55 protein-coding genes and 2 tRNA genes (2 of these 57 only partly in view) are annotated in these 56,176 nt (G+C 67.6%); 30 read left to right on the forward strand and 27 right to left on the reverse strand.

The genetic code is table 11. The features are described 5' to 3' along the window. Together treS and glgB are read left to right on the forward strand one after the other, a co-directional pair. Positions 1–1,587 carry the end of a maltose alpha-D-glucosyltransferase gene (gene treS / locus H1343_RS16270; RefSeq protein WP_185983865.1) on the forward strand. The gene continues 1,749 nt to the left of window position 1, outside the view, so 1,587 of the gene's 3,336 nt are visible here — the last part of the coding sequence; its start codon lies beyond the left edge, outside the window; its stop codon occupies positions 1,585–1,587. Continuing rightward, positions 1,587–3,794, forward strand: a complete 2,208-nt coding sequence (gene glgB / locus H1343_RS16275) for a 1,4-alpha-glucan branching protein GlgB (protein WP_185983866.1) — start codon at positions 1,587–1,589, stop codon at positions 3,792–3,794. Before treS ends, glgB begins: the two co-directional genes overlap by 1 nt. 7 nt (positions 3,795–3,801) lie before the next feature. Here glgB and ureG read toward each other — a convergent pair whose 3' ends face one another. The 6 genes from ureG to ureC are packed head-to-tail and all read right to left on the reverse strand — an operon-like array spanning position 3,802 to position 8,095. After that, positions 3,802–4,434 (reverse strand): urease accessory protein UreG, encoded by a 633-nt coding sequence (gene ureG / locus H1343_RS16280; RefSeq protein WP_185983867.1) that lies wholly within the window; start codon positions 4,432–4,434, stop codon positions 3,802–3,804. Continuing rightward, positions 4,431–5,120 carry an urease accessory protein UreF gene (locus H1343_RS16285; protein ID WP_185983868.1) on the reverse strand — a complete coding sequence of 230 codons (690 nt, stop codon included), beginning with the start codon at positions 5,118–5,120 and terminating at the stop codon, positions 4,431–4,433. The genes ureG and H1343_RS16285 overlap by 4 nt, the downstream gene beginning before the upstream one ends. Next, the gene (locus H1343_RS16290; RefSeq protein ID WP_185983869.1) at positions 5,089–5,568 is read right to left on the reverse strand and encodes an urease accessory protein UreE; all 480 of its coding nucleotides are present in this window, start codon (positions 5,566–5,568) and stop codon (positions 5,089–5,091) included. The genes H1343_RS16285 and H1343_RS16290 overlap by 32 nt, the downstream gene beginning before the upstream one ends. Continuing rightward, positions 5,565–5,915 (reverse strand): MliC family protein, encoded by a 351-nt coding sequence (locus H1343_RS16295; protein WP_185983870.1) that lies wholly within the window; start codon positions 5,913–5,915, stop codon positions 5,565–5,567. The genes H1343_RS16290 and H1343_RS16295 overlap by 4 nt, the downstream gene beginning before the upstream one ends. Then, positions 5,912–6,373 carry a DUF29 domain-containing protein gene (locus H1343_RS16300; RefSeq protein WP_185983871.1) on the reverse strand — a complete coding sequence of 154 codons (462 nt, stop codon included), beginning with the start codon at positions 6,371–6,373 and terminating at the stop codon, positions 5,912–5,914. Before H1343_RS16300 ends, H1343_RS16295 begins: the two co-directional genes overlap by 4 nt. A 9-nt stretch (positions 6,374–6,382) precedes the next feature. Beyond that, positions 6,383–8,095, reverse strand: coding sequence for an urease subunit alpha (ureC, locus tag H1343_RS16305; RefSeq protein ID WP_185983872.1), 1,713 nt, complete (start codon positions 8,093–8,095; stop codon positions 6,383–6,385). A gap of 90 nt (positions 8,096–8,185) precedes the next feature. Here ureC and H1343_RS16310 point away from each other — a divergent pair, with 90 nt between their 5' ends. Together H1343_RS16310 and H1343_RS16315 are read left to right on the forward strand one after the other, a co-directional pair. Beyond that, positions 8,186–8,617 carry a hypothetical protein gene (locus tag H1343_RS16310; protein WP_185983873.1) on the forward strand — a complete coding sequence of 144 codons (432 nt, stop codon included), beginning with the start codon at positions 8,186–8,188 and terminating at the stop codon, positions 8,615–8,617. A gap of 47 nt (positions 8,618–8,664) precedes the next feature. Further along, positions 8,665–9,165 carry a hypothetical protein gene (locus H1343_RS16315; RefSeq protein ID WP_185983874.1) on the forward strand — a complete coding sequence of 167 codons (501 nt, stop codon included), beginning with the start codon at positions 8,665–8,667 and terminating at the stop codon, positions 9,163–9,165. A gap of 4 nt (positions 9,166–9,169) precedes the next feature. On the opposite strand, the gene H1343_RS16320 is transcribed toward H1343_RS16315, so the two are convergent. The 6 genes from H1343_RS16320 to H1343_RS16345 form a co-directional block, all read right to left on the reverse strand. Next, complete coding sequence (locus H1343_RS16320) at positions 9,170–9,475, reverse strand: urease subunit beta (protein ID WP_185983875.1); 306 nt, start codon at positions 9,473–9,475, stop codon at positions 9,170–9,172. Continuing rightward, positions 9,472–9,648 carry a hypothetical protein gene (locus H1343_RS16325; RefSeq protein ID WP_185983876.1) on the reverse strand — a complete coding sequence of 59 codons (177 nt, stop codon included), beginning with the start codon at positions 9,646–9,648 and terminating at the stop codon, positions 9,472–9,474. The genes H1343_RS16320 and H1343_RS16325 overlap by 4 nt, the downstream gene beginning before the upstream one ends. A gap of 64 nt (positions 9,649–9,712) precedes the next feature. Further along, on the reverse strand, positions 9,713–10,015 hold the full coding sequence (locus H1343_RS16330) for an urease subunit gamma (protein WP_185983877.1): 303 nt from the start codon (positions 10,013–10,015) through the stop codon (positions 9,713–9,715). Positions 10,016–10,036: 21 nt separating this feature from the next. After that, a complete protein-coding gene (locus H1343_RS16335; RefSeq protein WP_246333166.1) occupies positions 10,037–10,786 on the reverse strand; it encodes an urease accessory protein UreD in 750 nt (249 codons plus the stop codon). A 98-nt stretch (positions 10,787–10,884) separates the two neighbouring features. After that, positions 10,885–11,532, reverse strand: coding sequence for an amino acid kinase family protein (locus H1343_RS16340; protein ID WP_185983879.1), 648 nt, complete (start codon positions 11,530–11,532; stop codon positions 10,885–10,887). A gap of 167 nt (positions 11,533–11,699) precedes the next feature. Beyond that, positions 11,700–12,608, reverse strand: a complete 909-nt coding sequence (locus tag H1343_RS16345) for a LysR family transcriptional regulator (RefSeq protein ID WP_185983880.1) — start codon at positions 12,606–12,608, stop codon at positions 11,700–11,702. 158 nt (positions 12,609–12,766) lie between these two features. On the opposite strand from H1343_RS16345, the gene H1343_RS16350 reads away from it, so the two are divergent. After that, positions 12,767–13,747, forward strand: a complete 981-nt coding sequence (locus H1343_RS16350; protein ID WP_343048886.1) for a tripartite tricarboxylate transporter substrate-binding protein — start codon at positions 12,767–12,769, stop codon at positions 13,745–13,747. Positions 13,748–13,808: 61 nt separating this feature from the next. Next, positions 13,809–14,882 carry a tartrate dehydrogenase gene (locus H1343_RS16355; RefSeq protein ID WP_185983881.1) on the forward strand — a complete coding sequence of 358 codons (1,074 nt, stop codon included), beginning with the start codon at positions 13,809–13,811 and terminating at the stop codon, positions 14,880–14,882. Between the two features lie 26 nt (positions 14,883–14,908). Here the strand turns inward: H1343_RS16355 and H1343_RS16360 are convergent, their stop codons facing one another. The 6 genes from H1343_RS16360 to H1343_RS16385 form a co-directional block, all read right to left on the reverse strand. Further along, positions 14,909–15,709: a dihydroneopterin aldolase gene (locus tag H1343_RS16360; RefSeq protein ID WP_185983882.1), complete on the reverse strand. Its 801-nt coding sequence runs from the start codon at positions 15,707–15,709 to the stop codon at positions 14,909–14,911. After that, positions 15,706–16,947: a kynureninase gene (gene kynU, locus H1343_RS16365; protein WP_185983883.1), complete on the reverse strand. Its 1,242-nt coding sequence runs from the start codon at positions 16,945–16,947 to the stop codon at positions 15,706–15,708. The genes H1343_RS16360 and kynU overlap by 4 nt, the downstream gene beginning before the upstream one ends. Continuing rightward, positions 16,944–17,192, reverse strand: a complete 249-nt coding sequence (locus H1343_RS16370; protein WP_185983884.1) for an Lrp/AsnC family transcriptional regulator — start codon at positions 17,190–17,192, stop codon at positions 16,944–16,946. The genes kynU and H1343_RS16370 overlap by 4 nt, the downstream gene beginning before the upstream one ends. A gap of 41 nt (positions 17,193–17,233) precedes the next feature. After that, a complete protein-coding gene (locus H1343_RS16375; RefSeq protein ID WP_185983885.1) occupies positions 17,234–18,076 on the reverse strand; it encodes an alpha/beta hydrolase in 843 nt (280 codons plus the stop codon). A 5-nt stretch (positions 18,077–18,081) separates the two neighbouring features. Beyond that, positions 18,082–18,900, reverse strand: a complete 819-nt coding sequence (locus tag H1343_RS16380; RefSeq protein WP_185983886.1) for a ferredoxin--NADP reductase — start codon at positions 18,898–18,900, stop codon at positions 18,082–18,084. Positions 18,901–19,073: 173 nt separating this feature from the next. Beyond that, the gene (locus tag H1343_RS16385; protein ID WP_185985725.1) at positions 19,074–20,270 is read right to left on the reverse strand and encodes an MFS transporter; all 1,197 of its coding nucleotides are present in this window, start codon (positions 20,268–20,270) and stop codon (positions 19,074–19,076) included. A 219-nt stretch (positions 20,271–20,489) separates the two neighbouring features. Here H1343_RS16385 and H1343_RS16390 point away from each other — a divergent pair, with 219 nt between their 5' ends. The 12 genes from H1343_RS16390 (at position 20,490) to H1343_RS16445 (ending at position 37,667) form a co-directional block, all read left to right on the forward strand. Then, the gene (locus tag H1343_RS16390; RefSeq protein ID WP_185983887.1) at positions 20,490–22,232 is read left to right on the forward strand and encodes an ABC transporter ATP-binding protein; all 1,743 of its coding nucleotides are present in this window, start codon (positions 20,490–20,492) and stop codon (positions 22,230–22,232) included. Positions 22,233–22,505: 273 nt separating this feature from the next. Beyond that, complete coding sequence (locus H1343_RS16395) at positions 22,506–23,471, forward strand: sugar-binding transcriptional regulator (protein ID WP_185983888.1); 966 nt, start codon at positions 22,506–22,508, stop codon at positions 23,469–23,471. A 130-nt stretch (positions 23,472–23,601) separates the two neighbouring features. Further along, positions 23,602–24,918 (forward strand): ABC transporter substrate-binding protein, encoded by a 1,317-nt coding sequence (locus H1343_RS16400; protein ID WP_185983889.1) that lies wholly within the window; start codon positions 23,602–23,604, stop codon positions 24,916–24,918. Positions 24,919–25,015: 97 nt separating this feature from the next. Then, positions 25,016–25,888, forward strand: a complete 873-nt coding sequence (locus H1343_RS16405; RefSeq protein WP_185983890.1) for a carbohydrate ABC transporter permease — start codon at positions 25,016–25,018, stop codon at positions 25,886–25,888. Positions 25,889–25,900: 12 nt separating this feature from the next. Then, positions 25,901–26,731, forward strand: a complete 831-nt coding sequence (locus tag H1343_RS16410) for a carbohydrate ABC transporter permease (RefSeq protein WP_185983891.1) — start codon at positions 25,901–25,903, stop codon at positions 26,729–26,731. Between the two features lie 11 nt (positions 26,732–26,742). Beyond that, positions 26,743–27,744, forward strand: coding sequence for an ABC transporter ATP-binding protein (locus tag H1343_RS16415; RefSeq protein ID WP_185983892.1), 1,002 nt, complete (start codon positions 26,743–26,745; stop codon positions 27,742–27,744). Then, positions 27,741–28,511: an L-iditol 2-dehydrogenase gene (locus H1343_RS16420; RefSeq protein WP_185983893.1), complete on the forward strand. Its 771-nt coding sequence runs from the start codon at positions 27,741–27,743 to the stop codon at positions 28,509–28,511. The genes H1343_RS16415 and H1343_RS16420 overlap by 4 nt, the downstream gene beginning before the upstream one ends. Positions 28,512–28,589: 78 nt before the next feature. Continuing rightward, positions 28,590–30,056: a mannitol dehydrogenase family protein gene (locus H1343_RS16425; RefSeq protein ID WP_185983894.1), complete on the forward strand. Its 1,467-nt coding sequence runs from the start codon at positions 28,590–28,592 to the stop codon at positions 30,054–30,056. A 118-nt stretch (positions 30,057–30,174) separates the two neighbouring features. Continuing rightward, positions 30,175–31,815 (forward strand): FGGY-family carbohydrate kinase, encoded by a 1,641-nt coding sequence (locus tag H1343_RS16430; RefSeq protein WP_185983895.1) that lies wholly within the window; start codon positions 30,175–30,177, stop codon positions 31,813–31,815. An 11-nt stretch (positions 31,816–31,826) separates the two neighbouring features. Further along, positions 31,827–32,759 (forward strand): carbohydrate kinase family protein, encoded by a 933-nt coding sequence (locus tag H1343_RS16435; protein WP_185983896.1) that lies wholly within the window; start codon positions 31,827–31,829, stop codon positions 32,757–32,759. 52 nt (positions 32,760–32,811) lie between these two features. Then, a complete protein-coding gene (locus tag H1343_RS16440) occupies positions 32,812–36,198 on the forward strand; it encodes a molybdopterin-dependent oxidoreductase (RefSeq protein WP_185983897.1) in 3,387 nt (1,128 codons plus the stop codon). 152 nt (positions 36,199–36,350) lie between these two features. After that, positions 36,351–37,667, forward strand: a complete 1,317-nt coding sequence (locus tag H1343_RS16445; protein WP_185983898.1) for a short-chain fatty acid transporter — start codon at positions 36,351–36,353, stop codon at positions 37,665–37,667. A gap of 39 nt (positions 37,668–37,706) precedes the next feature. Here the strand turns inward: H1343_RS16445 and H1343_RS16450 are convergent, their stop codons facing one another. The 4 genes from H1343_RS16450 to H1343_RS16465 all read right to left on the reverse strand — a co-directional run bounded on the left by H1343_RS16450 (position 37,707) and on the right by H1343_RS16465 (position 41,394). Next, a complete protein-coding gene (locus H1343_RS16450) occupies positions 37,707–38,465 on the reverse strand; it encodes an iron ABC transporter ATP-binding protein (protein WP_185983899.1) in 759 nt (252 codons plus the stop codon). After that, the gene (locus H1343_RS16455; RefSeq protein WP_246333639.1) at positions 38,462–39,418 is read right to left on the reverse strand and encodes an iron chelate uptake ABC transporter family permease subunit; all 957 of its coding nucleotides are present in this window, start codon (positions 39,416–39,418) and stop codon (positions 38,462–38,464) included. The genes H1343_RS16450 and H1343_RS16455 overlap by 4 nt, the downstream gene beginning before the upstream one ends. Positions 39,419–39,452: 34 nt before the next feature. Then, positions 39,453–40,406, reverse strand: coding sequence for an ABC transporter permease (locus H1343_RS16460; RefSeq protein ID WP_185983900.1), 954 nt, complete (start codon positions 40,404–40,406; stop codon positions 39,453–39,455). Positions 40,407–40,476: 70 nt separating this feature from the next. Next, positions 40,477–41,394: a siderophore ABC transporter substrate-binding protein gene (locus H1343_RS16465; RefSeq protein ID WP_185983901.1), complete on the reverse strand. Its 918-nt coding sequence runs from the start codon at positions 41,392–41,394 to the stop codon at positions 40,477–40,479. A gap of 317 nt (positions 41,395–41,711) precedes the next feature. Here H1343_RS16465 and H1343_RS16470 point away from each other — a divergent pair, with 317 nt between their 5' ends. The 4 genes from H1343_RS16470 (at position 41,712) to H1343_RS16485 (ending at position 45,918) form a co-directional block, all read left to right on the forward strand. After that, positions 41,712–41,849 (forward strand): hypothetical protein, encoded by a 138-nt coding sequence (locus H1343_RS16470; RefSeq protein WP_185983902.1) that lies wholly within the window; start codon positions 41,712–41,714, stop codon positions 41,847–41,849. A 116-nt stretch (positions 41,850–41,965) separates the two neighbouring features. Then, on the forward strand, positions 41,966–43,018 hold the full coding sequence (locus H1343_RS16475) for an ABC transporter ATP-binding protein (protein ID WP_185983903.1): 1,053 nt from the start codon (positions 41,966–41,968) through the stop codon (positions 43,016–43,018). Positions 43,019–43,176: 158 nt separating this feature from the next. Next, positions 43,177–44,193: a Fe(3+) ABC transporter substrate-binding protein gene (locus tag H1343_RS16480; protein ID WP_425484665.1), complete on the forward strand. Its 1,017-nt coding sequence runs from the start codon at positions 43,177–43,179 to the stop codon at positions 44,191–44,193. 48 nt (positions 44,194–44,241) lie between these two features. Then, a complete protein-coding gene (locus tag H1343_RS16485) occupies positions 44,242–45,918 on the forward strand; it encodes an ABC transporter permease (RefSeq protein WP_425484605.1) in 1,677 nt (558 codons plus the stop codon). Positions 45,919–46,150: 232 nt separating this feature from the next. Here H1343_RS16485 and H1343_RS16490 read toward each other — a convergent pair. Next, positions 46,151–46,226, reverse strand: a tRNA-Phe gene (locus tag H1343_RS16490). A gap of 162 nt (positions 46,227–46,388) precedes the next feature. Here H1343_RS16490 and H1343_RS16495 point away from each other — a divergent pair. Next, positions 46,389–46,463, forward strand: a tRNA-Thr gene (locus H1343_RS16495). A 48-nt stretch (positions 46,464–46,511) separates the two neighbouring features. On the opposite strand, the gene H1343_RS16500 is transcribed toward H1343_RS16495, so the two are convergent. After that, on the reverse strand, positions 46,512–47,900 hold the full coding sequence (locus H1343_RS16500; protein ID WP_185983906.1) for an MBOAT family O-acyltransferase: 1,389 nt from the start codon (positions 47,898–47,900) through the stop codon (positions 46,512–46,514). Positions 47,901–47,907: 7 nt separating this feature from the next. After that, the gene (locus H1343_RS16505; RefSeq protein WP_185983907.1) at positions 47,908–49,062 is read right to left on the reverse strand and encodes a hypothetical protein; all 1,155 of its coding nucleotides are present in this window, start codon (positions 49,060–49,062) and stop codon (positions 47,908–47,910) included. 148 nt (positions 49,063–49,210) lie between these two features. Here H1343_RS16505 and H1343_RS17055 point away from each other — a divergent pair, with 148 nt between their 5' ends. From H1343_RS17055 to H1343_RS16525, 5 genes are all read left to right on the forward strand, one after another. Next, on the forward strand, positions 49,211–49,492 hold the full coding sequence (locus tag H1343_RS17055; protein ID WP_246333168.1) for a hypothetical protein: 282 nt from the start codon (positions 49,211–49,213) through the stop codon (positions 49,490–49,492). Between the two features lie 65 nt (positions 49,493–49,557). Then, on the forward strand, positions 49,558–51,201 hold the full coding sequence (locus H1343_RS16510; RefSeq protein ID WP_246333169.1) for an OpgD/OpgG family glucan biosynthesis protein: 1,644 nt from the start codon (positions 49,558–49,560) through the stop codon (positions 51,199–51,201). 5 nt (positions 51,202–51,206) lie between these two features. Further along, entirely contained in the window at positions 51,207–51,479 is a 273-nt protein-coding gene (locus H1343_RS16515; protein ID WP_185983909.1) for a hypothetical protein, read from the forward strand. Between the two features lie 154 nt (positions 51,480–51,633). Then, the gene (gene mdoH, locus H1343_RS16520; protein ID WP_185983910.1) at positions 51,634–53,439 is read left to right on the forward strand and encodes a glucans biosynthesis glucosyltransferase MdoH; all 1,806 of its coding nucleotides are present in this window, start codon (positions 51,634–51,636) and stop codon (positions 53,437–53,439) included. Next, positions 53,436–53,642 carry a DUF3329 domain-containing protein gene (locus H1343_RS16525; protein WP_185983911.1) on the forward strand — a complete coding sequence of 69 codons (207 nt, stop codon included), beginning with the start codon at positions 53,436–53,438 and terminating at the stop codon, positions 53,640–53,642. The genes mdoH and H1343_RS16525 overlap by 4 nt, the downstream gene beginning before the upstream one ends. On the opposite strand, the gene cobT is transcribed toward H1343_RS16525, so the two are convergent. Further along, a complete protein-coding gene (cobT, locus tag H1343_RS16530) occupies positions 53,639–54,664 on the reverse strand; it encodes a nicotinate-nucleotide--dimethylbenzimidazole phosphoribosyltransferase (RefSeq protein WP_185983912.1) in 1,026 nt (341 codons plus the stop codon). The two genes, H1343_RS16525 and cobT, sit on opposite strands and share 4 nt — an antisense overlap. A gap of 140 nt (positions 54,665–54,804) precedes the next feature. On the opposite strand from cobT, the gene H1343_RS16535 reads away from it, so the two are divergent. After that, on the forward strand, positions 54,805–55,551 hold the full coding sequence (locus H1343_RS16535; RefSeq protein WP_185983913.1) for a TSUP family transporter: 747 nt from the start codon (positions 54,805–54,807) through the stop codon (positions 55,549–55,551). 49 nt (positions 55,552–55,600) lie between these two features. Continuing rightward, positions 55,601–56,071, forward strand: coding sequence for a cupin domain-containing protein (locus tag H1343_RS16540; protein WP_185983914.1), 471 nt, complete (start codon positions 55,601–55,603; stop codon positions 56,069–56,071). Between the two features lie 7 nt (positions 56,072–56,078). On the opposite strand, the gene H1343_RS16545 is transcribed toward H1343_RS16540, so the two are convergent. Continuing rightward, positions 56,079–56,176: the 3' end of an SDR family NAD(P)-dependent oxidoreductase gene (locus tag H1343_RS16545; protein WP_185983915.1), read on the reverse strand. It continues 754 nt past the right edge of the window; only the last 98 of its 852 coding nucleotides appear in the window; its start codon lies beyond the right edge, outside the window; its stop codon occupies positions 56,079–56,081.

Here is a 56,176-nt window from a genome sequence, read left to right on the forward strand (position 1 = left end):
ACCGGAGACTTGAAGGACACGATCCCCGGCCGCAACAGACGCGAGATCGAGGCCGTGCTGCCCGAGTTCGTCGGGCGTCAACGCTGGTTCGCCGGCAAGACGGCTTCGCCGACCCGCGCCTCCTACGCAATCATAGGCTCGTTGACGCCGGCCAGCCGCACCGAGTTGATCGGCGAGGCCGTGGTCGAGACGGCCGAGGGCGAGCAGCGCTACTTCCTGCCGCTCGCCGCGCAGTGGGGCGAGGCACATCTGGCCCGCGACGCGCCAAACCTACCCTACACGCTCGCCAAGATCCGCCAGGGGCCGAATGTCGGCGCGGTGATCGACGCGGCGCGCGACCCCGCCTTTGTCAAGGGGCTGACCAAGCTTCTGACCAGCGGCCAGTCGCTGGCGCTCGGCGAGCAGTCGATCCGCATCGAAACCTCTGCGAGCCGCGCTGAGCTGGCCGCGGAGATCGCGGCCGTTCCCGCAGAGGACATTGCGCCGCTTTCGACCGAGCAGACGAACTCCTCCATCGGCATCGGCACGAAGGGTATTCTCAAGTTCTATCGCCGCCTGCGCGACGGTATCCAGCCGGAACTGGAGATTTCCGCCTTCCTGACCGAGCACACGAACTTCACGGCCGCACCTGCGCTCATCGGCGCCGCGACACTTGTGCGCGCGGACGGCAACGAGACCGCGGTGGCCGCGCTTTTTGCGCGCGTCGAGAACCAGGGCGATGCCTGGGGCCGCGTCACCGAAACCCTCTCACGCTATCTGCGTGACAGCGCGTACGGCACTGTGGAGCAGGAACCGGCGGACCCAGTCGAGGACGGCGCGCCGGCCGATCCGCGCTTCCTGATGCAGTTCGACCCCGGCGAGACGATCGGTCGGCGTACGGGGGAGATGCATGCGGCGCTCGCCACGAGGACGGGCAACCCGGACTTCGATCCGGAGCCGCTGGATGAGGCCTGGCTTTCGGCCATCGTCGACGAGGCAACGCAGGAGGCTGACGAGGCGATCGACCTTCTCGCCAAAGCCCGCGATGGCGTGGGCGAGGCCGTGGCGGCGGACATCGACCGCCTGATCGGCGCGCGCGTTGCCGTGCGCGACTTCTTCGAAGGCTTCCGTGCCCGGCGTTTTACCGGCCACCGCACGCGCATCCATGGCGACTACCATCTCGGCCAGGTGCTAGTGTCGCGCAATGACATCGTCATCCTCGATTTCGAGGGCGAGCCGGGCCGCCCGCTCGAAGAGCGCCGGGCCAAGACTTCGCCGCTGCGCGATGTCGCAGGGATGCTACGCTCCTACGACTATGCGGCCTTCGCCGCGCGCGACAAGGCGGGGCCGACCGACGAGGCCACCGGCGCACGCATCCAGGAACTGGCCACGGCCTGGCGCGACGAGGTGTCCGAAGCCTTCCTCGCCGCCTGGCAGACCGCGTCGGGCATCGACCTGCAAGACGAAGGCAATCGCAGCCTGCTCGATCTTTTCCTGCTCCAGAAGGCCTTCTACGAGCTCAAATACGAGGCATCGATGCGCCCGGCGTGGCTCTCCATCCCGCTGCGCGGCATCATCTCCCTCCTCCAGAACCGGAAAGTGATCTGATGTCGAAGCTTGAGACGGCGCTCGGCGCCGCCCATCGCCCGAACCAGCACGAGGTCGAGGAGATCACGCGCGGCGCGCATGGCGACCCGTTCTCCATCCTCGGCCCGCATACGCGTGACGGCCAGAGCTTCGTGCGGGTCTTTCGGCCGGGCGCCGAGACGGCCAGCCTGATCGACGAGACCGGCAAGGTTCTTGCCGAACTCGAGCCGATCGGGACGGACGGCTTCTTCTCCGGCGCGGTGAAAGGCGAAGCCGGCCGCTATCGCTTCCGCTTCAGCCATGCGCAGGTGAACTGGGAAGAGGACGACCCCTACCGCTTCGCTGCGCTCATGACTGATCTCGACGCCTATCTCCTTGCCGAGGGGCGGCACTACAAGCTCTACGAGAAGCTCGGCGCTCATCCCGTCACGCTCGATGGCGTCGCCGGCGTCGCCTTCGCGGTGTGGGCGCCGAACGCGCGCCGCGTCTCGGTGGTGGGTGATTTCAATGCCTGGGACGGACGCCGTCACGTGATGCGCAAGCGCCACGAGACGGGCATCTTCGAGATCTTCGTTCCGGGCCTGAAGCGCGGCGAGACCTACAAATACGAGATTATAGGCCCGCGTGGGGACGTACAGCCTCTCAAGCAGGACCCTGTCGGCACACGGCAGGAACTCGCGCCCTCGACCGCCTCCATCATCGACGGCCTTGTCGAGCACGAGTGGGGCGACGGTACCTTCATGGCAAAGGGCCGGGAGTGGCAGGATGCCAACGCCCCGATCTCGATCTATGAGGTGCATCTCGGCTCATGGCGGCGCGGGGCGGACAACGCCTTTCTGACCTATGACGAGATCGCGGCCGAGCTCGTACCCTACGTCAAGGAAATGGGCTTCACGCATGTGGAGCTTCTCCCCGTCTCCGAACATCCCTTCTATGGATCCTGGGGCTACCAGCCGATCGGGCTCTTCGCGCCGACCGCGCGCTACGGCGATCCGGCAGGCTTCGCGCGGCTCGTCGATGCGCTGCATCAGGCCGATATCGGTGTCATCCTCGACTGGGTGCCCGGCCACTTCCCGACCGACATCCACGGGCTCGGCCGCTTTGACGGAACCGCGCTCTACGAACACCCGGACCCACGGCGCGGTTTCCACAAGGACTGGAACACGCTGATCTACGATTACGGGCGCACGAAGGTGAAGAACTTTCTCGTCGCCAACGGCCTTTACTGGCTCGATCGCTTCCATGTCGACGCGCTGCGCGTCGATGCGGTGGCTTCGATGCTCTATCTCGACTATTCGCGCGAGCATGGCGAGTGGGAGCCGAACATCCACGGCGGCCGCGAAAATCTCGAGGCCATCGCCTTCCTCAAGGAGACGAACGAACGGGCCGGGGAATACTACCCGGCCGCCTCGACCCATGCCGAGGAATCGACCGCCTTCCCGAACGTGTCGCGGCCGACCTATCTCGGCGGGCTCGGCTTCCACTTCAAGTGGAACATGGGCTGGATGCACGACACGCTGCACTTCATGCAGGAGGATCCGATCAACCGGAAATACCACCTGCACCACATGACCTTCGGCATGGTCTACGCCTATTCGGAGAACTTCGTCCTGCCGCTGTCCCATGACGAGGTCGTCTACGGAAAGGGCTCGATCCTCGGCAAGATGCCAGGCGACCAGTGGCAGAAATTCGCGAACCTACGGGCCTATTACGGGTTCATGTGGGCCCATCCCGGCAAGAAGCTACTGTTCATGGGCGGCGAATTCGGCCAGAGCGCCGAGTGGAACCACGACCAGTCGCTCGACTGGCATCTTCTGGAGTATGGCGAGCACAAGGGGGCACAACGCCTCGTCCGCGATCTCAACACCCTCTATCGCGGCGTGCCGGCACTGCACGAACTCGACTGCGATCCCAACGGCTTCGAGTGGGTCGACACCTCCGACGCCGAACAGTCGATCCTCTCCTTCATCCGGAAGGACAGGCACGGCCGCCCCGCGCTGGTCGTGTGCAACTTCACGCCCAACGTCCATCGCGGCTACCGCGTCGGCGTGCCACGCGGCGGTTTCTGGGACGAGGCGATGAACACGGACGCCGAGATCTACGGCGGTTCGAATGTCGGCAACATGGGCGGCGTGGAGGCCGAAGTGATTCACGCCAATGGGCGGGACCATTCGCTGTCGCTGACCATCCCGCCTCTCGCGACGATGGTGTTCACGCCGCGCGGGTGAGCGAAGCTCAGGCGGCCTTCTCCAGCGTGGGCAGGCCGCCGCAGGCGACAAGGAAGTCCAGCACCGCTTCGAGGCCGTTCGCGCGTGAGAGATCGGTGAAGACGGTGGACCGCCCCGCGCGGCCAGCCTCGGCATCGCGCTCCATGCGCGCCAGGTCGGCGCCGACGTAAGGGGCGAGGTCGGTCTTGTTGACGATCAGGAGGTCGGATCGCGTGATCGCCGGGCCGCCCTTGCGGGGAATGTCGTCGCCCTGACAGACGGAAATCACGTAGATCGAGAGGTCCACGAGATCGGGCGAGAAGGTCGCGGCCAGATTGTCGCCTCCGGACTCCACCAGGATCAAGTCGAGATCGGGGTGACGCGCATTGAGCTGCGCGATGGCGGCGAGATTGATCGAGGCGTCCTCGCGGATCGCGGTGTGGGGGCAGCCACCGGTCTCGACGCCCACAATGCGGTCGGCCGAGAGCGCCTGGCGGCGCACCAGCGCCTCGGCGTCCTCCACGGTGTAGATGTCGTTGGTCACAACGCCGATCGACCAGCGCTCGCGGGCCGCAACGCACAGCTTCTCGACAAGCGTCGTCTTTCCCGAGCCGACCGGCCCGCCGATGCCGACCCGCAGGGGCCCATGCGTTTTCGTCATGATCGAAAGAGCCTCGTCGTCAGGGTTTCGTGCCGCATAGCGGCAATCTCCGAGAGAAGCGCGTGCGAGCCGAGATCGTCAAGTTCGCTCACGGCCGTGCGCTGCGCCGCGTCCCGGATCGAGGGTTCCAGTTCGTGCAGAACTTGAACGGCCTCGCTCTGGCCGAGCGGCACGAGGCGCACGGCGGCCGAGACCAGATTGGCAGCCTGCCCGTGCGCGAAGGCAAGGAGGACGTCGTCCCTCGCCGCGCCCGATGCGTGAGCCGCGCGCGCGACAGCGACCGGATAGGCACCGGGGGTGATCTCACCCGCCCAGGGCCGCACGGCCGCCGTGAAGGCCGTGCCGAGCGCTTCGGCTTCCAAGCGCCGCTCGGCCGAGCCGGCGAGCGCGATCGCGAGGTCAGACAACTCGGCCAGACCGGCCTCGTCGCCCTCTCCGGCGAGGCGCAGACCTTGTGCGAGCAGCACGAGGTCGTTCCAGAAGCTGCCCGCTTCGAGAAGCGTTTCAATCCAGCCGCGCGTCGAGGCGCCATCACGAACGCCCCCCTGCGCCACCGCCGCCTCGAGCCCATGAGAATAGGCGAAGGCGCCAAGCGGAAAGGCCGGCGAGAACCATGTGAGCAGCGTCGCCAGACCGGGCGTCGGCGTGCGCGTGTCAGGCGTGGGAATGGGGTGCCCCGTGCTCATGCTCGTGGTGATGGCCGTGCCCGGCATAGGCGCCGCCGGCGGGATCGAACGCGGCCTCCACCTCGCTGACGCGCCCGCCGAGCCCCTCCACCATCTCGCGGATCACCCGGTCCTGCCGGATGAGGATGCGGTCGGCCGAGATCGCGGCCTGCAGGTGCCGGTTGCCGAGATGCCAGGCGAGTTCGAGAAGATGCACCGGGTCGCGGCCGCGCACCTCGTAGAGCGGTTCGGGCTTGGCCTTCACCTCGATGACGCGGCCGTCGTCGAGGATGATGCCGTCTCCTTCGCGCAAGAGGCGCGCCTCGGCGAGATTCAGGAGAAAGGCGATCCCGCCATCCGAGACCATGGCCATGCGCCTGCGGTGGCGCTGGTCCTCGTCGAGCGTGATCGTGTCCGTGAAGGCACCCTCGTGGCCGCCCCGCTCGACGATGGTTTCGGCGCTGTTCATTCCCGGCCTTCCACTTCCTGACATGTCACCGGCTGCGCGCCGTCTTCTTCGAAGGCATCCGTGAAGGTCGCCTCGGCCCCCTTCGACCACCATTCGAGCGTGCCCGCCACATAGCGCGCGCCCGAGCCCGAGATGACGTTGACGAAGAGACGCGGCTCGCCGTCGATCGTCACCAGCGCCAACCGGTTCTCGCCCACATTGACGTACTCGACGGGCCGCTCGACGCTGTCCGAACACTCATACCGCATTGAGGTGCGCTCGCCCTCGCCGGGCAGTTCCAACGTCAGCCCAAGGGCCGGTGCGCAGGAGAGGCCGAGGGCGATGCAGGCGGGGAGAAGCTTTTTCATGCAGCATCCGGATAGAAGTCGGGATCGAGGATCTCGTCGATCATGAACGGACATTCGGCCGGAAAGACGTCCTCGGGAAGGTCCGTTTCGCCCGAGGCCTTGAGGCGCGCCGTTCGGTACTCCCGTTCGAGCGCCGTTTCGGGGAAGCTTCGAAGACTCGGGCTCTCTTCCAAAACATCTGCGAGTCTTGATCGTTGCTCCGCGAGCGTCGCCTTCCAGCTCGCCGACCTGTGCGCCGGTTGGAAGCGCCATTTCAGCAGATGCACCAGTGTTACCAGAAGCCGGCTTCGAATCTCGCCACGCTCGCTCCGGCCCAAACTCTCGATCTCCTCCGCTGCATTTTCCCAATCGACCGAATTGTGAGCACGCGCGCGCAGCTTTGCCGCCTGATCCTGCGTCCAGGCGTAGAAATCGCGCTCGTACAGATCGGAGGGCGGCTGTTTGAGAGCTTCGGCCATAAGCCTAATCTAGAACAGGAAGTAGCGCTGTGCCATCGGCAGGACGGTGGCGGGCTCGCAGGTCAGGAGTTCGCCGTCGGCACGCACCTCGTAGGTCTCCGGATTGACCTCGATCTGCGGCGTCGCATCATTCAGAAGCATCGAGGCCTTGGAGATGCCGCCGCGCGTGTTCTCCACCGGCAGGAAGTCCTTCTCGCAGCCGAGGCGTCCGCGCAGGCCATCATCGATCGCCGCCTTCGAGACGAAGGACACGCCCGACGCACCCACGGCCTTGCCGAAAGCGCCGAACATCGGCCTGTAATGCACCGGCTGCGGCGTCGGGATCGAGGCGTTCGGATCGCCCATCGGCGCGGCGACGATCGTGCCGCCGAGGAGCACCATCATCGGCTTGACGCCGAAGAAGGCAGGATCCCACAGCACGAGATCGGCGCGTTTGCCGACCTCCACCGAACCGATCTCCTTCGAAAGCCCCTGCGCGATTGCCGGGTTGATCGTGACCTTGGCGATGTAGCGGCGGACGCGGAAATTGTCGTTGTCGCCGCTCTCCTGCGCAAGGCGCCCGCGCTGGCGCTTCATTTTGTCGGCGGTCTGGAAGGTGCGGATGATGACCTCGCCGACGCGGCCCATCGCCTGACTGTCCGAGGCGACGATCGAGAAGGCTCCGATGTCGTGCAGGATATCCTCGGCAGCGATCGTCTCCTTGCGGATGCGGCTTTCGGCGAAGGCGATGTCTTCCGGAATCGACGGGTCGAGGTGGTGGCACACCATGAGCATGTCGAGATGCTCCTCCAGCGTGTTCACCGTGTAGGGGCGCGTCGGGTTGGTGGAGCCGGGCAGCACGTTCGGCAGGCCGCAGACCTTGATGATGTCCGGCGCATGACCGCCGCCGGCGCCCTCGGTGTGGAAGGCGTGGATCGTGCGCCCCTTGAAGGCCCCGACCGTGTCCTCGACGAAGCCGCTCTCGTTGAGCGTGTCGGTGTGGATCATCACCTGTACGTCGAAGTCGTCCGCAACGCTCAGGCAGCAGTCGATCGCGGCGGGCGTCGTGCCCCAGTCCTCGTGCAGCTTGAGCGCGCCGGCGCCGCCCCGGATCATCTCCTCGAGCGCCGCGGGCTGCGAGGCGTTACCCTTGCCGGACAGGACGAAGTTCATCGGGAAGGCGTCCAGCGCCTGCAGCATGCGCGCCATGTGCCACGGCCCCGGCGTGCAGGTGGTGGCGAGCGTGCCGTGCGCCGGGCCGGTGCCGCCGCCGATCATGCAGGTGACGCCCGAGAAGAGGGCTTCCTCGATCTGCTGCGGGCAGATGAAGTGGATGTGACTGTCGACGCCGCCGGCCGTCAGGATCTTGCCCTCGCCGGCGATCGCCTCGGTGCCCGGCCCGACGACGATGGTCACGCCCGGCTGCGTGTCCGGATTGCCGGCCTTGCCGATCGCGTGGATGCGGCCGTCCTTGAGGCCGACATCGGCCTTGTAGATGCCGGTGTGGTCGACGATCAGCGCATTGGTGATGACGGTGTCGACGGCGCCCTCGGCCCGCGAGCGCTGCGACTGGCCCATGCCGTCGCGGATCACCTTGCCGCCGCCGAACTTCACCTCCTCGCCATAGGTGGTGAAATCCTTCTCCACCTCGATGAAGAGTTCGGTGTCGGCAAGGCGGACCCTGTCCCCGACCGTCGGTCCGTACATCGCGGCGTAGGTGGAGCGGGCAATTCGCGCGGGCATGGGCATCTCCGGTCTTTCAGGCGCGGCCATCTAGCCATGATCGCGAAGGCTTGTCTTCCGCCAAGTCGGCAAAGACCCCACATTGGAGGGATGCATACGATCTCGCGAACCCTTGCCGCACTCGCTCTGGCACTCGCTGCCAGTCCGCCGCTCGCCGCGCTCGCCCAGCCCTTCGAAGCCGGGCCGCCCGGCACGGTGGTGGGCTCGTCCATGTCCGGCCAGCGCATCGGCCCACCGTCGGCGCCGCTCTCGCCGCGCATCGCCAATCCGGACGTCTTCGGAGACACGGTGGAAGAGCGGTCATGGGGTCGGGACTACGACGACAGTCACCTCTGGCCGGTCATTCCAACTCCGCGCGCCGCCCCCTCGACCGAAATGCGCGCCTTCGAGGGACAATCGCGTCTGGACCCGGCGAGAGCGGGAACCTTCTCCCGGTCCGGCCCTGCGGCCATCGGGTCGAGCGAAGTGACGCGGCCCCGTCTCGGGGCGCCGCGCGCGATCCGCCGGAACGACGGCGGGTGAGGCGCGTTGACGGCGCAAGAAGGATGTCATCCGACAGGAGAGCAGACATGCTCCGCGCGAAGCTTTTCCTCACAGTAGCCGCGACGGCGGCCATTCTGGCCGCTCCAGCGGTGGCACAGCTTTCCAACAGCGTCGGCGGCGGCAGCTCGGGCGGCGTCGGCGCGAGTTCGTCCATGGGCGGCGGGTCGACCCCAGGAGACGCGGGCGGCTCGATGGGCGGCGCCGCGATCGGCGGGACGGGCGGTGCCGCAGGCGGTGGTGCCGCGACGACGGAACAGCGCGCCACCGAAGGTTCCGGAACCATCAGCCCGCTGAATGCCGATTCGATCGCACGCTCGGGCAATCCGGGATCGGCGAGCTCCTTCGTCGGAACCAGCTCCGGCGGCTCGGGAACAGCCGCGGGCGTTGACAACTATCAGAGCACGGCAGGAACCGGGCCCGACCGCCTCTATAACATTCCGCGCGCTCCGATCGCCGTGGATCCCGGCGCCATTCGCGGCGCTCTGGGCGCCGGCCCGAGCGCAACGCCCAAGCCCGACGGGCGCTGAGCGCTCAAAGCGCTCCCATCACCTTCCCGTTGAAGCCGAAAACCCGGCGCTCGCCGCCGATCGGTACCAGCGTGACCGAACGTCTCTGGCCGGGCTCGAACCGCACCGCGGTTCCGGCCGCGATATCGAGCCGCATTCCCCGCGCGGCGGCGCGGTCGAACGACAGCGCCGCATTCGTCTCGGCAAAGTGATAATGTGAGCCGACCTGAACCGGGCGATCCCCGGTGTTTGCCACTTCGATCTCGAGGGACGCGGCCCCGACATTCAGCTCGATTTCGCCTGCCGCCGGCAGGACTTCGCCGGGGATCACGCCGGCACCGTCAGGGACAGACCGATCACGGCCGGCGCCGCGCCGAGCGCGCATAAGACCGGATGGGTCAAGCCGGCCACGAAGGACCCGTCGTCGCCCAGGTCGAGATGGGCCATGGCAGGCGCGCTCGTCGCCAGGACGACGGCCGCGGCGATGGACGTCGGTTTCGTCATGCCCCTCTTTTCCTCCGTTGAGCGGCGCGCGATGAGCAGCGCCTTCTGCTTCGTTCCGATTTTCTCAGCGGATCGGCTCATGCACCGTGACGAGCTTGGTGCCATCCGGAAACGTCGCCTCCACCTGGACGTCATGGATCATCTCGGCGATGCCCTCCATCACCTGGTCGCGGCCCACGACATGGGCGCCGGCTTCCATCAGGTCGGCAACGCTTCGCCCGTCGCGCGCGCCCTCCACGACGAAATCCGTGACCAGGGCGATGGCTTCGGGATGATTGAGCTTCACGCCGCGCTCCAGGCGGCGGCGTGCGACGTTCGCGGCCATGGCGACGAGGAGCTTGTCCTTCTCGCGCGGGGTCAACTGCATCGCCCATCCTTTCGCATTGCATCACGACGACCATAGACGCGGAAGCGCATCCTGCGCCAGCAGGGAAAGCGCTGGCACAAGCCGGCGACGCAGCCCAAGCCCATCGGAGGCGACCAGACGCGCAACGACGACACCGCCGACGCGGCTAGCCCCGCCACCCTCACCCAGAGTGTCGCGCAACGCGCCGAGAGGCGCCGTGCCTTCAAGGTCTGCAAGCAGGATCGTCGCGAAGGCCCGCCCGCCATTCAGCGAAGCTCGCTGTGCGACATGCCGCGCGATCTCGCCTGCGAAGCGCAGTTCATCCGCGAAGACGAGCCGTCCGTCGATGCGAACGCGCCAGCGATCGCGCAGGAGCCCCTCGCACACGCTCTCGCCCATCGCCGTGCGCCCCAGGATGACGCTTTCGCAGAGGAGGAAGCCGCTGCCGGCGGCGGCGTCCACATCGAGCCGCCGATCGATCCGCCCGCCGTCGAAGAGGATCGTCTCCTGCGGCAGATAGGCGAGGCGCGCGCCTGGGGCGATGCGCAGCCGCGTCGAAACCTCGGCTGCAACGTCCAGTGAGCGATAGACGCGCTCGCAGGCCTGCGTCGTCACCGTCAGCGCGGCGCCCTCGGCGATCTCGAAGGACTGGTCGAGCTCGTCACCGCCAGCGAGCCCGCCGGCCGTGTTGACGATGACCGCCTCGCGGGTCGGGCTCGCGAGAAGCCTCGGGAAGCGCAGTTTGAGGCACCCCGCCTGATGCAGGCGGTCGATCCGCGTGGCGCCATCCACAGGATGAACGCGTAGGGCGGCCCGCCCCCGCGCGCGTTGGAGGGGAATGGCAGAGGAGCTTTCGGGAACGGCGCTCATCGAGCGCTGCGCAGCAACGTTTATTGCGCGGCCTCGCCGATCAGCTCGTCGCCGTGTCCGGTCGCAACCTCGCGGCCGGGCACGATGCCGGCCGCCAGCCGCTTGCCGGCGAGCGCGAGATCAGCCGGGCCCGCGAAGTGAACACGCGTTGCGGGATGCAGGAGATGCTCGAAGGACGAATCGACCACGCCCGCCGCAGAGATCGCGGCGATGTCTCGACCCTCGGGGAGGTCGATCGGCTTGATCAGGCAAAGCGTCGCGCCGGGAAAGCGCCCGGCGAGCCACGCGGCGAGACTGTCGGACGTCGTCGACCAGTCGCGACCGATCTCGCACGCCCGCAGGACGAGCTTCGTCGGCATCCAGACGGGAATACGGCCTTCAGCTAACGCGGAGGAAATCGCTTCCTCAGTCGCGCAGGGCAGCAGCTTATCGCCGAGGCTGACGAGCGCCCGTCCGAACTGCTCCATCGCAAGGATCGCCATGTGGTGGGCCGCGTCGTCGTCGAAGCCGACCTGGCTCTGATACTGGCGCACGGTATCGGCGAATGGGCCGCCTCCCGGCACGAGCACCAACGGGCGATCGCTCTCCTCCAGGGCACGCACCCAGCGAACGAGGTCGGGCGGCGAGACCGAGCTTCCGCCGAACTTGACGATGAGGATACCGTCCATCCGAAACATTCCTACGCTACACTGGCCTGTCGAAGGCGCGCCGCGACAATGCCACCATTCCGACAAGTTTGACCAGCCCTCAGGGTTCCGAACTTTCGTCGCCGCAGCGCAGCAGCCGTGGCGCCTTGCAGTCCTTTGCATGAGCCAGTTTCACTCCGGCTATCGCATTACGCGGCGAGGCGACCGACCAGGGTCTGAAGGACATCCGCCAGCCGATCCCGATCCCCATCGCGCACGTTCTTCTGCCAGACGAGGGCGAGCGGCAGGCGACGCGATTGCGTGTCCGAGATGTCCGACAGTTTGCGGAAAGCGACGCCGGACTGCACAAGGCGCGACGACCACCGCGGTACGATGGCGGCTCCGATCCCGGCCGCCACCATGTTGAGGATCGTCTGCTTCTCTTCCGCGATCTGCGCGATCGTCGGCACGAGCCCCGCCTCCTCGAACAGCTTGATCGTCAGATCGTGACTGTGCGGGCGCGAACGGCGTTCAGGCACGATCATGGGCAACTCCGCGATGTCGGTCACCGTCAAGCGCTCCTTGCCCGCCAGCGGATGATCGCCGTGAATCGCCACGACAGGCGTCTCGTACAGGAGATGCATCGATGTCAGCCGAGGGTTCGGCGCCGCACCCGGGCGGACGATCGCCAAGTCCAGACTTCCCGACAGGAGTTTGGGAAGCAGCCGGATCGATTTGTCCTCGGTCAGGATCACGGTCGTCGACGGCCGCGTCGAGCGCAATTCGGCAAGCAGCTCGGGAACGAGCCCCGCAGCGGCGCTGTCGATGGCGCCCAGCCGGACGGGACGATGCGAGACCCTGCCCTCGCGTCGAAACCGCCCGGCGAGGGATTCGAGGTTGTCGAGAATGTGCCGGGCCTCAGCCGCGAACTCCTGTCCTTCCGGCGTCAATGAAACGGTTCTGGTCGTGCGCTCGAACAGCGGCACGCCAAGCTCGTCCTCGAGCAAGCGCACCAGCCTCCCGAGCGCTGACGGCAGAATGTCGAGACGCCGCGCAGCCCGCCCGAAGTGAAGTTCCTCGGCGACGGTGACGACACATCGGAGCTGGCGGACGTCCATGCCATTATATTACCAGATAATATAATCCTGACAATCTTTCGAAGGTTCGATCTCAATCGTAGGTTCGGTGGGGATGTCGAGGGAGCGACATCGCAGGCTGGATCTCCGGGCGTCGCACGGCTGTCGACGTGGAGTGGCCGCTACCCTGGGAGGAATTCGTGTCGAGACTTTTGACGGCTGCGTTCGCAGCCACGATGTTGCAGTCAGCGGGTGTGGCTCTCGCACAGGACGCCTATCCGAACCGGCCCATCACGATCATCGTGCCTGCGGCGGCGGGCGGCCCCAGTGATACGGTGGCTCGCCTCGTTGCCCAGTCGATGAGCTCGACGCTCGGCCAGCAGGTTCTGGTCGAGAACCAGGGCGGTGCGGGCGGCTCGCTCGGATCAGGCGCCGCTGCGCGCGCCGAAGCCGACGGCTATACCCTGCTCCTTTATCATGTCGGCGTCGCAACCTTCGCCGCTCTTTATCCGGACCTGCCGTACCAGCCGATCGACGCGTTCGATTCGGTCGGCCTGATCACCGAGGTCCCGCTGACGATGGTCGCTCGTCAGGATCTCCCCGCGAACGACATCGATCAGTTGCTGACCGCCTTGCGCGAGGACGGCGACACGATGACCTTCGGGACTGCCGGAGTGGGTTCGGTCTCCGATCTGTGCGGCATGCTTCTGTCGAACGCGCTCGACACCGAGATGGTCGTCGTCCCCTACCCCGGCACCGGCCCGGCGATGACCGACCTTCTCGGCGGCCAGATCGACCTGATGTGCGACCAGACGACCAACACGGCGGGCAACATCGAGACGGGCGCGATCAAGGGCTTTGCCGTCACGACCCGCGAGCGGGTGCCGCTCTTCCCTGATCTGCCGACGGTGGCCGAAAGCGGCATCGACAATTTCGAGATCACGGCCTGGCATGCTTTGTGGGCACCGAAGGGTACGCCCGAGGACGTGCGGCAGAAACTGTCGGAAGCGTTGGTGACGGCGCTGCACGATGAGACGGTGATCGATCGTTTCGCGCAGCTCGGCACCGTGCCGGTCGCAGACGGTCAGGCGACGCCCGACGCTCTCGACACGCTGTTCCGCTCGGAGGTCGAGCGCTGGACGCAGCTTATCGGACAGTTCACCGCGCCGACGGCCCAGTGATCCCGCCCCAATCCCGACGGGCGCGGGATCGTCCCGGCCCCATCGCTTCAAGGATGCGAATGTGAAGCAGTACAAGATCGCGGCGATCCCCGCCGACGGCATCGGACCCGAGGTCATCGCCGCCGGCCTTCAGGCGCTGGAGGCGCTCGAGCGGCGCGAGAGATCGTTCAAACTCGACGTGACGGAGTTCGACTGGGGCTCGGGCCACTACAAGAAGACCGGCGCGATGATGCCCGTCGACGGCACCGACCAGCTCCGCGCCTTCGACGCCATCTTCTTCGGCGCCGTCGGCGCGCCGGACGTGCCCGATCACGTGACCCTCTGGGGCCTGCGCCTGCCGATCTGCCAGGGGTTCGACCAATACGCCAATGTCCGGCCGACCAAGATCCTGCCGGGCATCGCCTCGCCGCTCGCGGGCGTCGGTCCGGGCGATCTCGACTGGGTGATCGTGCGGGAGAATTCGGAAGGCGAGTATTCCGGGCACGGCGGCCGTGCGCACAAGGGCCTGCCGGAGGAGGTCGGAACCGAGGTCGCCATCTTCACGCGCGCCGGGGTCACGCGCATCATGCGATACGCGTTCCGGCTGGCGCAGGCGCGCCCGCGCAAGTTCCTCACCGTCGTGACGAAATCGAATGCCCAGCGTCACGGCATGGTGATGTGGGACGAGATCGCCGCGGAGGTCGCGCTGGAATTCCCCGACGTGACCTGGGACAAGATGCTGGTCGACGCGATGACGGTGCGCATGACGCTGAAACCGAAGAGCCTCGACACGATCGTCGCCACCAATCTGCACGCCGACATCCTGTCCGACCTTGCGGGTGCGCTCGCGGGCAGCCTGGGCGTCGCGCCGACCGCCAATATCGATCCGGAGCGCCGTTTTCCCTCGATGTTCGAACCCATTCACGGTTCCGCCTTCGACATCACCGGCAAGGGCATCGCGAACCCCGTCGCGACGTTCTGGACGGCGGCGCAGATGCTCGAACATCTCGGGGAGGACGCCGCTGCATCCCGGCTCATGCAGGCTGTCGAGAAGGTGACGGGCGACGGCGTGCGAACGCCGGACGTTGGCGGAACGGCGACGACGAAGGAGGTCACCGACGCGGTCTGCGACGCGATCCGGGGCTCCAACATCTAGGCCGATCGATGCGGCCGTGTCGTCGATCAGCGGCGACCGGCCTCGCGGCGAATCTCGACGCCGGCCGCGCCGGGGCCGAGATCGAGCTTCTCGACGCGAACCGTCACCGCAAGAAGCCTCTCGTCGGCGAGAAGCGTCGCCGCGAGATCTTCTGCAAGCGTCTCGACGAAAGCCTCATGCCGGCCGGCCGCGATGGCGCGCACGGCATCCATCATCCGGTCGTAGGAATAGACGTCGCCCATCGCGCGTGGGCCTGCGACCGGCGCGAGTTCGGCCTCGATGGAAAAGCGCACGCGCTGGCGGCGGCCGCGCTCGGCGGCATAGGCGCCGAGTGCCATCTCCTGCACGAAATCGCGGATGAAGACCTTGTCCGGGACGGCAGCGGCCAGATCGGCCGGGCGCTGCGGCTCGACGAACAGCGCCGCGATGGCGCGGCACGCTTCGGCATCGAAAGCACCGTCCGCGCCGCGCAAGGCCGTGTCGAAGACGAGGAACGCGGGATGCAGCGGAACGAGGCGGGGCACGTCCGGCCCTTCCAGCGCGCCGGCGAAGGCGATCTGCTGGTCCCGACCCATGGCGTCGCGAGCCAGGGCTTCCAGTTCGCCGTAACCGAAGACATCGAAGAGCCGTCCGGGGCCGGTGTCGACGAGGACGCCGTGCGCGTTGGCTGCGGCGAGCGCGGCGCTCGCATCGTGACGCACGAAGCCCAGATCTTCGAGCCAGCGGCGATCGCCGCGCAGCGGCGCCAGATCGGCCCCCGCCGCGAGCGCGCGCTCGGCTTCGCCGGCCGTCTCGGCCAGCGCAACGAAGCGCGTGCGCTCGCTCACGTCACGGCCCGGCGTGTCTGGAAGCGTTCCTCGCGCCATCGCTCGGTGCGCAGGATTTCCGCCAGCGCGTCGGCCGCGGCCAGGACATCCGCAAAGCGCGTATAGAGCGGCGTGAAGCCGAAGCGCAGGAGATCGGGCGCGCGGAAATCGCCGACGACGCGCGCTTCGATCAATGCCTGCATCACCGCATAGGCGTTCTCGTGCGCGAAGGAGATCTGGCTGCCGCGCGCCGCCGCCTCGCGCGGGCTGGCGAGCGTCAGCCCCAGCCTGGAGCAGGACGCCTCCACCGCCTCGACGAACAGGTCGCACAGCACCACCGACTTGCCGCGCACCGTCGCCATCTCGAGCCCCTTGAAGGCGTCGAGCGCGGCGTCCAGCGCGCTCATCGCTAGAACGGACGGCGTGCCGGTCAGGAACTTCGCGATGCCGTCGGCTGGCTCGAATCCCGGCACGAAGGCGAAGGGCGCCTTGTGGCCGAACCAGCCGGAGAGCGGTTGGCGCGCCTGCGCCAGATGCTCCGGCGCGACATAGAGGAAGGCGGGCGCGCCCGGGCCGCCGTTCAGATATTTGTACCCGCAGCCCACGGCGAAATCGGCGCCGGCGCCGGCGAGGTCGAGCGGCACCGCGCCCGCCGAATGGGCGAGGTCCCAGATCGCCAGCGCACCCGCGTCGTGAGCCGCCTGCGTCAGCCCCTTCATGTCGAACATCGCCCCGGTGCGGTAGTTCACGTGGGTCAGCATCAACACGGCGACGTCCGGTCCGAGCGCTTCGTGCGCCTCGGCCTCGGTCTCGATCAGCCGCAATTCGTGGCCCTGCGAAAGGAGCGCCGAAAGGCCCTCGACCATGTAGAGATCGGTCGGGAAGTTGGCGCGCTCGGAGACGATGACGCGCCGGCCGGGCCGCAGGGCGAGCGCGGCGGCCAGCACCTTGAAGAGGTTCACCGAGGTCGAATCGCAGGCGACGACATGGCCGGGATCGGCGCCGACCAGCGCCGCGATCTTCGCACCGACGCGCGCCGGAAGATCGACCCAGCCGGCATCGTTCCACGAGGAGATGAGGCCCCGCCCCCACTCCTCCTCGACCGCCTTCGCGACCCGCGCCTTCGCACCCTTCGTCAGCGCGCCGAGCGAATTGCCGTCGAGATAGACGAGCCCCTCCGGCAGCACGAAAAGTTCGCGCCGCCCGGCCAACGGATCGGCCGCATCCAGCGCGGCCGCCCGCTCGTGAAAGGCGCTCATGCCCGTCCGAAGGCCTTGAAGGCGACGGTGGTGAAGGTGTCCACTACGCCCTCGGCCGTCTGCAGGCGCTCGGTGACGAAGTGCCCGATATCGGCCTCGTCGGGGAGGTAGAACTTGGCCAGAAGGTCGTAATGGCCCGAGGTCGAATGAATTTCGGAGATTTCCTCGACCGTCTCGGCGATACGGTCGGCCACGGCATAGGCCGCACCGGGGCGGCATTTGAACTGCACGAAAATCGCTTTCATCGGGCCCTCGGCGGCGACATGCTTGACGTCGCGCGTCCCTATCAGCGCGGTGGGGTCCCCGTCAAAACGCGCGACAGGCGGCTTGTGGCATCCTCCAGATCGTCGATCACGTCGAAATGGTGCCGCCCTTCCAGCTCGATCAGCTCGACCCGCCCGCCGAGCCCGTGCCAGACGTTGGCGAGGAGCGCCGATTGGCGCCGGAACTCGGCCAGCTCCCCGGCGCCGACCGCCACCGTGACCGCGCAGTCGAGCGCGGGCGCAAGGAGCGCGGGGCTTTCGGCCAGCGCCTCCGCCGCGTCGATGCGCAGGACGTCGTTCATCGCCGTGCGCATCAGCGGGCGCAGATCGTGGACGCCGCTGATCGGCACGACGGCAGCAATCCTGCGCTGCGTTGCCGATGAGAGCGGCGAGGCCCCGCTCGCCAGACGCGCGACGATATGACCGCCGGCCGAATGGCCGGTGAGGCGGATCGGCCCATCGACGCGTGCGCCCGCATGATCGAGAAAAGCGCCGATCTCTCGCACGATGGCCCCGATGCGCGCCTGCGGGGCGAGCGTGTAGCCGGGGATCGCGAAGGCGTGGCCACGCTCCAGCGCACCACGCGCCAGATGCGACCAGTCGGACTTGTCGAAGGCCTTCCAGTAGCCGCCATGCACGAAGACGACGAGCCCCTGCGGCGCGCCCTCGGGCTGAAAGAGGTCGTAGCGCTGGCGCTCGCCGGCGCCGTAGGGAATGTCGCGCTCCAGGCGCCCGCGCGCGGCCATCGCCTCGCGGAAGGCGGCGGCCTTCTCGCGCCAGCGCGCCGGATAGGCCTCGCCGCCTGCGATCGAAGCGCCGTTCGCATAGGCGGCATCGAAGTCGAGGATCGGCGAGCGCCCGGTCATCGTAATCAGTCCACGAAAGCGCGCTCGACGACGTAGGTGCCGGGCTTGGAGTTGGCGCCCTCCTCGAAGGCGGCAGCCTCCAGAAGCGCGGCAGTGTCCTTGAGCATGGCCATCGAACCGCAGATCATCGCGCGGTCTGTCGCGGGGTCGAGCGCCGGCACGCCGAGTTCGGCGGCAAGGCGCCCGTTCTCGATCATGGTGGTGATGCGCTCGCCCCTCGGCTCTCCCTCGCGCGTCGCCGCGCCGAGGAAGCGCAGCTTGTCGCCGACGATCTCAGACAGGATCTCGTCGGACTTCACCGCCGCCACGAGGTCCTGCCCGTAGCGCAGTTCATCGAGGGTGCGGGTCGTCTGCGTGAGGATCACCTCCTCGAACTTCTCGTAGGTCTCCGGGTCGCGGATGATGCCGGCAAACGGCGCGACGCCCGTGCCGGTGGAGAAAAGATAGAGTCGCCGGCCGGGCACCAGCGCGTCGAGCACCAGTGTGCCCGTCGGCTTCTTGCGCATCAGCACCGTGTCGCCGACCTGGATCTTCTGCAGATGTTCCGTCAGCGGGCCGCCGGGCACCTTGATGGAGAAGAACTCCAGTTCCTCGTCCCAGGCCGGGCTGGCGATCGAGTAGGCGCGGAAGACCGGCTTCTCGGCGTTCGGCAGGCCGATCATCGCGAACTCGCCGGTGCGGAAGCGGAAGCTCGCCGGGCGCGTCATGCGGAACATGAACAGGCTGTCGGTGTAGTGCCGCACCTCTGTCACCGTCTCGGCGAAGACGTTGGCGGGGATCGGGAAGGCGTTCTCGGTCTGTCGCGCTTCGACGGTCACGTTCATGGCTGGCCTTGCGGTTTGTCTCGGACGGCGGGCACTCGGGCCGGCGCGAACATAGAGAGCGGATGGCCTCGCGAAAAGACGGGCCGACAGACAGGCAGGTTTGCCGCAACCCGCGCCCCGCGTCGAGGCCGCGCGTTTCGCGCTGCGCCCGCCTCGTGGAATAAGATTTCGGCTTAGCTGCGGATGTCGCTCTCCTTCGGCAGGAGCACCGTGAGAAGCCCCAGGAATGGCAGGAAGGCGCAGATCACGAACACCGTGCGAATCCCATGCGCATCGGCGATCGCCCCGAGGACGGCGGCGGCGATGCCGCCCATGCCGAAGGCGAAGCCGAAGAAGATGCCCGCGATCAGCCCGACGCGGCCGGGCACCAGTTCCTGCGCGAAGACGACGATGGCCGAGAAGGCCGAGGAGATCACGAAGCCGATCACCACGGAGAGCGCAGCCGTCCAGAAGAGGTCGACATAGGGAAGCGCCAGCGTGAACGGCAGAGCGCCCACGATAGAGAACCAGATCACCGCCTTGCGGCCGATCTTGTCCGTCAGAGGGCCGCCCGCGAGCGTACCGACCGCGGCGGCGCCGAGGAACAGGAACAAGAGGATCTGCGACTGGCGGATCGAAACGTCGAAGGTCTCGATCAGGTAGAAGGTGTAGAAGCTCGACAGGCTGACCGTGTAGACCTGCTTGGAGAAGGTCAGGATCGCGAGGATCGCGATGGCGTAGAGGACGCGGCCGCGCGGCAGGGGCAGCGCCGCGACCGATGCCGTGGCCTTGCGCGCGGCCTGCTCCAGATGCCGCGCCTTCGCCCAGCTTCCCACGTGCCAGAGCACGATCATGCCGAGGAGCGCCAGCGCGCCAAACCAGGCGACGCTCGGCTGGCCGAGCGGCAGGACGATGTAGGCTGCTAAAAGCGGCCCGAGCGCCGTGCCCGCATTGCCGCCGACCTGGAACAGAGACTGCGCGAAGCCATAGCGGCCGCCCGAGGCGACCCGCGCGACGCGTGAAGCGTCCGGGTGGAAGATCGAGGAGCCGAGGCCGACGCAGGCCGCAGCCAGAAGCAGCACCCAGTAGGCATGAGCGCCGGCGAGGATCATCAACCCGACGAGCGAGAAGAACATGCCGAGCGTCAGCAGCCGGAAGCGCGGCTTCCTGTCCGTCACGAAGCCCACCGCCGGCTGCAGCAGCGAGGCCGTCACCTGGAAGGTGAAGTGCAGGATGCCGATCTGCGTGAAGGTCAGCGCGTAGTTCTCCTGCAGCACCGGATAGAGCGCCGGGAGAAGCGACTGGATCGTGTCGTTGAGGAGATGGCAGAGGCTGAGGGCCAGAAGCACCATCAGCGTCGTCTTTTCGGGTGCCGTCTGCCCCGCCTGCATGGTCGTCTGGCTCACCGCGCGAACCCGTCAACGCGCCGTGGCGCGCCTTCCTGCAATGGTTTTGTCGAAAGGCCGTACAACACCCTTCGCGAAGCGTCCATCGTCAGCGGCACTTACAATCGTTTCGCACCTCTCTCGCCTGCCGGGAAAGTTGACACCCCTGGTCAGCGATAATACCGGCAAGGCGAATTTCTGACGCCCGTTCCGAAAGCCTGCCCCATGCTCGCGCGCTTCTTCGCCTACTATTCCCCCTGGCGCGGGCTCTTCTTCCTCGACTTCGGCTGCGCCGTCGTCGCCGGGCTTCTGGAACTCGCCTTCCCGATCGCGGTGAAGGTCTTCGTCGACAACCTCCTGCCCTCGGGCCAGTGGACGCTGATCCTCCTGGCCTCCGTGGGTCTGCTTCTCGTCTACGTGCTCAACACCGGGCTGATGGCCGTCGTGACCTACTGGGGGCACATGCTCGGCATCAACATCGAGACCGAGATGCGGCGCCGGGCCTTCGACCATCTCCAGAAGCTGTCCTTCGGCTTCTTCGACAACGTCAAGACGGGCCATCTCGTCGGGCGGCTGACGAAGGATCTCGAGGAGATCGGCGAGGTCGCCCATCACGGACCGGAAGACCTCTTCATCGCGGTGATGACCTTCCTCGGCGCCTTCGCGCTGATGCTCTCGGTCCACACGGAACTGGCCCTGATCACCGGCGTCGTGGTGCCGATCGGAACCTGGCTGACGGCGCGCTACGGCCAGCGCATGACGGACACCTGGCGCGCGATCTATGGCTCGGTCGGCGACTTCAACGCCCGCATCGAGGAGAATGTCGGCGGCATCCGCGTGGTGAAGGCCTTCGCCAACGAGGAGCACGAGCGCGCCCTGTTCGCCGAAAACAACGCCGGCTACCGCGCCCGCAAGCTCGATGCCTACCGCATCATGGCCGTCAGCCAGTCGCTGAACTACCTGTCGATGCGTCTTACGCAAGTGATCGTGATGGTGGCCGGCACCTGGTACGTGATCCAGGACGACCTCTCCTATGGCGGCTTCGTCGGCTTCCTTCTCCTCGTGAACGTCTTCTTCCGTCCGGTGGAGAAGATCGCGGCGGTGATCGAGACCTATCCGAAGGGCATCGCCGGCTTCCGGCGCTACACCGAGTTCCTCGACACCGCGCCCGACATCATGGACGCGCCCGGCGCGCGCGATCTCGGGGACGTGCGCGGCGCCATCGCCTTCGAGGGCGTATCCTTCGGCTATACGCCGGGCGCGCCGGTTCTCAAGGGTATCGACCTTCAGGTCGCGCCCGGCGAGACGCTGGCCTTCGTCGGCCCCTCCGGCGCGGGCAAGACCACGATCTGCTCGCTGGTTCCGCGCTTCTATGACGTCGAGGCCGGCGCGATCCGCATCGACGGCACCGACATCCGCGAGGTGAGCCTTGCGTCGCTGCGCCGGCAGATCGGCATCGTGCAGCAGGACGTGTTCCTGTTCGGCGGCACGGTGCGCGAGAACATCGCCTATGGCCGGCTCGATGCGAGCGAAGCCGACATCGTCTCCGCCGTGGAGCGCGCGCGTCTGACGGAAACCGTCGCGGCTTTGCCGCAGGGCCTCGACACGATCGTCGGGGAACGCGGCGTCAAGCTCTCCGGCGGCCAGAAGCAGCGTCTGTCGATCGCACGCATGTTCTTGAAGGACCCCGCGATCCTCATCCTCGACGAGGCGACGTCGGCGCTCGACACCGAGACCGAGCGTGCCATCCAGGCCTCGCTTGCCGAACTCGCCAGGGGCCGCACGACGCTGATCATCGCGCATCGCCTGTCGACGATCCGCCATGCGGATCGCATCGCGGTGATGTCGGGTGGGCAGATCGCCGAGGTCGGCAGCCATGCCGAGCTGATCGCGCGGCCTGGGCCGTACCAGCGGCTCGTGCGGGCACAGGACGGCGTCTACGAGGACCAGCCAGCGGCGGCCGAGTAGGGCGCAGACCTGTAGCGAGCAAGAAAAAACCCGCTCGGGGGAGGACCGAGCGGGTTTTAAGAGATGCAAAGTTTGGGAGGAAACGTTTGCAGGACTCTTATGCCTGTTTTCTGCGCTGACCGGAAGAGCGCCCAACGCATAGGCGCCATGCAGAAATGCGATAACTGAGTCATGCCGCTGTCACGCGCGCATGGGTCGGTCCGTCCATCCGCTGCTTGCGGGCCGCTTCGCCCTGCGCGACAAATCGCGCGACACGACGGCGGGGTGGAGGCGATGGGGAGGACACGACAAGACGAGGCTGCGAGGCTGGACGATGCGGCACGTGCCGGCTGGCTCTATTACGTCGCCGGCAAGACGCAGGACGAGATCGCCCGCACGCTCGACATCTCGCGCCAGAGCGCGCAGCGGCTCGTTTCGCTCTCCGTAAGCGCCGGGCTCGTGAAAGTGCGCATCGATCATCCGATCGCCGCCTGTCTCGACCTCGCCGAGCGCCTGCGCGAGCGCTTCGATCTCAAGACAGTCGAGGTGGTGCCCTCCGATCCCGGCTCCCCGTCGACGACGCTCGGCATCGCACTCGCGGGCGCCGGGCAGATGGAGCGGCGCCTGCGCCAGGTGGAGCCCTCGATCATCGCCGTCGGCACCGGCCGCACGCTGAAGGCGGCCATCGAGCATCTGCCGGCGATGGACTGCCCCCAGCATCGTATCGTCTCGCTGACGGCCAACATCACGCTCGACGGTTCGGCATCGATCTACAACGTCATCTTCTCGATGGCCGACACGATCCGCGCGCCGCACCATCCGATGCCGCTTCCGCTCGTCGTGTCCTCGCCGAGCGAACGCGCCCTCCTGCATGAGCAGAAAGTGATTCGCCGCACGCTGGCTCTCGCGGCGGAGGCGGACGTCGCTTTCGTCGGCATCGGCGAGATCGGGCCGAAGGCGCCGCTCGTGAAGGACGGCTTCGTGACGACGCGCGAGTGCGCGGAGCTGGTCTCGACCGGCGGTGCGGGCGAAATCGTCGGCTGGGTCTTCGATGCGCACGGGCAGGTCATCGACTGTGCGTTCAACGACCGCGTCTCGAGCGCCCCCCTGCCCTCCACCCGGCGCACGGAGGTGATCGCGATGGCGATGGGCCCGGCCAAGACACCCGCGATCCGCGCCGCTCTTCTCGGACATCTGGTCAACGGTCTCGTCACCGACGAAGGGACCGCAAGGCGCCTTCTTGGCACAGGATCGCCCTGACCGATCCTTCAAAGAGACGCAGTTCCTGGTGCGTCGCGGCACGCAATCCATTTGACAGCGCCTCCTCTCGGTGAGAATTTGCCCTCGCATTGAACAATTGCCCATGACTGAGCTGGGAGGCCATCCGAAAATGTTTCAACGCGCACTCATGGCGGGTGCGGCGTCTCTTCTCGCGATGGCCGGTGTGGCCGGCGCGCAGACGACGCTGACGATCGCCACCGTCAACAACTCCGACATGATCCGCATGCAGGGGCTGACGCAGGACTTCACCGAACAGCACCCGGACATCGCCCTGAACTGGGTGACGCTCGAGGAGAACGTTCTGCGCCAGCGCGTCACGACCGACATCGCCACCAATGGCGGCCAGTTCGACGTGATGACGATCGGCAACTACGAAGCGCCGATCTGGGCCGGAAACGAGTGGCTGGCGCCGCTCGACAATCTCGGCGACGACTACGACGTCGACGATCTCCTGCCGCCGATCCGCGAGGCGCTCTCCGCCGATGGCACGCTCTATGCTGCACCCTTCTACGCCGAGAGCGCGATGACCATCTATCGCACCGACCTCTTCGAGGCGGCCGGCATCGAGATGCCGGAGAACCCGACGTGGGACTTCATCGCCGAATCGGCCCGCACGATCCATGAGGCGAACCCCGACGTCTACGGCATCTGCCTGCGCGGTCTCGCCGGCTGGGGCGAGAACATGGCCTTCCTCGGCGCCATGGCACGCTCCTACGGCGCCAACTACTTCGACGGCTCCTGGCAGCCGCAGTTCGAGAGCGAAGGCTGGCGCAACGCGGTCGGCCTGTATGTCGAGCTGATGCGCGAAGTCGGCCCTCCGGGCGCTTCCTCGAACGGCTTCAACCAGAACCTGACGCTGTTCAATCAGGGCCGCTGCGCGATGTGGATGGACGCCACGATCGCAGCCTCCTTCGTCTCCAACCCGGATGAGAGCCAGGTGGCCGACAGCGTCGGCTTCGCCCAGTTCCCCTGCGGCATCGAGAACTGCCCGAACAACGGTGCCAACTGGCTCTGGGCATGGTCGCTCGCGATCCCCGCGTCCTCGCAGAACGCCGAGGCCGCGCAGACCTTCATCTCGTGGGCGACGTCCAAGGCCTATCTCGAACTCGTGGCCGAGAACGAAGGCTGGGCGAACGTGCCGGCCGGCACGCGCACCTCGCTCTACGAGAACGAGACCTACATGACCGAGGCGCCCTTCGCGCAGGCGACGCTCACCGCCATCGAGAACGCCAACCCCTCGATCACGGACGACAAGCCCTATGTCGGGCTGCAGTTCGCCGCGATCCCGGAGTTCCAGGGCCTCGGCACCACGGTCGGCCAGCAGATGGCGGCCGCGCTCACCGGCTCGATGAGCGTCGACCAGGTGCTCGCCGCCGCCCAGCAGGGCGCGGTGCGCGAGATGACGCGCGGCGGCTACCTACAGTAGTCCCCGCCCCCGCGCGATCGAAAGGGCGCCCTCGAGGCGCCCTTTCTCCCCTCAGCACCTTCGCCCGTCAGGGCGTGTCCGCGACGGAGCCACCAGCATGGCGACAACCCATACGAAATCGGCTGCCCGCCTGATGATGGCGCCTTCCGTCATCGCGCTGCTCTTGTGGATGATCGTCCCGCTATCGCTGACGCTCTACTTCTCGACACTGAACTACAATCTCTTCAATCCCGGAGAGACGCCGTTCATCGGCATCATGAACTACCGGTTCTTCCTGTCCGATCCGGCCTTCTTCACCGCCCTCCAGAACACGCTTGTCCTCGTCCTCGGCGTGCTCGTCATCACCGTGGGCGGCGGCATCCTTCTCGCGCTGATGCTCGATCAGGTGTTCTACGGCGTGACGATCGTGCGCCTTCTCGTCATCGCGCCCTTCTTCGTGATGCCGACGGTGGCCGCCCTCGTCTGGTCGAACCTGATGATGAACCCGGTCTACGGTGTCATCGGGCAGTTCCTGAACTTCGTCGGCATCGGCGCGATCGACTGGTTTTCCAGCGCCCCGCTGCTTGCGGTCATCATCATCGTCGCGTGGCAGTGGCTGCCCTTCTCCACGCTGATCCTCCTGACGAGCCTGCAGTCGCTCTCGGAGGACCAGAAGGAGGCAGCCGAGATGGACGGTGCCGGCGCCTTCTCGATCTTCCGCTACATCACACTGCCGCACATGGCGCGCGCCATTACGGTGGTGATCCTGATCCAGACGATCTTCCTGCTTTCCATCTTCGCCGAGATCTACGTGACGACCTCCGGCGGGCCGGGTCTCCAGACGACGAACATCCCCTTCCTCGTCTACTCCCAGGCGCTCCTCCAGTTCGACGTGGGCGGCGCATCGGCCGGCGGCATCGTCGCGGTGATCCTCGCTAACATCGTCGCCTTCTTCCTCATCCGCCTCATCGGCAAGAACCTCGACGCCTGAGGAGCAGACACGATGGCACGCGCAGTCTCCACCCGTCGCAAGATCGGCTTCACCATCCTCGGGTGGTTCGTCGGCCTCCTGATCTTCTTCCCCGTCCTGTGGACGGTGCTCACCTCCTTCAAGACCGAGCTTCAGGCGATCTCGATCCCGCCACGCTTCGTGTTCTTCGACTGGACGCTGGAGAACTACGTCGCGATCCAGGAGCGCTCCGACTACTTCCGCTTCGCGATGAACTCGGTATGGCTCGCCTTCGGCTCGACGCTGATCGGCCTCATCTTCGCCGTGCCCGCGGCCTGGGCGATGGCCTTCTCGCCGACGCCGCGCACCAAGGACGTCCTCCTCTGGATGCTGTCGACGAAGATGCTGCCGGCCGTCGGCGTCCTCGTGCCGATCTACCTGATGTTCCGCGATTTCGGCCTTCTCGACACGCGGATCGGGCTGATCCTCGTCCTGTTTCTGATCAACCTGCCAATCATGGTGTGGATGCTCTACACCTATTTCCGCGAGATTCCGGGTGAGATCCTGGAGGCCGCGCGCATGGACGGCGCGTCGCTAATGAAGGAGCTGACGCAGGTGCTCGCACCGATGGCCGTGCCCGGCATCGCGTCCACGGTTCTCCTGTCCGTGATCCTGTCCTGGAACGAGGCGTTCTGGACCCTGAACCTCACGACCACGAACGCGGCGCCGCTCTCGGCCTTCATCGCGTCCTTCTCCTCGCCGCAGGGCAATTTCTACGCCAAGCTGTCGGCCGCCTCGACGATGGCGATCGCCCCGATCCTCATCCTCGGCTGGTTCTCGCAGAAGCAGCTCGTGCGCGGTCTCACCTTCGGCGCCGTCAAGTAAGGAGCGCACAAATGAGCGCCATCACCCTCACCAACGTCTCCAAGAAGTTCGGCGACGTCGTCATCATCCCCGGCCTTGATCTCGAGATCCGCGACGGCGAGTTCGTGGTCTTCGTCGGCCCGTCGGGCTGCGGCAAGTCCACGCTCCTGCGTCTCATCGCGGGCCTCGAGGACACATCCGGCGGCAAGATCGACATTGACGGCAAGGACGTGACCAACGTCTCTCCGGCCGCGCGCGAGCTGGCGATGGTGTTCCAGTCCTACGCGCTCTACCCGCATATGAGCGTGCGGGCCAATATCGGCTTCCCGCTGAAGATGGCCGGCGAGAAGAAGGCCGACATCGCCCGCAAGGTGGAGGCAGCTGCCGCCACCCTCAACCTCACCGACTATCTCGACCGGCGCCCGCGCGAGCTCTCCGGCGGCCAGCGCCAGCGCGTCGCGATCGGCCGCGCCATCGTGCGCGCGCCCAAGGGCTTCCTCTTCGACGAGCCGCTGTCGAACCTCGATGCGGCGCTGCGCGTCAACATGCGCCTGGAGCTCTCCGAGCTGCACCAGCAGCTCAAGACGACGATGATCTACGTCACGCACGATCAGGTCGAGGCGATGACCATGGCCGACAAGATCGTCGTGCTCAATAAGGGCCGCGTCGAACAGGTCGGCACGCCGCTGGAGCTCTACAAGAACCCGGCCAACGTCTTCGTCGCCGGCTTCATCGGCTCGCCCAAGATGAACCTCCTCAAGGGCTCCTATGCCTCCGGCCTCGGCGCGCCGACCGTTGGCGTGCGGCCCGAGCACCTGACGCTCTCGAGCGACAGCGGCACCATCAAGGGCACGGCCGGCGTCTCCGAGCATCTGGGCTCGGACACCTTCGTCCATGTGAAGCTCGATGACGGCGAGCAGGTGACCGCGCGTTCGGGCGGCGAATTCCGCGTTTCGCACGGCGACACGGTGTGGCTGACCCCGCAGGAAGGCCGCATCCACCGCTTCGACGACAAGGGCCTCGCGATCCGATGAACCGCCTCGAAGGCAAGCGCGCACTGATCACGGGCGCAGCGCGCGGCATCGGCAAGGCTTTTGCCAAGGCCTATCTCGCCGAAGGCGCCAGCGTCGTCCTTCTCGATCTCGACGGAGAGGCGGCCGATCGCACCGCGCGCGAACTCGGCCCCGGGGCCTGCGCGCGCCGGCTCGACGTTTCGAACGTGGCGGAGGTCGACCGTGTGGTGGCGGAGCTTGCCGCAGAGGCACCGATCGACATCCTGATCAACAACGCCGCGCTCTTCGACATGGCGCCGGTGAACGAGGTCGAGGAAGGCTCGTACGACAAGCTCTTCGCGGTCAACGTGAAGGGTCCGCTCTTCATGATGCGCGCCGTCTCTCGCGCCATGATCGAGGCCGGACGCGGCGGGCGGATCATCAATATGGCGAGTCAGGCCGGGCGGCGCGGCGAAGCGCTCGTCACCGTCTACTGCGCCACCAAGGCCGCGATGATCTCGATGACCCAGTCGGCCGGGCTCGCGCTCGTCAAGCACGGCATCAACGTCAACGCCATCGCGCCCGGCGTCGTCGACGGCGACCATTGGGACCATGTCGACGCGCTCTTCGCGAAGTACGAGAACCGCCCGATCGGCGAGAAGAAGCGGCTCGTCGGCGAGGCCGTGCCCTTCGGGCGCATGGGCACCGCCGAGGACCTGACCGGCATGGCCGTGTTCCTCGCCAGCGACGACAGCCGCTACGTCGTCGCGCAGACCTACAATGTCGATGGCGGCAACTGGATGAGCTGACGGGCGAAAGCCCGCGCCGTCTTCGCTCGCGACGCCTCACGTGAAACACCGCAACACCATGTCCCAGGAGAGCGCCCGATGAGCGTCACCCTATCCGCCGCGACCCTTTCCGACATGCCCGAGACGGTGGCCGTTCCCGCCTACGACCGCGCGGGCCTGAAGCCCGGCATCCTGCATTTCGGCATCGGCAACTTCCACCGTGCGCATCAGGCCGTCTATCTCGACGACCTTTTCGCCACGGGCCGCGACCATGACTTCGCAATCGTCGGCGCCGGCATCCTGCCGGGCGAGTCGGCCGCGCGCGAAAAGCTCGCCGCGCAGGACTTCCTGACCACCGTCGTCGAGCAGGACAATGCGCGCACCAGCGCCCGCGTCACGGGCTCCATGGCCGAATACCTGCCGATCGCCGACGCGCCGGCGATCATCGCGCGCCTCGCCGACCCGGAGATCCGCATCGTCTCGATGACGATCACCGAGGGCGGCTACTTCATCGATTCGGCCGGACGCTTCGATCCGACACATCCCGCCATCGCGGCGGACGGGCGGAACCCGGACGCGCCGAAGACCGTCTTCGGCCTCATTGCCGCCGGTCTCAAGGCACGCCGCGAGAAGGGCACCGCGCCCTTCACCGTAATGTGCTGCGACAACATTCCCCACAACGGCGCGGTGACGCTGGCCGCCGTCGCTGGCACGGCCGAACTCTCCGACCCCGAACTCGCCGCCTTCATCCGCTCGGACGTGGCGTTCCCGAACTCTATGGTCGACCGCATCACGCCGGCGACGAGCCGGCGCGAGATCGAGGCGCTTCGCACCGAATTCGGCGTCGAGGACCGCTGGCCGGTCTTCTGCGAGGAGTTCAAGCAGTGGGTGCTGGAGGACAAGTTCCCCGCCGGGCGCCCGGCGCTGGAGACCGTCGGCGTGACCTTCGTCGACGACGTCGCGCCGTATGAGCTGATGAAGATCCGCATCCTGAACGGCGGTCACGCGGCGATCGCCTATCCGGCGATCCTGCTCGACATCCACTTCGTCCACGAGGCGATGGAGCATCCGTTGATCCGCGCCTTCCTCGAGAAGCTGACGAAGGACGAGATCATCCCCGTCGTGCCGCCGGTGCCGGACACCTCGCTCGAGGAATACCGCAAGCTGATCGAGCATCGCTTCGCCAACCCGAAGATCGGAGACACGGTGGCGCGCCTTGCGCTCGACGGCTCCAACCGCCAGCCGAAGTTCATCGTGCCGACCATCCGCGACCGGCTCGCGAAGGGCGACGGCGTCGAGGGGTTGGCGCTCGTCTCGGCGTTGTGGTGCCGCGCGCTCGGCGGCACGTCGGAGACGGGCAAGGAAATGCCGCTCGTCGACCCGAACATGGAAACGATCCGTCCCGCCGCCGTCGCCGCGCAAAAGGACCCGGCCGCCTTCCTCGCCCTTGAGGACGTCTACGGCGAACTGGCGGGCGATCCGGTCTTCTCGGCCGCCTTCGCCAACGCCCTCGCCTCGCTGCGCGAGAAGGGCGTCGAAGCCACGCTTCGCGCCTATATCGGCTGAGCGTCGCGGCGCTTCCGCCTTCCAACCGATCTCAGTCGACGCATCGGGCTTCGGGCAAATCGGCTTCGATTTTCCGGCTGATGCTGTAAGGTCCCGCGCCGGGAGGCGGGGAGCAAGCATGCCGGATCTGTTCATTGGCGTCGACGTCGGCACAGGCAGCGCGCGCGCCGGCGTGTTCGGCGCGAACGGGGCCCTTCTGGGCACGGCGCGGCACGACATCCGCCTCTGGCGAGAGGATGGCGGTATCGCCGAACAGTCCTCCCGCGACATCTGGACGGCCGTCGGGGCCAGCGTGCGCCAGGCGATGAAGGCCGCCGGCGCAGCGGCCGAGGATGTGAAAGGGATCGGCTTCGACGCCACGTGCTCGCTCGTCGTCGTCGGACCGGAGGGCACGGGCCTGGCGGTCGGCAGCTCGGACGATCCCGAACGCGACATCATCGTCTGGATGGATCATCGCGCGGTCGAGCAGACGCGGCGGATCAATGCGGGCGGCCATGCGGTGCTGCGCTTCGTGGGCGGGGCGCTCTCGCCCGAAATGCAGACGCCCAAGCTCCTGTGGCTGAAGGAGAAGCGGCGCGATGTCTTCGATACGGCCGAACACTTCTTCGACCTCGCCGACTATCTCTCCTTCCGCGCGACGGGCAGCGAGGCGCGATCCGTCTGCACGCTGACCTGCAAATGGACCTATCTCGCCCATGAGGGGCGTTGGGACGCCGATTACTTCCGCGCGATCGGGCTGGAAGAGCTTGCCGACGAAGGCTTCCGGCGCATCGGCACGCAGGTCGCCGCCATCGGCGCGCCGCTCGGCGCGGGGCTGACACCGGAGGCCGCGAGCGCTTTCGGCCTTCGGCCCGGCACGCCGGTCGGCGCCTCCGCGATCGACGCCCATGCGGGCGGTATCGGCACGCTCGGCGCTGGCGCGGAAGGCTCCGCGCCGGACCCTGCCGCGCAAATGGCGCTCATCATGGGCACGTCGTCCTGCGCGATGGCTGTGACGCGCGAGCCCGCCTTCGTCGACGGCGTCTGGGGCCCATATCGCGACGCCCTCCTGCCCGGCTACTGGCTCTTGGAGGGCGGTCAATCGGCCTATGGCGCCGCGCTTGACCATCTCGTGTCGATGCACCCGGCTTCTCCGGCCGCGCGCGATGCGGCGCAAGCGCAAGGCATCGCGCTTCTCGACCATCTGGAGCGCCGCGCCTGCGAGACCGCGGGTTCGCCGGAAGAGGCAGCACGCCTCGCCGCGACCCTGCACGTGGTGCCTGAGTTCCTCGGCAACCGCTCGCCGGAGGCCGATCCGGCCGCGCGCGGCGCGATCAGCGGCCTCGGGCTCGACACAGGCGAGGCGAGCCTCGTGGCGCTGTTCGTGGCTGGTCTCTGCGGCCTGTCCTACGGCACCGCCCGGATCGTCGAGGCGATGCGTGCCGAAGGCGCCGGGCTTGGCACGATCATCGTCTCCGGCGGTGCGGCGCGCTCCAGGCTCACCCGCCGCATCCTCGCGGACGCGACCGGGCTCGACGTCGCCCTGCCGCAGACGAGCGAGCCCGTGCTTCTGGGCAGCGCCATGATCGGCGCCGTCGCCGCCGGCCGCTTCCCGGGCCTTTCGGCCGCGGCCGCCGCGATGGGCGGGATCGGCGAAGCCATCGCACCCAATCCGGCGCTTGCGCCCTTCCACGCCGCCAAGCGGCGCGCCCACGATATCCTGCGGAAGGCCGAGCGCGCGGTGCGCGCGGCCCAGCCCGAACCGTTGCGACAAGCATAGGAGAGACGACGATGATCCTGGTCTGCGGCGAGGCGTTGATCGACGTGTTCTCGACTGGCTCCAGCGGCGGCGCCCTGTCGATGGAAGGCCATGTCGGCGGCTCGCCCTTCAACGTAGCGGTGGGCGCCGCGCGCCTTGGGCGCGAGGTCGCCTTTCTCGGCGCCTTGTCGGACGACTTCTTCGGCCGACACCTGCGCCAGGCGCTGGCGAGCGAGGGCGTCCGCCTCGACCACGTCAAGCACTCCCGGCACCCCTCGCCGCTCTCCTTCGTCTCGGTCGCCGCCGACGGGCTCGTCGCCTATTCCTTCCGCAACGAGGGCGCGGCCGACCACGACATCCTCGACGCCGATCTCCCTACCGACCTCGACGGAGTTGTGACGTGCATCACCCTCGGCTCCTACACGCTCGGCCTCGAGCCCTCGGGCGAAAGCGTGCTGCGCCTTGCCGAAAACGCCAGGGCAAGCCGCGTCGTCTCCTTCGACCCGAATCTGCGGCCCGACCTCATCGCCGACGAGGATGTCTGGCGCGGCCGCTTCGAGCGCGCGATCGCCGCCTCCACCATCGTGAAGATCTCCAGCGAGGACATTGGTCACGCCTTCGAGCCGGGCGCGGACGTCGATGCGCTGGCGAGGGAATGGCTGGCGAAGGGCCCCGCCCTCGTCCTCGTCACGGACGGTCCGCAGCCGGTCCGCGCCTACGGGGCCTTCGGGCGGATCGAGGTGCAGGGCCCACAGGTGGAGGTGATCGACACGGTTGGCGCGGGAGACAGCTTCCATGCCGCTCTCCTTTCACACCTCGAGGCCGAGGGGCTGATGAGCAGGGAGGCGCTCGTGGTGCTCGACGCGGCCAGCGCGCGCCGCGCGGTGGAGTATGCCGCAAGGGCCGCCGCCATCACCTGCTCGCGCCGCGGCGCCGACCTGCCGCGCAGCGCCGACCTCGCCTGATTTTCGCCCCCCGCGATTGAACGCCCGGCGCCGCCGTGCTGAAACGCGAGGCATGACCGATCGGGACATCGCCGGATACTGCACGCTCTGCCGCTCGCGCTGCGGCACGATCAACACCGTTCGCGGCGGCAAGCTCGTCGCCGTGCGCAACGATCCCGACCACCCGACCGGCAAGGCGACCTGCCCAAAGGGGCGCGCCGCCCCCGAGATCGTCCACTCGCCGGAGCGTCTGCTTTATCCCATGCGCCGCACCCACCCGAAGGGCGCGGCCGATCCCGGCTGGCAGCGCATCTCCTGGGATGAGGCGCTGGGCGAGATCGCCGGGAGGCTCACGCGCTATGCGCAGGAGACCGGGCCGGAAAGCGTCGCCTTCGAGGTGACGACGCCGAGCGGCACGCCGATCTCCGACAGCATCGACTGGATCGAGCGCTTCATCCGCCTCTACGGCAGCCCGAACACGATCTACGGCACCGAGATCTGCAACTGGCACAAGGATGTCGCGCACGCCTTCACCTTCGGCTGCGGCATGCCGCCGGCCGACTACGCCAAGGCGAAGCTGAACGTCCTGTGGGGCCATAACCCGTCCAACACGTGGCTCGCGCAGGCCGGACGGGTGGCGGATGGCTCTGCGGGGACCGCCAGGCTCCTCGTCGTCGATCCGCGCGAGACGGCCCATGCGCGGCAGGCCGACGTCTGGCTGCGCTTGCGCCCCGGCAGCGACGCCGCGCTCGCGCTCGGCCTCGCGCGCTTCATGATCCGCGAAGGGACCTTCGACGCGGCCTTCGTGCGGCGCTGGACGAACGGCGCGCTTCTCGTCGATGTGGCCAACGGACGGCTCGTCGAAGCCGGAGCGGTCGTGGAAGGCGCGCGCGGCCATCTCGTCTTCGACGAGGCGCGGGGCGCGGCTGTTCCTCGCGATCCGGCCGTCCCTTGCGAGACTGCGGCACTCGACGGACGGTTCGAACTCGGGGCGCTCGACGGGAGGGTCATCAAGGCTCGCCCGGCCTTCGCGCTCCTCGCAGAAGCCTGCGAGCCCTACGACGCGGCGCTCGTCGAGCGCGAAACGAGCGTCGCGCCTGCCGATCTCTCGCGCGCGGCTGCGCTTCTTGCGGAAGCGGGACCGCATGTCGCCTATCATTCCTGGACGGGCGTCGGGCAGAACCTCAACGCGACGCAGACCGAACGCGCTATCGCCGTCCTCTACGCGTTGACCGGCGCCTTCGACGCGGCCGGCGGCAACCGCCTCTACGGGCCGCTCCCGCAGAACAGGATCTCGACCTTCGATCTTCTTTCCGAAGGCCAGCGGAAGAAGGCGCTTGGCATAGACGAGCGGCCGCTCGGCCCGCCCTCGACAGGCTGGGTGCTGGCGCGGGACGTCTACCGCGCGGCTCTCGACGGCGCCCCCTACCGCGTGCGCGCGCTTCTCGGCTTCGGCGGCAATCTCCTTGTCTCGCATCCAGGTGGCGAGCGGGGCGCCGAGGCGCTGAAGGCGCTGGACTTCCACGTCCATTGCGACCTCTTCCACACGCCCACCAACGCCCATGCCGACATCCTCCTTCCGGTGACGAGCCCGTGGGAGCACGAGGGCCTGCGCCTCGGTTTCGAGATCGACGAGCGAGCGGCGGGCCATGTGCAGCTTCGCCCCGCCATGGTGGCGCGGCGCGGCGAGGCGAGGCCCGACTACGAGATCGTCATGGCGCTGGCGACCCGCATGGGATTGTCCGAGCCCTTCTTCGGCGGCAGCGTCGAGGCCGGCTGGAACCACGCTCTGGCGCCGATGGGCCTGACCGTCGAGGCGCTTCGCGCGGCGCCGAGCGGCGTGACCCTTCCCGTCGATGCCGCACCCCGCCGCCACGAGCGCAGCGCCGCGGCAGGGAAGGCGCCGTTCGCGACGCCGAGCGGCCTTGTGGAACTCTACAGCGAGCGACTGCTGGCGCATGGCTATCCGCCGCTCCCCGTCCACATGCCGGCCGGTGAAAAGCGCACCGGCAGCCCGCTGACGCTGGTGACGGCCAAGATCGGCGTCTACTGCCACTCCCAGCATCGCAACCTGCCGAGCCTTCGCCGCCGCGCGCCCGAGCCGACCGTGACGATCCACCCCGCTCTGGCCAAGGCGCGCGGTCTCGTCGAGGGCGATCTGTGTGCCATCACGACCGAGCGCGGTTCGGTGCATATGCGCCTCAAGCTCTCGGACGGGCTCGCCGAGGATGTCGTCGCCGCCGATTACGGCTGGTGGCAGGGCGCGCAGGATCTCGGCCTGCCGGGCTTTCCGGCGCTCGGGCGCGGCTCGGCCAACATCAACATCCTCGTCGACGACAGCGCGGTCGACCCCTTGAGCGGTTCGCTGCCGCTGCGCTCCATGCCGTGCGACATCGCACGCGCGGCCACCGACGATCCCGCGCCCTGGAAGGACTGGCGGCGCTTCACAGTGGCGAAGGTCGTGCCGGAGGCGACGGACGCCCGATCGATCGAGTTCGTCCCGGCGGATGGCGAGCCCCTGCCCTCCTTCCTGCCGGGCCAGCATGTCGTCCTTCGCCATCCGGGCGACGACGAGACGACGCGCGCCTATTCGCTCTCCGGCCCGAGCCTGCCCGGCCGGCAGCGCTCCTACCGGATCACCGTCAAGCGCCAGTCCGGCCGGGACGAGAGCGGCGCGGCATGGTGCGGCCTCGTCTCGGACCACATGAACCGCGCCGTGAAGCCGGGCGACACGATCTGGCTGACGGCCCCGGCGGGACGCTTCCTGATCCCGCGCGAGCACACGAGGCCGATCGTGCTCGTCGCCGCGGGCATCGGCATCACGCCCTTCATCGGCTATCTGGAGACGCTCGCGGTCGGCGATCCGGCGGCGATGCCCGAGGTGATCCTCCTCTACGGCAACCGCGACCGCGCCGCCCATGCCTTCCGGCAGCGGATCGGCGAACTCGCCGACGCGCTGCCGCGCCTGAGCGTCATCGACCGCTACACGCGGCCGGGGCCGCAGGATGCAAATGTGCCGGTCGGCCGCCTCGACGCCGATGCGATCGACGAGGACTGGGTCGCGCGCGGCGCGCGCTTCTACATGTGCGGACCCGCCGCGATGATGAGCGGCGTTCGCTCCGGCCTCGAAGCGCGCGGCGTGCTGCCCTTCGAGATTCATTCGGAGACCTTCGCCTCGCCAGTGCGGCCGAAGCTCGACCCGGACGCACGCCACCGCGTGGAATTCCGTCGGTCCGGGCTCACGGCTGAGTGGACGCCGGCCTGCGGCTCCGTCCTCGACCTCGCGGCCAAGGCCGGTGTCACGATGGCGAGCGGCTGCCGCGTCGGCCAGTGCGAGAGCTGCCTCGTCCGCCTCGTCGAGGGTAAGGCCGCGCAGCCGGATGGCCTGCCCGAGAGGGAGGAAGGCTACTTCCTCGGCTGCCAGATGGTTCCGACGAGCGATATCGCCATCGACGCTTGAGCGCGCCGCCGCGCAACATTCATCGGTACAAATGGCGCTTTACGGCGCACAAAGTTGGGGACAGCGCCGCTTATCTGCCTTTACGGCATTTGTAGGCCGACGATCCTGCCGCATCAGTGAAATCCACAACGCACGGTGAGGAGGAGCGCGCGATGCTCAGCCGGACAACGAACTTCTTCGTCCACGTCTTCGATCGGTATCTGCCCGATCCGCTCGTGATCGTCGTTTTCATCACGCTCTTCGTCTTCGGCGCGGGCATTCTGGGCGAAGGCCAGACGCCGACGGACATGCTCGTCTATTGGCAGGAAGGCTTCTGGAGCCTTTTGTCTTTCGCCATGCAGATGTCGCTCATCCTCGTGCTCGGCTTCACCGTGGCATCGACGCCGCTGTTCGGCCGTTTCATCAACTGGGTCTCCGGCTTCGCGCGCACGCCCGGAACCGCGATCCTGATCGTGAGCGTCGTCTCGTTGAGCGCCAGTTGGCTGAACTGGGGCGTCGGGCTCGTGATCGGCGCTGTGCTCGGCAAGGAACTGGCGCGGCGGGTGCCGGGCGTCGATTATCGCCTGCTCGTCGCCAGCGCTTATTCCGGCTTCCTCGTCTGGCACGGAGGGCTGTCGGGTTCGGTTCCGCTTCTCATCGCGAATCCGGGGCACTTCCTGGAAGGTACGATCGGCCTCATCCCGACCGATCAGACGATCTTCTCGGCCCTGAACCTCGGCATCGTCGCGGCGCTGATGGTCGCGGTGCCGCTGACGAACTGGCTGATGATGCGCGGCATCAAGGATCCGGTCGTCGTCGGATCGCGTCTCGACGCCGAGGAAACGAAAGTCACGCAGGAGACGGAGACACGTCCGGCCGAACGCCTGGAGAACTCGCGCGTCTTCGCCTGGATCATCGCCGCCATGGGCCTTCTGGCGGTCGCGGTCTACTGGTGGCGTGGCACGGGCGGGCTCAATCTCGACCTCGTCAACTTCATCCTGATCTTCCTCGGCATCGGCCTTCACGGCACGCTCCGTCGCTTCCTTGAGACGTTCACCGAAGGGGCGAAGGGTGCGGCCGGAATCCTCATCCAGTTCCCGTTCTATGCGGGCATCATGGGGATGCTCGGCGGCTCGGGCCTGACGGCCAGCATCTCGAACTTCTTCGTGGACATCGCCACGGCCGAGACGCTGCCGGTCCTCACCTTCCTCGCTGCAGGCCTCGTCAACACCTTCGTCCCGTCCGGCGGTGGTCAGTGGGCCGTGCAGGGTCCGGTGATGATGGAGGCTGCGATCGCGCTTCAGGCCGATGTCGCGCGGGTCGCCATGGCCGTAGCGTGGGGCGATGCCTGGACGAACATGATCCAGCCCTTCTGGGCGCTGCCGGCGCTCGCCATCGCCGGCCTGAAGGCCCGAGACATCATGGGCTTCTGCGTGATGGTGCTTTTCGTGTCGGGCATCGTCATCGGGCTCGGCTTCTGGCTTTTCTGAGCCACAAGACACCGCTCGCCTCCTCTGAGGCGGGCGGGACTACTCGTAGAACAGGCAGATCCGCCGGCCATTCACGTCCTGGACCGCGATGTCCATGTCGTAGATGTCCTTCAGCGCCTCGGCATTGACGATCTCGTCTGGCGTGCCTTGCCGGCAGACGCGCCCGTCGCGCATCGCGACGATGTGGTCGGAATGCCAGGACGCGAAGTTGATGTCGTGGAGGACGACCACGACCGTCTTGCCGAAGTCCCGGCAGGCGCCACGCCACAGCCGCATCATCGCGGCGGCGTGCTTCATGTCGAGATTGTTGAGCGGCTCGTCGAGAAGCACGTAATCCGTGTCCTGGCACAGCACCATCGCAACGAAGGCCCGCTGGCGCTGCCCGCCGGAGAGTTCGTCGAGGAACCGTCCCGAGAGCTCTGTCAGCCCCAGATAGTCGAGCGCGCGCGCCACATGCGCCATGTCCTCCTGCGTCGGGCGCCCGCGCGAATGCGGATAGCGCCCGAAGGTCACGAGGTCGCGCACGGTGAGGCGCGCCGTCATGTGGTTCTCCTGGCGCAGAATGGCGAGGCGGCGCGCCAGCACCTCGCTCGGCGTCGTCACGACGTCGAGCCCGTCCACCGTCACATGGCCGGCGTCGAGACCCGTCAGCCGCGCGATCATCGACAGGAGCGTCGACTTGCCGGCCCCGTTCGGGCCGATGATCGAGGTGATGCCGCGCGGCGGGATGGTCAGCGTCACATCGTCGACGACGAGCGTGCCGCCATAGCGCTTGCCGACGCCGGAAGTGACGATCATCGGGCGGCTCCGCGCATGATGAGGATGATGAAGACGAGACCGCCCAGAAACTCGACGATGATCGAGAGCGCGGTGTCGAAGGAGAAGACGCGCTCCAGGACCGTCTGGCCGCCGACAAGCGCGACGATGGCCAAGAGCACGGCGGCCGGCAGGACATGGCGGTGCAGGCTGTCGCCCAGAAGAGCGCGCGCGAGGCTGGCGACGAGCAGGCCGAAGAAGGTGATCGGGCCGACGAGGGCGGTGGAGACGGCGACGAGCACGGCCACCATGGTCAGGATCGTCATCACCGTGCGCCGATAGTCCACGCCCAGGCTGACCGCCTGCGCCCGGCCAAGCGTCAAGACATCGAAGGTGTGGGAGACGCCCCACAGGACGAGGCTCGCCATCGCCACCAGCGCGAAGGACACGCCCAGAAGCGTCGTGTCGACGTTCTGGAAGCTCGCGAACAGCGCGTCCTGGAGCACCTGAAAGGCGTTCGGATCGAGGATACGCTGCATGAAGGTGGAGATCGACCGGAAGAAGATGCCGAAGACGATGCCCACGAGCACGAGGAGATGCAGGCTGCGCTCCTCGCCGAGGAACAGCCACCGGAAGAGAATCCAGGCGAACCCAGCCATCACCACCACTTCGGCGAGGAACCGTAGATGCGGATCGGCCAGGACCAGCATCTGCGTTCCGAGGAAGAAGACGACCGAGGTCTGGACGAGGACGTAGAGCGCGTCGAACCCCATGATCGATGGCGTGAGGATGCGATTGTTGGTGACCGTCTGGAACAGCACCGTGGAGACCGCGATCGCGTAGGCGACGAGGACGAGCGCGAGAAGCCGCTTGCCCCGGAAGGACAGGACGAAGCTCCACGAGCCCCGCGCGCCCAGCGTCAGGAAGGCAGCGACCGACACAAGCGCCAGAAGCGCGAGGATCGCGATCACGATCGCCGCGCGGCCGGACCGCAGGCGTCCCGGGACGGCGAGGGCGGCGGCGGACCTCTCAGCCACGCGAGCCTCGTGCGCGTAGGAGGAGATAAAGGAAGATCGCCGAACCGACGACGCCCACCGTCACGCCGATCGGGATCTCGTAGGGATAGCGCACGATGCGCCCGACGATGTCGCAGAGGAGAACGAAGAGAGCGCCGAGCGCCGCGACCCAAGGCACGGTGATGCGCATGTTGTCGCCCACCATCAGGCTGACGACGTTGGGCACGATCAGGCCAAGGAACGGGATCGAGCCGACGGAGACGAGGGTGACGGAGGAGATGACCGCGACGAGCGCGAGGCCGAACGTCATCACCGCCTTGTAGTTCAGGCCAAGGCTGGTCGTGACGTCGCGGCCGAGCCCGGCGACGGTGAAGCGGTCGGCCGCGACATAGGCGAGGATCGTAGCGGCCAGACCGAACCAAAGGAGCTCGTAGCGCCCGCGCAGGACGCCGGAGAAATCGCCGATCGTCCAGGCGAGGACGGAGGGCAGGAGATCGAAGCGGTAAGCGAAGAACGTCGTCACCGCACCGATGACGCCACCCAGCATGATGCCGACGAGCGGCACCAGCATGACGTCCCGCAGCGGCACGAAGCGCAGTATGCGCAGGAACAGCGCGGTGCCGGCGAAGGCGAAAACGGCCGCGACGAGCATCTTGGCCATCAGAGGCCAGCCCGGCGCGAAGATCGTCACGACGAGGAAGCCGAGAGAGGCGGATTCGGTGGTGCCCGCCGTCGATGGCTCGACAAAACGGTTGCGCACGATGATCTGCATGACGAGGCCGGCGATGGCGAGCGCAGATCCGGCCAGAAGGATCGCGGCCGTGCGCGGGATGCGGCTGACGAGGAGGACGCGCATCGCACGGTCGTGCGCGCCCGCACCGAAAAGCGTCGACAGCGAGACGTCGCTGATACCGACGAAGAGGCTTGCGACGGCGAGCATCATCGTCAGCGCGACGACAACGCCCATCAGCGGCCAGCCTGCCCGAACCTGCCCGCCCGGCGCCCTGGTCTCTATCCCGATCAAAGGCGTGCAGCGATCAGGAGGCGTCTTCGTAGCCCGCGATCACCTGATCGAGCAGCACCATCAGCCCGCTGTATCCGTGCATCGTCACATAGGCCGCGGCCGGGTCGAGATAGATGATCCGGTCGTTCTGCCAGAAGCCCGTCTCATGGATCAGATCGTTGTCGAGAAGCGCGCGCGCGGCCCCTTCGCCGCCGACGCCCGCATCGCGATCGACGACGAAGAGCCAGTCGGGGTTCGTCTCGAGCAGATACTCGAAGGAAATCGCGTCGCCGCCGTGGTCGCTGTCGTCCACATCGTCGAAGACCGACGGCACGCCGAGCGCGTCGTAGATCCAGGCAACACGCGAGCCGGGCCCGTACACACCGAGCCTGCCTGCATTGGTGACGATCACGAGCCCCGTGCCCTTGCCCTCAGCCGCCGCCCGCGCTTCCTCGACCTTGGCATCGAGCGCGGCCACGAGTTCGCCGGCCCGCTCCTCGCGATCGAAGATTGCGCCGAGGCGGGTGATGTTGGCTTCGACGCCCGCGATCAGATCGTGGTTGTCGACCGTGAGGTCGATCGTCGGGGCGATGCCGGAGAGCATCGGATAGGACGTGCGTGAACGCGAAGCGACGATGACGAGATCGGGATCGGCGGCCGCGATGCCCTCGATGTCGGGCTCTTGGAGCGAGCCGATCGCCTGCGCATCGGCCGGCACGCGGCCGGCCAGATAGGGCGGCGTGGCAGAGGCGGGCACGCCTTCGATAACCTCGATGCCGAGGGCATCGAGGTTATCGAAGGCGGCCCAGTCCGTGACCATCACGCTCTGCGGAACCGCATCGAGCGTCGTGGTGCCCTGCGCATGCTCGATCTCAATCGGCTGCGCCGAGGCTGAGGGGGCGAGAAGGAGGACGGTGGCGAGGGCCACGAGGCCGCCGGCGGTCTTGAACATGGTGCGGTTCCGGGTTCGACGAGACGGCTCCTTGAACAATAGCTGACGACGCGAGTCCAGTTCTCTTGTAGCTCGGCTCGCTGCCCCGGAGCGGCCGCGCGCAAACGTGATCGCGTTGAATCCGCGCCCGGGGCCACCAATACACTCAGTTTAGAATCAATACAGTTAGACTGTAGAACGCTTCTAATCTGAATACAAACTTGCTCTTTACATGAGTCGTCGCTATCCGAATATTTCTTGTTGCTGGCTTGGATTGGGGATCGATCATGCCGCGGGGAAGTCTACACGTCATCGGTCATCACTCGAGCGTCCGCGCCTTGGCGGGCGCATCCGCACTTGCGCTGGCCTGCACGGGCGCGCTGGGCCAGCAGCGCACACCGCAGGGAACGGTGATACTCGACGAGGTCGTCGGCGCGACGCGCACTTACACGCTCTCGGCCTCGTTCGACTTCTGAGCTCCCGCATGCTCCAGCCGCTGGACCAGAGCAAGAGCCGACGGCGTGCTCTTGACTTCCCCGCCACGGCCAGCCCCTTTTCGGGGCCACCGCTCCCTTTCAGACATGCTGCATCCATGACGCCCTGCCTCGATATTTCCGCCGTTCGATGTTCCTTCGGGGACTTCACAGCGATCGCAGACATTTCACTCCGGCTGGCCGAGGGCGAGATCGCAGCCCTCGTGGGCCACTCCGGCTGCGGCAAGTCCACGCTCCTTCGTATCATCGCGGGGGTCGAGACCCCGAACGCGGGCTCGATCCGTCTCGACGGCCGGATGATCGTCGGAGATGGCATCTTCGTGGAGCCCGAGCGCCGCAATGTCGGTTTCATGTTTCAGGACTACGCGCTGTTTCCGCATCTGACGGCGCGCCAGAACATCGCCTTCGGTTTGAGGGGGCTGGGACGCAGGGCGGCCGCCGAGCGCGTCGAGGCGATCGTCGAACGGATCGGCATCGGCAGGCTCGCCGAGCGCCATCCGCACGAACTCTCCGGCGGGGAGCAGCAGCGCGTCGCGCTGGCCCGCGCGCTGGCGCCCCAGCCCCGCGTCCTGCTGATGGACGAGCCCTTCTCCAATCTCGACCGCGGACTGCGAGACACCGTGCGGCGCGAGACGATGGCGCTTCTGCGCGCGCTCGGGACCACCGCGATCATCGTCACGCACGACCCCGAAGAGGCGCTGGCGCTGGCGGACAAGGTGGCCCTGATGAAGGCCGGCCGGATCGTGGAGGCCGGCACCCGCGACGAGATCTACGGGGCGCCGCGCACGGCCTACGCCGCCGCGTTCTTCTCGCAGGTCAACCGCGTGCCGGCCACCAGATCGGGCGGGTGGCTCGAAAGCCCGCTCGGCCGCTTCCCGGCGACCGGCGGTGAAGACGGCCCCGTCCAGCTTCTCATCCGCCCCTCGGCGATCGCGCTCGGCGAGACCGGCGTTCCCGCGCGCGTCGTCGATCGCGTTCTGTTGGGCGAGATCGAGGAGACGCTCCTGGCCGTGGACGGGATCGAGGCGCCGATCGTCGCCCGGTCCAGCGTGCGAACCGCGCTGGGCAAAGGGCAGACGACACGCATCGCGGTCGCGCCTCGGGACGTCATGGCCTTTTCGGCAGGCGAGGCGGATGGGCTGTCCGGCTGACGTGCCCAAAGTCCTAATGCAATGACGTACTTGGAATAACTCTAAAGTAATTGTAAACTTGACGGAGTTTTGTTTCCGTGGACTAAGGGTCTCGTTCGGCGCGAATGCTTAGACTCGCGCATTCTTTCTGGAGAGGGACCCTCCCGATGCACAAAATGATGACGTCCGCCGCCTCCGTCGCTTTCGTCCTTCTTGGCGCAACTCTTCCTGCCATGGCGCAGGAAGTGAACATCTACACGACCCGTGAGCCGGGACTGATCCAGCCGATCCTCGACGCCTTTACCGAGGAAACCGGCGTGACCGTGAACACCGTCTTCCTTCAGGACGGCCTCATCGAGCGTGTTCAGGCCGAAGGCGAGAGTTCGCCGGCCGATCTTCTGATGACCGTCGACTTCGGTGCGCTGATGGACCTCGTCGATGCGGGCCTCACGCAACCGGTTGAGTCCGACGTGCTCGAAAGCACTGTGCCGGAAGCGCTTCGAGACCCCGAGGGCAACTGGTTCGCGCTGTCGGGCCGCGCGCGCGTCGTCTACGTCGCCAAGGATGTCGACCTCGACAGCATCACCTACGAGGATCTGGCGGACGAGGAATGGCGAGGCCGGCTGTGCATCCGCTCGGGCCAGCACCCCTACAACACGGCGCTGTTCGCGACTTACATGGCGCATCACGGCGAAGAAGAGACGAAGACCTGGCTCGAGGGTCTGAAGGCCAACCAGGCCCGCGTCGCCGCCGGCGGCGACCGTGACGGCGCACGCGACATTGCGGCCGGCGTCTGCGACATTGCCGTCGCCAACTCCTACTACGCCGGCCTGATGGCCTCCGGGCGCTCGGGCGACGAGCAGAAGGCCTGGTCCGACGAGATCCGTGTCGTGCTGCCGACCTTCGAGGACGGTGGAACGCAGGTGAACATCACCGGCGCCGGCGTCGCGGCCCACTCGCCGAACCGCGAGCAGGCCGTGCAGCTTCTCGAGTATCTCGTCTCCGACGAGGCGCAGGCGATGTACGCCGAGGCCAATTTCGAGCACCCGGTCAACGCCAATGCCGAGCTCGCGCCGCTCGTCGCAGCCTGGGGCGAGATGACCCCGGACACGACGCCGCTCGCCGAAATTCTGCCCTACCGCACCCGTGCGAGCGAGATCGTGGACGAGATCGGCTTCGACACTTTCGGCAACTGATCGGTCTTTTCGCGGCGGGGCGCCAGCCTCGCCGCGCCGCTATCGGCGATGCACATGCAGACAACCATGCCGGCCCCCACGCGCGTAAGTGCGCGCGCACGCCCGGCGATGACACCCTGGGCCGCGACGGCATTTGCCGCCGCGGCTCTCGTGCTGTTGCCTGTGGCGACCATCGCCTGGGCCGCGCTCGCCGATACCGGCACGCTCTGGACGCATGTCGTCGCCAACATCCTGCCGCAGGCCGCCTGGAACACGGGCTTACTGCTTCTGGGCACGGGCGTCATCGCCACCTGCGTCGGCACCGGCGCGGCGTGGCTCGTCACCGCCTATGATTTTCGTGGCCGAGGCGTTCTGGAATGGGCGCTGCTCCTGCCGCTCGCCGTGCCGACCTACATCATGGCCTACGCCTATCTCGACGTCCTCAGCCCGCTCGGCGCGGTGCAGGGCTCGGTCCGCTGGGTGCTCGGCTATACGAGCCCGCGCCAGTTTCGCCTGCCCGACATCCGAGCCATGTGGGGCGCCGTGCTGGTCTTCGGCTTCGTCCTCTACCCGTATGTCTACCTGACCACGCGCGCGATGTTCCTGACGCAGGCCGCCAACCTCGTCGAGGTCTCGCGCACGCTCGGCGTCAGTCGCTCCGGGCTGTTCTGGCGCGTCGCCCTTCCCCTCGCCCGCCCCGCCATCGCCGTCGGCGTCGCTCTCGTTCTGATGGAGACGCTGAACGACGTCGGCGCCGCGCAATTCCTCGGCATCCGCACGCTGACGGCGTCGATCTACACGACGTGGATCGTGCGCACCGACCTGCCGGGCGCCGCGCAGATCGCCATCGCCATGCTGGCTTTCGTGATCGCGCTCATCGTTCTCGAACGCTGGGCCCGCCGCCGCCAGCGCTTCGCCACCAGTGCCCAGCGCGCCCGGCCGATGGTGCCGCTGAAACTGCGCGGCGCAAAGGCCGTCTGCGCCTTCGGCCTCGGCGCGCTGCCGATCGCCATCGGCTTTGCCGGCCCCGCCACCTATCTCGTCGTCTCGGCCGTGCGCAGGATCGAGTTCGCCGGCTTCTCCCCGGCCCTGTGGCGCGCGACGGTGAACACCGTCACCGTGTCGGCGCTTGCGACGGCGGTGATCCTGATCTTCGGCCTCGCCATCGCCTATGCCGCGCGGCTGCGGCCCGGACGCGCCACGAACACGGCTGCGCGCATCGCCACCCTCGGCTACGCCGTGCCGGGCACGGTCCTTGCCATCGGCATCCTGATCCCGGTCGCTGCCTTCGACCGCACGCTCGACGCCTTCGCGCGCGAATGGCTGGGCGTCTCGACGGGACTTCTGATCCTCGGCTCCGGGACGGCGCTGATCTACGCCTACACGGCACGCTTCCTCGCCATCGCCTCCGGTGGCATTGAGGCGGGCATGAGCCGCGTTCCGACGTCCTTCGACCAGGCCGCGCGCACGCTCGGCCGCAGTGCGACGGGAACGCTCGTCTCCGTGCATCTGCCTCTGACGCGCCCGGCGTTGACGGCGGCCGGCCTCCTCGTCTTTGTCGACTGCATGAAGGAGCTGCCGGCGACGCTTCTCCTGCGGCCGTTGAATTTCGAGAGCCTGTCGACGCTGCTCTACGGCGAAGCCGCGCGCGGAACCTACGAGGACGCGGCTCTCGCCGCTCTCATCATTGTGGCGATCGGGATCCTTCCGGTCGTCCTTCTCGCACGCACGGGCCGCGCACGCTGATGCGGAGAGGCGGGCCGAGCCCCGTTCCCGCTCGTGGACAGGCAGGCGTGATCGAGACGGGGCGGAAGTCTCGACGCGACCCGTAGCACGGCGCTTTAAGCTTCCTCCTCGATGGAGGCTCGACGCAGACATCCCGTCGCGCAGGGCGACTTGGAGGAGAACCAGCGAGCGAAGCTCAGCCAAGCCCGCGATGCCGGAGGCCCGAGGACAGTTACGGCATTTCAGTGGGAAATGGTGCCCAGGGACGGAGTCGAACCGCCGACACTGCGATTTTCAGTCGCATGCTCTACCAACTGAGCTACCTGGGCCGACCAAGCACCGGAGCCGATTTTGAGGTCGGCCGGCGGCGAGGTGTGCGCCTTATAGGCAACGCGATTTGGGCTGTCCAGCCCTTTGCGCGGAGCCGGTCATAATGGTGGCCGGCGCAACTTGCACACGGCCCGGCGCTATGCGATAGAGCCGCCGTCGTCGCTGCGGTAGCTCAGTGGTAGAGCACTCCATTGGTAATGGAGAGGTCGAGAGTTCAATCCTCTCTCGCAGCACCATTCTTCCGAAAATTCAGGCCTCTTTCGCCATTCAGCGTGCTTCGCGCGTTAGAACTGGAAGTAGATGAAGCTCACTGGGTTCTGCCCGCCGATCGCCAGCACGCAGTAGACGAAGGCGAGCGCCCAGCCGAGCGCGACGACGCTCCATGGGATGAGGAATCGCTCCACATAGACCTGCGAGGTCGGCCCGGCGAGCGCGACGATGGCGCCGGCCAGAAGCGTCCACAACACCGTCTGCGATGTCGCCTCCACAATCGGCGCGCCCGGACCGCCCGCCCCCGCGAGCCCGGCATACAGCGACGCCGCCGTGCCGAAATCGGGCGCGCGAAAGAGCACCCAGCCGGCCATCACGAACAGCATCGTCACCGGCCATGCGAGGACGACGGGCAATCGCGCCCCGGCGCCCTGCCAGGCCCGGTTGGCGACGAGCCCTGCGCCGTGCAGAGCGCCCCACAGGACGAAGGTCCAGCCCGCGCCGTGCCAAAGGCCGCAGATCGTCATCGACACCATCGTCGCAGTGACGAAGGTGCCCATGCCGTGCCGCGAACCGCCGAGCGGGATGTAGAGATAGTCGCGGATGTAGCGCGAGAGCGTCATGTGCCAGCGGCGCCAGAAGTCGCGCAGCGAGGCGGCGCGGTAGGGCGCGTCGAAGTTCACCGGCAGGGCGAGGCCCATCATCAGGGCGAGGCCGATCGCCATGTCGGAATAGGCCGAGAAGTCGAAGTAGAGCTGCAGCGTGAAAGCGAGGGTGCCGGCCCAGGCGTCGATCAGCGAGGGGGCGGCGCCGGAGGCCTGCGCGAAGACGGGGTCGGCGAGCGTCGCCAGCGGATCGGCGATCAGCACTTTCTTGGCGAGGCCGATCGTCAGGAGCACGAACCCCTTGCCGAAGCGCTCGGCGAGGCCGGGGCGCACGGGGTCGAGTTCGAACTGCCAGACGATCTCGTTGTGGCGCACGATCGGCCCGGCGATGAGGCGCGGGAAGAAGAGTATGAACAGCGAGAAGCGGCTGAGCCGGTAGCGCACCTCGTGGCCGCGCAGGAGATCGGCGAGATACGAGACCATTTCGAAGGTGAAGAACGAGATACCGATCGGCAGGAGCCAGCCGGCGCGCGGCAGATCGAGGCCGCTGATCGCCTCCACCGTGCCGACAAGGAAGTCGACGTATTTGAACGCCGCGAGCACCGCGAGATTGGCAGCGATGCCGATCCAGAGGATGGCGCGCAGGCGGGTGCGGAAGAAGAGCGCCGCACACAGCCAGGTTCCGAGCATCTGGCCGAGGAGCAGCGGCACGAAGCGCGCGTCCCAAAAGCCGTAGAAGACGAGCGAACCTGTGACGAGCACCGCGACGCGCAGGCCCGTATGCCGAGCGGCGGCGTAGTAGCAGGCGAGGAAGACCGGCAGGAAAAGGAGCAGGAAGCCCTGCGTCTGGAACAGCATCCGCGGCTCAGCCCTGCCCGGCGCGCGTAGGCATCGCGAGGACGCGAAGGTTCGGCGTCTCGGCGCCCGTGTCGACCGCCGCCGCGATCTCGCCGATGACCTGCCGGCCGATCGGCAGACGGAAATGCACCCGGTCCCAGTAGTTCGTGTCCTCCACCGTCAGCGGCGAGGCGAAGCCCATGTCGAGGACGAAGGCTTCGGCCGCCCGGCCGAGCGCGAGGATGCGGCGCGCGCATTCGGTGCGCTGGGCCGCGAGCTCCGTACCGACGCGCGCCTGCGCGACGACATGCACGGGCATCGAGACGAGGATCGTGCGCGTCTCGCGCGGCACGAGCGCCAACGTCTCCTCCAGCCATACGAGAGCCGGGAACCGGTCCTGCGGGCGCGGCGCGATCGACGCGTCGTCGGCGCGTGGCAGCGCAGCGGGTGTGGTCTGCGGCGGTGCGCCGCCGTGGAGCGCGCGGCGGGCGCGCTCGGCGTCATAGGCACCCTCCCCTTGCGTGAAGTCGCCGAAGCCGTCCGGCCGGAAATACGGCTCCTGCCCTCCGCTCGCCATGCGCAGGGAGCGGCGCAGCACCTCGGGCAGTTCGAGGTTCAGGAGGTCCGAGACATCGTTCAGCCGGTCGTCGTCGTAGAAGCTTTGCGGAAACAGGCGGAAGGTCACGCGGCGCGTATCGGCATCCGGCGCGCACCAGACTTCGGGGTCGAGCGAGAGGAGGAGCGTGCGCGGGTGCGGCACCGCGCGCAGGAAGAGCCGCGTGAGCTGCGTCTGCTCCCAGGCCGAAGACGCGTCCATCGAGAGGGCGGCGAAGCGACCGCCGAACGCGCGGTCCAGATCCTCGGGCGGCAGCAGGCGCGAGGTCGACGTGCCGAAGACGGCCGAATCGTAATCGCCTGAGCGCGCGATCGAGGGATAGGCGTAGCGCTGGTTGTGATGGGCGAAGGTCTGCGAGAACGGGGTCTGCGGAAAATTGCCGAACGGGTTGAGAAGGAAGACGGCGAGAAGCAGGACCACGATCAGCCCGGCGGCAATCCCCGGCGCCAGGATGCCGAACCGCTGCCAGTTCCCCGCGTCGATCGCTGGCGCGTCGTCCGCCCGCCCGGTGGCGAGCGCGCCGAGGAAGCGCAGGACGGTCCGGGCTCGGGTCTTGAAGGACGGCATGAGGCTCCATCGCGGCGCAACCGCTGCGCGCGGCCGCCGGCCTTCGCTGATAACGCCCGCGGCGGTCTGCGGCAACGGCGCTCCGATCCGGCCAGAGACAAGCCAAGCATGGCACAAGTGTCGAAACATGCCTGCGGAACCTCACGCCATGACCGACCCCATGCCCGTCAGCTACACGACGACCCACTTCCGCACGCTCGGATGGGCGGGCGCGCTCCTGTTCACCCTGGCGCCGCCGGCCTTCCTCTACGAACTCTACCTCTTCCTCTACACGACTGCGCCGGAGACCAATCCGACGATCGGTCTCTTCATCACACTGTCGGCAATCCTGTCCTTCGCGTCGGTGCCGATGATGGTCGTCGGGCGCCGCGAGCGTCACTCGACCTCGCCGACGACCGCTCGCGGCCCGCTTACCCGACGGGGCACCTAGGCACCGACGACGCACTTGCGTATGGTCACGCCAATTTCCCGCAGCGCACATGTGATCCGCCGACCTTGAAGAGCCTTACCCGTTCCACTCGCCGTGAAACCCTGAAACTCGGGCTCGGCGGCGTGCTCGCCGCAGCGCTCGCTCTCGATGCGCGTGCCCAGGACGCCGACCCGGCGGCAACGCCGGAGGAGGCGGCCCCGACCACGCCCGAAGATCCGCTGCCGCCCGGCGCGCGGGTCGATCTCGACAACTTCTCCTTCGATGCCCTGTCGGCCGCCATGCGCGAGCGCGCGGCCCAGCCGTACGTCCCGCTTCAGGACGAGCTGCCCGAGCCGATCGCAGAGCTCGACTACGACGGCTACCGGCGCATCCTGTTTCGCCGCGAGCGCACCGTCTGGGCGAACGAACCCGGCCAGTTCCAGCTCCAGGCGTTCTATCCCGGCTTCCTCTACCGGGCGACGACGCGCATCCATGTCGGTGACGGCCAGCGCTTCCAGCTTCTCGCCTTCTCGGGCGAGGATTTCGAGTTCCTGGCTCCGCTCGACGCCGACCTCTTCCGCAACACGCCGCTGGACGGCGTCGCGGGCTTCCGCCTGACCACGCCGATCGACCGGCCGGACCTCTTCGACGAAGTCGTCTCGTTCCTGGGCGCTAGCTATTTCCGCGCGCTCGGCCGTGACAACCGCTACGGCCTTTCGGCGCGCGGCATCGCGCTCAACACCGCGACGACGGTGGAAGAGGAGTTCCCGCGCTTCTCGGCCTTCTACCTCGTGCGCCCCGGCCCGAGCGACGAGCGCATCACGATCTTCGCCGAGCTGGACAGCCCGAGCGTGACGGGGGCCTACGCATTCACCGTGATCCCCGGCCAGCACACGATCATCGAGGTGACGAAGCGGCTCTACTTCCGCAATCCGGTGGAACGCCTCGGCGTCGCTCCGCTGACCTCGATGTACTTCTACGGCGAGAACAACCGTCGGCGCCCGGAAGACTTCCGCCCGGAGGTCCACGACAGCGACGGGCTGATGATCGTGCGCGCCTCGGGCGAGCGCGTGTGGCGCCCGCTGAAGAACCCGACCGAGCTCGCCCTCAGCTATTTCGGCGAGGCCTCGCCGCGCCTCTTCGGCCTTCTCCAGCGCGATCGCGAGTTCGCCAGTTATCAGGACGTGGAAGCACGCTACGACGTGCGCCCCTCGCTGACCATCGAGCCGCTCGGCGACTGGGGGCGGGGCGTGGTGCAACTCGTCGAGATCCCGACAAACTCCGAGGCCAACGACAACATCGTCGCCTTCTGGGTGCCGGAAGAGCGGCCGGCGGCCGGTAGCGCGTACGAATTCCGCTACCGAATGCGCTGGGGCATCCTCGACGAGGACGCGGGCGGCCTCGCGATGGTGACGGGAACCTATGCGGGCGTCGGCGGCAATGCGGCCGATACGTCGGACAATCCCGGACTGTGGCGCTTCGAGATCAATTTCGACGGCGGCACGGCGGCCAGCCTGCCGATGGATGCGCGCATCGAGCCGCTGATCGACGTCGGCGACAATGCCCGGCTGCAGCATGCAGGCATGCGCCGCATGCCGCATGGCGGCTGGCGCCTGTCTCTCGAACTGGAGAAGCTCGATTCGGCACCGGTCGAGCTGCGCGCCAAGCTCACCTATGCCGGGCGCACGCTGAGCGAGACGTGGCTCTACCAGTGGACGGGGGCGGTCTGAGCGCCATGACCCTTCATTCCCACACAGACGCTCCGTGCGTCGCCGCGCTGATAGGCCGCGCCGATCTGTCCGACGAGGAACTGCGTCACGCGATCGCTGAACGCCTCGCGGCCGACGGACGCACGAGCCCCGATCCCGAAATCGTGCTCGAGGCGGCACGGGCGCGCAAGCGCAAGGCCGTCGCCTTCCTGCGCACGCTCGTCCTTCCGCAGCCGCGCGCCGCGCTCGACATGCCGGTGCAGCCGATCCTGCGCTCTCATCTTCGGGACGGCGTCTGAGACGCCGCATTCTCGTCGGCATCGCCGCCTAAGTCGTCCGACCGACGACACGATCGCGTGATTGATTGCACACGGTCGTCATGCGACCATAGGCGTGCGATCCGTCGGGAGGGCTCGCGCGCCTTCCAACAGAGAATGTTCGAGTAAACGAAACATGGTTCTGGCTCGGCTCTGCTTCGCCGCCGCTGCGATCGCCCTTGCGGTGCTTGCGGGTGTCCTCTTCGCGCAGATCATCACCGCCAACGGCGCAACCTGGCTGCATTTCATCCAGGTGGCGCTGTTGATCGTGTGCTGCGTCTGGCTCGCCTGGGGTTTCAACACCGCCGCCGTCGGCATTCTGTGGCACCGTGCCCACAAGCCGGTCTTCCACGATCCGAAAGTGCCGGTGACGGCGCGAACGGCCGTGCTCATGCCCGTCTACAACGAAGACGCGGACGCGGTGCTGGCGCGTGTCGCCGCCATGATCGAGGGGCTCGGCGCGCTGGGCCAGCTCGATCATTTCGACTTCCACGTCCTGTCCGATTCGACCAAGGCCGAATCGGTGACGGCCGAGCGTCGCGCGGTTTTCCAGGTGGCGGCCGACCTTCAGACGGCGGGACGGCTCTACTACCGGCACCGCGCCAAGAACACCGGCCGCAAGGCCGGCAACATCGCCGATTTCGTCACCAAGAACGGCGGCGCCTACGACTACATGCTGGTGCTCGACGCCGACAGCCTGATGCGCCCGGCCACCATCCTCGACATGGTGGCGCGCATGGAGGCCGACGACGAGCTGGCGCTTCTCCAGACGCAGCCGCTCATCATCGGGCGCCAAACGCTGTTCGGCCGGGCGCTGCAGTTCTCTGCGGCGCTCTACTCCCCCTTCTTCTCGCGCGGCATCGCCGCCCTGCAGGGCCGTGAGGGCCCTTTCTGGGGCCACAACGCCATCATCCGCATCAAGAGCTTCGCGGCCGCCTGCGGTCTGCCGGATCTCTCGGGCCCACCGCCCTTCGGCGGGCACATCCTCAGCCACGACTTCGTGGAGGCGGCACTCCTGTCGCGCGCGGGATACAAGGTGCGCGTCGATCCGGATCTCGAAGGCTCCTACGAGGAGGCGCCGGCCAACCTCATCGAATACGCCAAGCGCGACCGGCGCTGGTGCCAGGGCAACCTCCAGCACGGCCGCCTCCTGACCGCGCCGCGCCTGCGCTTCTGGAGCCGGGTGTCGATGGTGTCCGGCATCATGGCCTATGCCGCCTCGCCGATCTGGCTGCTCTTCCTGATCGTATCGCTGCTCGACCCGATCCTCGCTCCGGAGCCGAACTACTTCCCCGGCGATACCCTGTTCCCCGTCTTCCCGCGCCCGGAGACGACGAAGGCGCTGCTGCTGCTTCTCGGCATCTTCCTGCTGCTGCTCCTGCCCAAGACGCTGATCGCCTTCCGCACGGCCTTCTCGCACCGGGCCAAGCGCTTCGGCGGGCCGGCAGCCGTTCTCGGCAGCGCCACCTGCGAGTTGATCATGACGAGCGCGCTCGCGCCGATCATGATGCTGTTCCAGTCCAAGGCCGTCGCTGAAATCCTCGTCGGGGCCGATTCGGGCTGGCCGGCGACGGAGCGCGAGGACGAGGGGATCCCCTTCTCCGTCGCCTTCAAAAGCTCGTGGTGGATGGTGCTGGTGGGCGCGGCCCTCCTCTTCACCACCTTCACCTACGCCTTCGAACTGTTCCTGTGGGTCTGCCCGATCGCGCTGCCGCTGCTCATCGCACCGCTGTTCGTGTCTTTGACGGGCAGCCCACCCATCGGCGAGGCGGCACGGCGTCTTTCGATCTTCGCGACGCCTTTCGAGCTGCATCCCGAGCCGGTGATCCGTTCCTCGGAAAGCTGGCGTGCGCGCCTGTCCTCCGTCGCGGCGGCGCCGTCGGCCGGGACCGAGCCGGCGCCCGTCAGCGTGCCGGCCGGCGCCGTGGCGGGGCGGGCATGAGCGGCGGCCCGCCGGCCGAAGACCGCACGGCACGCTTCTTCCGCCCCGCCTGGCGCCGGGCGGCGGTCGTGCTCGTCTGCCTGATCTGGTCCGGCGTCGAATGGGCCAACGGTCAGGCCGTCTGGGGCATCCTCGCCCTTGCGATGGCCGGCTGGGCCGTATGGACCTTCTTCATCGCCTACAAGCCCGGCGACGACGTTTAGAAAGATCGCTCGCGTTCCGACACGCCGGCCTGTTCGAAGGTCGCCATGCCCGAATGGCAGGCTGCGGCCGCCTTGACGAGGCCGGCCGCGAGTGCGGCGCCCGCGCCCTGGCTCAGGCCGATGCCGAGCGCCAGGAGCGGCACCTTGTTCATCGCCTCCAGTGCCTTGCGATGGCCCGGCTCAGCCGAGACATGCGCGAAAAGGCAGTGATCGAGCGCCCGGGCGTCGAGCTTGTGCAGGACGCCGGCCGCAGCGCTCGCGGCGAAGCCGTCGATGATCACGGGAACGCGCTGGATGCGGGCGGCCAGGATCGCCCCGGCCATCGCCGCGATCTCACGTCCGCCCAGACGCCGCAGCACCTCCAGAGGATCGGACAGATGCGCGCGATGCAGGTCCAGCGCCTCCTGCACGACCGACGCCTTGTGGGCGAGCGCCTCGCCGGTGAGCCCGGAGCCCGGCCCCACCCACTCCTTCGCCGTGCCGCCGAAGAGGCCGGCGAGAACGGCCGCCGAAACCGCCGAGTTGCCGATGCCCATTTCGCCGACGCACAGAAGATCCGGCTCGCCCTGCAGGCATTCCATCCCGAAGGCCATCGTCGCCGCGCAGGCCTTCTCGTCCAGCGCCGCCTCGCGCGAGATGTCGCCTGTCGGAAAGTCGAGCGCGAGGTCGAAGACCTTGAGGCCGAGATCGTAGGTCGCGCAGATCTGGTTGATCGCGGCGCCTCCGGCCGCGAAGGTCTCGACCATCTGGCGCGTGACGCTCGTCGGATAGGCCGAGACGCCGCGCGCGGCGACCCCGTGATTGGCCGCGAAGATCGCCACCACAGGGCGCGTGACCGCCGGCGAGCGGCCCTGCCAGGCGGCAAGCCAAGCAGACAGTTCCTCAAGCCGGCCGAGCGAGCCCTCGGGCTTCGCCAACGTCTCCTCGCGGTGGCGCGCATTGTGGAGGGCGGCGCCGTCCGGGCCGCGGATCTGGGAGAGAAGGGCGCGGATGTCGTCGAAGGGGAGGCCGGTGGCGGACATGGCATGGCTCTTTCGGTGATGATGCGCGGGTCATAAAACGGCGTTCGCGATGGGGCAAACGCGCGGGCCATCCGATCGGCGCTTTTCACCCGGTGCGTTTGGGCCTACGGCGATGCGAGCCACTGCCCGCCACGGACCCAATGACCGTCGACCTCGTCTTCGTCCTCCTCATCGCGGCCGCCTTCGCCGCCGGCTTCATCGACGCGATCGCCGGCGGCGGCGGCATGGTGACGGTGCCGGCGCTTCTCATCGCCGGGCTCGATCCCGTCTCGGCGCTCGGCACCAACAAGCTGCAGGGCCTGTTCGGCTCCGGCTCCGCGACCGTCGCCTATGCGCGGCGCGGCCTCGTGGACCTTCGCGCTCTCCTGCCCGTCGCCGGCATCGCGTTCCTGGGTGGGATCGTCGGCGGTCTGCTCGCCATCGTTCTGCCGCCGGATCTTCTGGCCACGCTCCTGCCCTTCCTCCTGATCGCCATCGCGATCTATTTCGCCTTCAAGAAGGGCCTGTCCGACGTCGATCGCGGGCGGCGCATCTCGCCGGCCTTCTTCACCATGCTGGTGGTGCCGCTCATCGGCGCCTATGACGGGTTGTTCGGGCCGGGCACGGGCTCGTTCTACATGCTCGCCTTCGTCGGCCTCGTCGGCTACGGCGTCCTGAAGGCGACGGCGCACACCAAGCTCTTGAACTTCGCGTCCAACCTCGGCTCCTTCGCCGTCTTCGCGGCCGCCGGCTCGATCCACTGGAAGCTGGGGCTCGCGATGGGCGTCGCCGCGATTCTCGGCGCTCGCCTCGGCGCGATGTCCGCCGTGCGCTTCGGCGCACGCCTCATCCGCCCGCTTCTCGTCGTCGTCTGTCTCGTCCTCGCGGTAAGGCTCCTGCTTTCCTGACGACGGCCGGGCGCTATCCTCCCTCTCGCGCCAACGGAGGAGGAGAGCCATGAGCGAGGACCGCTGGAAGCACGACGGCGTGCGCGTCATCAAGGGAGACGCGCTCGACCCGAACACCGCCCAGACGCCCGGCATGTTCCGACAGGCCGCGATCAACCACGCGCGTGTCGGGGCGCAGAAGATCTGGGCCGGCACCGTCGCGATCGAGCCGGACGCCAAGACCGGCGTCCACCACCACGGGGCGCTGGAGAGCGTCATCTACGTCGTGTCGGGAAAGGCGCGGATGCGCTGGGGCGACAGGCTGGAATATGTCGCCGAAGCGGGGCCGGGCGACTTCATCTTCGTGCCGCCCTACGTGCCCCATCAAGAGATCAATGCAGACCCGGACAACCCCCTGCAATGCGTGCTCGTGCGCTCCGACAACGAGGCGGTGGTCGTCAACATCACCGATGTCGAGCCGGTGGAGAAGCCGGAAGAGGTCTACTGGGTAGACCCGATCCACAAGCATCCGGAGGGGTGAGCGGCGCTCACTCCTTGCCTTCGGCCCACGCCTTGAACTTGTCCGCCCAGTCCTTGTGCCAGCGCGAGAGCGGCGGCCGGTTCTGGGTGATGTCGCCCGCTGCCC

The organism is Aureimonas mangrovi (assembly GCF_014058705.1).
Classification (GTDB): domain Bacteria; phylum Pseudomonadota; class Alphaproteobacteria; order Rhizobiales; family Rhizobiaceae; genus Aureimonas; species Aureimonas mangrovi.

Bases quoted from the DNA above. Each gene is read 5' to 3' on its own strand.
- H1343_RS16430 (WP_185983895.1), top strand. From the start codon at position 30,175: ATGCCGGATCTGTTCATTGGCGTCGACGTCGGCACAGGCAGCGCGCGC.
- ureG (WP_185983867.1), bottom strand. From the start codon at position 4,434: ATGACGAAAACGCATGGGCCCCTGCGGGTCGGCATCGGCGGGCCGGTC.
- H1343_RS16500 (WP_185983906.1), bottom strand. From the start codon at position 47,900: ATGCTGTTCCAGACGCAGGGCTTCCTGCTCCTTTTCCTGCCGGTCTTC.
- H1343_RS16285 (WP_185983868.1), bottom strand. From the start codon at position 5,120: ATGAGCACGGGGCACCCCATTCCCACGCCTGACACGCGCACGCCGACG.
- H1343_RS16405 (WP_185983890.1), top strand. From the start codon at position 25,016: ATGGCGACAACCCATACGAAATCGGCTGCCCGCCTGATGATGGCGCCT.
- H1343_RS16340 (WP_185983879.1), bottom strand. From the start codon at position 11,532: ATGGACGGTATCCTCATCGTCAAGTTCGGCGGAAGCTCGGTCTCGCCG.
- H1343_RS16535 (WP_185983913.1), top strand. From the start codon at position 54,805: ATGACCGTCGACCTCGTCTTCGTCCTCCTCATCGCGGCCGCCTTCGCC.
- H1343_RS16345 (WP_185983880.1), bottom strand. From the start codon at position 12,608: ATGGACGTCCGCCAGCTCCGATGTGTCGTCACCGTCGCCGAGGAACTT.
- H1343_RS16395 (WP_185983888.1), top strand. From the start codon at position 22,506: ATGGGGAGGACACGACAAGACGAGGCTGCGAGGCTGGACGATGCGGCA.
- H1343_RS16445 (WP_185983898.1), top strand. From the start codon at position 36,351: ATGCTCAGCCGGACAACGAACTTCTTCGTCCACGTCTTCGATCGGTAT.
- H1343_RS16440 (WP_185983897.1), top strand. From the start codon at position 32,812: ATGACCGATCGGGACATCGCCGGATACTGCACGCTCTGCCGCTCGCGC.
- glgB (WP_185983866.1), top strand. From the start codon at position 1,587: ATGTCGAAGCTTGAGACGGCGCTCGGCGCCGCCCATCGCCCGAACCAG.
- H1343_RS16485 (WP_425484605.1), top strand. From the start codon at position 44,242: ATGCACATGCAGACAACCATGCCGGCCCCCACGCGCGTAAGTGCGCGC.
- kynU (WP_185983883.1), bottom strand. From the start codon at position 16,947: ATGAGCGCCTTTCACGAGCGGGCGGCCGCGCTGGATGCGGCCGATCCG.
- cobT (WP_185983912.1), bottom strand. From the start codon at position 54,664: ATGTCCGCCACCGGCCTCCCCTTCGACGACATCCGCGCCCTTCTCTCC.
- H1343_RS17055 (WP_246333168.1), top strand. From the start codon at position 49,211: ATGACCGACCCCATGCCCGTCAGCTACACGACGACCCACTTCCGCACG.
- H1343_RS16315 (WP_185983874.1), top strand. From the start codon at position 8,665: ATGCTCCGCGCGAAGCTTTTCCTCACAGTAGCCGCGACGGCGGCCATT.
- H1343_RS16420 (WP_185983893.1), top strand. From the start codon at position 27,741: ATGAACCGCCTCGAAGGCAAGCGCGCACTGATCACGGGCGCAGCGCGC.
- H1343_RS16480 (WP_425484665.1), top strand. From the start codon at position 43,177: ATGACGTCCGCCGCCTCCGTCGCTTTCGTCCTTCTTGGCGCAACTCTT.
- H1343_RS16515 (WP_185983909.1), top strand. From the start codon at position 51,207: ATGACCCTTCATTCCCACACAGACGCTCCGTGCGTCGCCGCGCTGATA.
- H1343_RS16385 (WP_185985725.1), bottom strand. From the start codon at position 20,270: ATGCAGGCGGGGCAGACGGCACCCGAAAAGACGACGCTGATGGTGCTT.
- H1343_RS16310 (WP_185983873.1), top strand. From the start codon at position 8,186: ATGCATACGATCTCGCGAACCCTTGCCGCACTCGCTCTGGCACTCGCT.
- H1343_RS16465 (WP_185983901.1), bottom strand. From the start codon at position 41,394: ATGTTCAAGACCGCCGGCGGCCTCGTGGCCCTCGCCACCGTCCTCCTT.
- H1343_RS16410 (WP_185983891.1), top strand. From the start codon at position 25,901: ATGGCACGCGCAGTCTCCACCCGTCGCAAGATCGGCTTCACCATCCTC.
- H1343_RS16375 (WP_185983885.1), bottom strand. From the start codon at position 18,076: ATGACCGGGCGCTCGCCGATCCTCGACTTCGATGCCGCCTATGCGAAC.
- H1343_RS16415 (WP_185983892.1), top strand. From the start codon at position 26,743: ATGAGCGCCATCACCCTCACCAACGTCTCCAAGAAGTTCGGCGACGTC.
- H1343_RS16295 (WP_185983870.1), bottom strand. From the start codon at position 5,915: ATGAAAAAGCTTCTCCCCGCCTGCATCGCCCTCGGCCTCTCCTGCGCA.
- H1343_RS16450 (WP_185983899.1), bottom strand. From the start codon at position 38,465: ATGATCGTCACTTCCGGCGTCGGCAAGCGCTATGGCGGCACGCTCGTC.
- H1343_RS16505 (WP_185983907.1), bottom strand. From the start codon at position 49,062: ATGCCGTCCTTCAAGACCCGAGCCCGGACCGTCCTGCGCTTCCTCGGC.
- H1343_RS16380 (WP_185983886.1), bottom strand. From the start codon at position 18,900: ATGAACGTGACCGTCGAAGCGCGACAGACCGAGAACGCCTTCCCGATC.
- mdoH (WP_185983910.1), top strand. From the start codon at position 51,634: ATGGTTCTGGCTCGGCTCTGCTTCGCCGCCGCTGCGATCGCCCTTGCG.
- H1343_RS16300 (WP_185983871.1), bottom strand. From the start codon at position 6,373: ATGGCCGAAGCTCTCAAACAGCCGCCCTCCGATCTGTACGAGCGCGAT.
- H1343_RS16390 (WP_185983887.1), top strand. From the start codon at position 20,490: ATGCTCGCGCGCTTCTTCGCCTACTATTCCCCCTGGCGCGGGCTCTTC.
- H1343_RS16325 (WP_185983876.1), bottom strand. From the start codon at position 9,648: ATGACGAAACCGACGTCCATCGCCGCGGCCGTCGTCCTGGCGACGAGC.
- H1343_RS16330 (WP_185983877.1), bottom strand. From the start codon at position 10,015: ATGCAGTTGACCCCGCGCGAGAAGGACAAGCTCCTCGTCGCCATGGCC.
- H1343_RS16290 (WP_185983869.1), bottom strand. From the start codon at position 5,568: ATGAACAGCGCCGAAACCATCGTCGAGCGGGGCGGCCACGAGGGTGCC.
- H1343_RS16525 (WP_185983911.1), top strand. From the start codon at position 53,436: ATGAGCGGCGGCCCGCCGGCCGAAGACCGCACGGCACGCTTCTTCCGC.
- ureC (WP_185983872.1), bottom strand. From the start codon at position 8,095: ATGCCCGCGCGAATTGCCCGCTCCACCTACGCCGCGATGTACGGACCG.
- H1343_RS16475 (WP_185983903.1), top strand. From the start codon at position 41,966: ATGACGCCCTGCCTCGATATTTCCGCCGTTCGATGTTCCTTCGGGGAC.
- H1343_RS16460 (WP_185983900.1), bottom strand. From the start codon at position 40,406: ATGGGCGTTGTCGTCGCGCTGACGATGATGCTCGCCGTCGCAAGCCTC.
- H1343_RS16400 (WP_185983889.1), top strand. From the start codon at position 23,602: ATGTTTCAACGCGCACTCATGGCGGGTGCGGCGTCTCTTCTCGCGATG.
- H1343_RS16425 (WP_185983894.1), top strand. From the start codon at position 28,590: ATGAGCGTCACCCTATCCGCCGCGACCCTTTCCGACATGCCCGAGACG.
- H1343_RS16370 (WP_185983884.1), bottom strand. From the start codon at position 17,192: ATGAAAGCGATTTTCGTGCAGTTCAAATGCCGCCCCGGTGCGGCCTAT.
- H1343_RS16540 (WP_185983914.1), top strand. From the start codon at position 55,601: ATGAGCGAGGACCGCTGGAAGCACGACGGCGTGCGCGTCATCAAGGGA.
- H1343_RS16435 (WP_185983896.1), top strand. From the start codon at position 31,827: ATGATCCTGGTCTGCGGCGAGGCGTTGATCGACGTGTTCTCGACTGGC.